The following is a 57,671-nucleotide window of genomic DNA, read 5'->3' as shown; positions in this document are numbered from 1 at the left end:
GACGCCGACGCCGGCGGCCGTCAATGAGCACACGGCGACGGCGACGTCCGGGTCGTTGGTGAACGCGTCGATGTGCTTCTGCCGGGCCGATGCCGTCTGGTCGCCGCGGATGGAGGCGTACCTGATGCCCCGCTTGGCGAAGGTTGCCTCGGCGGTGTCCATGACGTCGATGTGCTTGGCGAAGAAGACGACCTTGCCGGCGCTGCGGGCGAGCTGAGCGGCGTACTCGGCCGCGAGGCCGGCCTTCGCCTGGCCGATGCGCCGCATCATGGTGAACACGTTCTCGTCCGACTTCTTCGTGGTCTTGTTCGCCCGCTCCCGCGTGGCCACCTGGCGCACAAGGACGTGGTCGATGCCCTCGACGACGGCGCCCGAGGGCCGCGCCTCCAGCGCCCGCTCATAGCGCCCGACGAGGCGACGGGCGAGGCGCTGCTCGGCGGCCCGGATGGACCGTCCGGCCTCGTCGTCGACCTCGATGGGGACGTCGGCCACGCGGCGGGCGGGCAGGTCGGCGGCCACGTCCACCTTGCGTCGTCGGACGATGCCGCGGTCAATGACGGCCGCGCGAGCAGCGGCGGAGAAGCCCCGGTCGGCCGGTGTCAGACCGATCTCCTCGAGCGCCCCCATCAGCTCACCGACCGGCTTGGTCTCGTCGACCCAGCCGAGGAACCGCCAGATCGCCGTGAAGTCCTCGATATCGTTGATCAGCGGTGTGCCGGTGAGGGCCATGAGCAGCGGGTTGCCGGTCCGCGTGCGGATGCGCTCGGAGAGCTGCAGCACGTTCTGGGACCGCTGCGACTTCGGGTTCTTAATGTAATGCGCCTCGTCGACCACCATCCCGCGCAGACCCAGATCCCCGAGCCAGCCCACGTGCCGGTCGAGCACCTCGTAGTTGACGATGATGATGTCCGCGAAGCCGTCGATCGTGCCGCCGTCGCCGTAGACCACCGTCGCGGGGTGGTTGGGCGTCCAACGCGTGGCCTCGCGCGCCCAGTTCATCTTCACCACGTTCGGCACGACCACGAGCAACGGGTAGGCGCCCGCCGCCTCCGCGGCGAGCAGCGCCTGCGCCGTCTTGCCCAGACCGGGCTCGTCGGCGAGCAGGAACGTCCGGTGCCCCGCAGCAGCGGCGGCGACCAACCTCACCTGGTGCGGCATGAGTTCCAGCCCACCGGCCACGCGGGTGCTGACCGGCTCTGGCAGATCCATGCACGACAACGCCCCGCCATCCTCGAAGGACTTCAGCAGCGGCCCGATGAGCTCCCAGCCGGCGAGACGGCGGGGCTTGACGGTGAGCTTGGCGGCGGCAGAGTAGTCGGGTTCGAGGAAGGGGTTGGCAAGCTGGCGAGACACCACCGACGGGGGCACCACCCGGCGCTGCACGGCCGGCGTGGGCTCGGCCGGCTCGGGCGGCTCGGCGGGCTCAGGCGCCACCTCGATGCCGGCCGCCTCCAAAAGCTCGTGGCGCAGGGACCGCGCGCGGTCTGTGATGACGGCGTCGTCGGCAAGCAGCCCAAACAGGGAGGTGTCCCGGGCGGCCGTTGTTGCCAGGATGGTGGCGATGCCGTCGAGGCGCTTTAGTTCCTCGGCGCGCCGGGTCCCGGGCTTCGCTTCGTCCGCCTTGACGCGGGCGCGTTCCTCGCGCATGAGGAGCCCCACCACCTGGAACTTGGTCCGGATCGACGGCAGCGTGCGACCACGCTGGACCGCGGACTCGACCTCGCGGGCGACCTTGGCGAGCACGGGGATGATGCCGTCATTGTCGTGGCGGGGCCGATGCGTGCGCGTGCGTGCGCCGTTCTGACGCTGGGCTCCTCGAGCCACGAACTCCTCCTTGGAGCGATCCGGTCACTTTGTGCGCCGAGACCGAGCCCGGGCCGCACCCGCAGCGCGGCGATGGACCTCCGAGCAGCCTTGGCTCGAAAGGTCCTGGGGGCAAACGTGTCCAGCGGATCTCCACAGATCGACGCGTCGGACGTGTTCAGCCGCGATAGCACCACCAGCGTACCGCGTGTCAGGCGCTTGTCGGCCTCGGGACGGCGCTCCCCCGGCCCTTCAGGTGCCGCAACGACATTCGCGTTCCAGCTCGACCCGTTTGAGCGGACAAGTGCCGCGGGCGTGACGCCAACCTAGGGTCACCGTTCCCTGGTTGCAAGAGGATCGACGGTCACCAGCATCTGGTGGTGGGCTAGACCCGAGCCCTCGTGGGGCTCCGCGCCCGCCCTCGCCGCGGCATGGTCGGACGCTAGCGCCGACAGCGGCAGTTCAGGATGTCTCAGCCTTGGGTCGGGCGGTGGCGTACAGCAGCATGTCGACTCGGCGGTCACCAGTCTCCTAGTGGCTTTTGAGCATTCCCTTGCGCTGGTAGCCGGCTGTCGTGGCAGTCCTTCTGTGAAGCGACGTTCCACGGCTCGATGTATACCTCGACCCGGTGTAGGTCAGGCAGCGTCCACGCGAAGTCCGTGAGCGCGCTCAGGGCTTGTCTGGCGAGTCCCGGCTGCTGGTGGCATGACCAGCGGCAGTTTCATGAGCACAGGATGCAGTCACCCCGGTTGCAGCCGTCGACCGGCTTCCTCCCGACAGGCACCCGAGCGGGAGGATAGGGCGGGAAGCGCGGTCAGAGTGGGCTGCTAGCTGCGTCGAAACTTGCTGTGGTCATGGGTTGGTGCTGACGGATGTTGGCACGACGCCGTTCTCGGTGATCACGAACGGCGGCCGGATGATGTGGTCCTGTGGGTTCATCGCGGTCATGAGGTGAGGGGTGCCGTCGGGCAGCAGCCCGCTGATGGGCGTCAGCCGCGCCTCCTCACCGTCAATCTCCACCAGCAGCAGGTGGGACTGGCCGGACCAGGCGGTGGTGCCGGCCTGTTCGAAGTCCTCGGGGGATTCCTCGCGGATCTTCCCTCCGGCGCCGGAGATGGCGTACGTGCGGCCGTCGACCTCGCTGATCTGGAAGTTGTGCTCGTGCCCGGCTAGCACCAGTCGGACGCCCCCGGTGGCGAACAGGGGAGTCAGCTCCTCGCAGATCTCCTGGTCGTTGGGGTGCTTGGGTCCGGCGCAGTAGGCGGGGTGGTGGGAGAAGGGGATCCGCCAGCGCACGTCGTCGGTGGCGAAGACCTCCTGGAGCCACTGCCGGTGGTGTGCGGCCTGGAAGTGCCGGTGCTCGCCGTCGCTGCCGCTGTCCACGGAGGTGTCGATCGCGACGAGCTCGACGTCGCGGCCATAGCGCAGCCGGTAGAACAGTCCTGGGTCGACCGAGGACCGTCCGGCCGTGTTCCCGAAGCGCTGCTGCAGGTGGAAGTTGTCCTCGAGCTGTGCTCGATCGTCGCTGAACTCGGTGTCGCTCGTGTCATGGTTGCCGATCGCCGGGAAGAACGGGATCTGAGCCAGGGCGTACCGGTAGGGGGCGTAGTAGCTGGAGTACCAGTCGTCGTCCTCGCCGCCGCTGTTGTCGCCGACCTCGCCGATCTCTCCCTCGTAGATGTTGTCGCCGAGCGAGATGACGAACCTCATGTCGCTGTCAGTGACCAGCTGGTCGAGGACCTCGGCGATGCGTCGCTGTCGCCGCGTGGATTCAGAGTCCGAGCGGATCCCCACGCCATAGTCGCCCAGAGCGACGAACTGCAACGGCGGGCTGGGGTTATCGGGGTGCGGCCAGGTGCGGAACCGGAGGTCGTAGGTCCTGCCCGAGGGCATCAGGTCATAGCCGCCACGTCGGTCCGGCAGCGTATCCCACAGCTCCGCCTCGCCCCAGCACTCACCGTCGACGCTCACGCGGTAGTGGTATTCGGTGTCCGGCTCCAGCCCCTCGACCCAGACCCAGGTGTGCTCCGCCGTCCACGCCTGCGCGACCACGGCACCCGAGGAATCCATCACCTCCACGGTGGTGTCACCGAACGGTTCCGCCTCGGTGCCGATGCAGCTGCGCCGGTCGACCAGGTCTGCCAGGTGGTGGTCTTCCACGATCGCCCACCGTTGGTCGGCATCATGCCGGACGAAGTAGAAGGCGCCCCAGGTCACCAGTGCTCGGTCGTGGGCGAGGTCGGCGAGGACGACGAAGGGCTCCCGACGTACGTCGCGTACCTGCCCACCCTCCGTGGCCGTACCTGCGCTGGCACCGGCGGTAGGTGTCGACACCCCGCCCAGGCTACGCGGCGGACGGTCCGTCCGGTGTCTGCTACCTGACCCGGACGCCGACGGCACGGACCCGGAGGTGCACCGAGCTGAGCCGACCCGGCTGCGGCCCCGATGCCGGTCCGCTCCTCGGCACGGCCGCCGCGGACGCGGCAGTAGCGTGCGGCCATGCTCAGTGCGGCATGAGCGTGTGCGCCGGATGGAAGACTCTCGACCGTGTACGAGTGCCCGGTGTGTGGTTCACAGAACCTGACGGCCAAGCCCCATGCGACCTGGCCGCCGCCCGACGGTGCCCCGCTCACCCCGCCATACGAGGATTTCCTGGGACAGCCGTCCTACGAGGTGTGCCCGACCTGCGGCTTCGAGTTCGGAAACGACGACAATCCGGGCGGCACAGCGCCGCCGGTCTCTTTCGCCGAGTACCGAGCCGGGTGGATGGAGACACTGGCGGCCATCGCGGGGGCCGTTGTCGCCTTCTTCGCGGACCATGAGGTCGCCAGTCTCCGCCTTCCGTCCGGCTGGTTTGGTCGGCCACACGACAACTGGCATCAGCTGACGGAGGTCGCGACGGAGGGGGGCGACGTGCTGATCCGCCTGGACGGCACGCAGGTGCTCACGCTGGAAGCGGAAGCCACGTCGTCGGAAGAACGCGTCCTCCGTGTGACGATCCGAGGAGGGCGCTGGGACTGGACCGAGTACGGCGCGAACCAGGAACACACCGAGGTGCTGGGACCAGGCAACGTGGAGTTTCACGCCCCGTTCCACCGCTGAGGCACCCCACGCTCATCGGCGGAATCGGACGTCCGCTGCTGGCGTGAGCGAGTGAAGGTGGCCGGTGATGGGCGGTGAGACCCGCCGGGCCCGCCTGGGTAGCCTTCTCGCCCCGGGGCCTGCATCTCAGTGCCGTCTCGAGTTCGGAGTGCCGCCCTCGCCGCTGTGTGAGTGCCGCCTTCCTGAATCTCGACTTGGATGTGGCGCGTGCTCTTGGACAGGACGACCACGTCTCTGCTCAAGCTATCAATCACCACCCATTGGCGGGCCTCCCGTCGGTGGGCGATGCAGGGCTAGTCTCACTTCACAGGCGCACCTTCTCGACAGGAGATGAGGGCGATGGGCGCACCAGAGGCTCTCCGTTCCCGGGGGCGGAGCCTGCACCGCGGGTGGGGCCGACTGGTCGACCGCTGGAAGGACGGCGTCTTCCGCGACCCCAGCCCGTCCTGCCCGATCTCATGGAAGCCGTCGGTGTTCGCGCCGGTGTTCTACGGCTACCAGGACACGTCGGCGACCAGCACAGGCCACCCGGTGCGGGTCTGGTTCCCGTCCCTGGACGGGTCCCCGCAGCACGCCCAGATCCTGGAGGGCTGCGGCCGCTATCCCTTGGTGATCCTGGCGCACGGCTCCTGCCCGCCGGACGAGGACCACTACCAGAAGTGGTTCGAGCTGCCCGCGGTCCTGGCGCGGTCCGGGTACGTCGTGATCGTCCCGGAGCTGGACCTCGGGGCGCCGTCGGGCAACGAGGCGGAACAGCAGCTGATCAGTGAGATCGCTGCGTGGGCGCGGACCGGCTGGGAGCACGGCGGGATGGTGATGCCGGCGCCGGCGACGGCGCTCGTCGGGCACTCCTGGGGTGGCGGGCTGCTGGGACACGTAGCGGCTGAGGCGCCGGATTCCTACGCGGCCTACGTGTCGCTCAGCGGGGTAGAGGTGCCAGGTGCGATGCACCGCTCGACGATGCCGACCTTGTTCACCTGGGGTGGTGACTTGGGGCTCGAGGTATTCGGAGTGCAGGTCTCCCAGTGGGACCGCCTCACCTCGCCGGCCCACGTCGCCGAGTTCCACCACGCGGGGCACTGGGACTACCTGCCGAAGGGACGATCGGCGTGTGACGAGCTGAACGGCCGGCCGCAGCGTGGGACCTGCACGCTGACGCCGATGCTGGCGGCCGACATCGTGGCCTGCTTCCTTACCCGGTACCTCCGCCCGGAGGGCGTGCCCGTGGTGGGCTGGGGGCCCTTCAAGCTGTTCGTCATCGGACGCAGCCTCCGCCCGCCGCGCTTCTTCCCGTCGTACCTGACCACGGAACAGCAGTTCTACGCAGGCGGACACCTGCTGGCCTGGAAGGGCGTGCCCTCCAGGGACGACTGCGGGGTCACCTTGCGCTGGGTGGTCGGCGGCGACGCCGGCGAGCTGGTCCACGACTGAGGCCCGGCGGCCGGGCGGAAACCGGTCCCGGCTCTGGTGCGGCAGCTCTGCGGCGCACTACCGTGGATCAGGTACTCCATCTCCGGGCCACAGCGCCGGAGGTGGGAAGGGAGAGGGCCGTGAACGACCAGGAGCGCCCCAGCCGCGAGACGATCGAGACGGCCCCGCCACCGAGGGAGTTCGACCCGCTCGCTGCGAGCCAGGAGGAGCTGGCCAGGTACGCCGTCCCGCAGCGGCCCGACCCGCAGACCCAGCCTGGTCTGGCGGCGCTTTGGGACCAGCAGGCGCGCCGCTACCGGACCTTCGAGCACCTGCAGGCGCAGGCCCCGAGGTCCGTGACGGCCGAGGCGAGGGGGACAACGGCGCAGGCGCTCGGCCTGGAACCCACCGAGCACTGCGGCTTCACCCTCACCAGCGTCGGTGCGCCGTTCACCGCGCTGTTCGTGACCTGGACGGTGCCGAACCTGCGCCACGTCCCCTCCCAGCACGGTGCCAACCGGTTCCAGACGTTCGTCAGCCTCGGGTTCCTCGACGTCCACGTCGAGATGACCGTCGACTCCGCCCAGAACGTCGCCGCCAGCCTCACCGCCCTCGGCATGAGCAGCGTCGGCCTGCCGGTCCAGCCCGGTGACGTCATCAGCGGATCGATGTGCCTGGAGACCAAGCCGCCGGGCCGGGCCAACTACGTGCTGGCGAACGAGACCCGGTCGCAGACCGTGAACTTCAGCTTCGACGCCGGCTTCCCGCCTGCCGTCACGGTCAGTGCCGGCATCAGCCGAGGGGCCAGTGACGCTCCGTTCAACCCGCTTGCGCAGTTCGGCGTCATCTACTTCGACGAGATCTCGGCCTACACGACCTCGGGTGCTCGCTCACTCACCGGCGGCCAGGCGGTGACGATGGTGGACCGCAACGGCACGGTGCTGGCCAGGCCGTTCCGGCTCAACGACTTCGGGTTCAAGGCAGTGCACGCGGCCTGAGCGACACCGACGCGGGGGGCTCCCGGGGCCGCGAGCTGCCACCGTCCCACCTTCACGCAATCTCCACACGTCGCGCCCACGCTGACCAGGCGTGCGCTCCTAGTCTCAACGGTATGACGCAGGGGAGTGGGACGGCGCGGAGGCTGCTGGTCGTCGAGGACGACCCGACGATCAACCAGGCGCTGGCAGACCGCCTCACCGCCGAGGGGTTCGAGGTGGCGCGGGCGCTCGACGGTCTGTCGGCGCTGGCGGCCTACGACGACCACCAGCCTGACCTGGTGCTGCTGGACCTGATGCTGCCCGGGATGGACGGCCTGGAGGTGTGCCGGCGGATGCAGGCGCAGCGGCCGGTGCCGGTCCTCATGCTCACCGCCAAGGTCGAGGAGACCGACGTCCTCGTCGGCCTGAGCGTCGGCGCCGACGACTACGTGACCAAGCCGTTCAGCATGCGCGAGGTCGTCGCCCGGGTGAAGGCGCTGCTACGGCGCGTCGACCGGGCCGCCGAGCTGGCCGCGACCAGACAGCCGGCCCTGACGGTCGGTGACCTCGTGGTCGACCGCGCCGCTCGGCGGGTCCAGCTGGACGGGTCGGAGGTGCACCTCACCCCGCTGGAGTTCGACCTGCTCGCGATGCTGGCCGAGCACCCCGGCGCGGTGCACAGCCGCGAGTCGCTGATGACCGAGGTCTGGGGCTGGGCCGACGCCCGCGGAACCCGCACCCTGGACAGCCACGTGAAGTCGCTGCGCGCCAAGATCGGGTCCGCCCGGGTGCGCACCGTCCACGGCGTCGGCTACGCGCTGGAGGGCTGAGCGATGGCCGGCAACCGCGTGCGCACCGACCGGCCCCTGGACGGGGTGGCCTCCATCACCGTCAAGATCGGCCTGCTCGTCGCGCTCAGCATCATCGCGGCCGTGGTGGTGCTCGAGGTGGGCGACCGGGCGGGCGTCCCGGGATGGCTGACGCTGCCGGTGACACTGGCCGCAGCGCTGGGCGTCAGCCAGTGGCTGGCCCGGGGAATGACCTCGCCGCTGCGGGAGATGACCACCGCTGCCGGCCAGATGGCCACCGGTGACTACTCCGCCCGGGTCACCGCCACCTCGGCCGACGAGGTGGGCCGGCTGGCGCGGGCGTTCAACACCATGTCCGCCGACCTGGCCACCGCCGACCAGCAGCGCCGGCAGGTCGTGGCCACCGTCTCGCACGAGCTACGCACGCCCCTGTCCGCGCAACGCGCCCTGCTGGAGAACCTCGTCGACGGCGTGGTGAGCCCGGACGACGACGCCCTGCAGACCGCGCTGGCGCAGTCCGAGCGGCTCAGTGCCCTGGTGGCCGAGCTGCTCGACATCAGCCGGGTCGACGGCGGCGCAGTGCCGCTCACCCTGGCACCGGTCTCGGTCGCCGAGCTTCTCGAGCAGGCGGCCGCCGAGGCCACGGTCGGCGGGCGGGCCGTGCGGCTGGAGACCTCGGTGGAGCCGCCCGGTCTGGAAGTTCGCGCCGATGCCGCGCGGCTCGCGCAGCTGGCGGCGAACCTGCTCGACAACGCGGTGCGGCACAGCCCGGCCGACGGGGTGGTGCGCGTGCGCGCCACCGCGGAGGCGGGGGACCGCTGGTCGCTGGAGGTGACCGACGACGGTCCTGGCATCCCGGCCGAGCAGGCCGAGCGGGTCTTCACCCGGTTCGGGGTCGGTGACGACAGCAGCGGCGGCACCGGGCTCGGACTGGCGATCGCCAGCTGGGTCTGCCAGCTGCACGGCGGGTCCATCGCGGCGCTGCCCCCGACAGACGGCGTGACGGGGGCCCGGGTGCGGGCGCTGCTACCGCGCAGCCCCGAGCCGCGCGACCAGGCGGGCCTTGCCTCCGCTCCCGCATCCGTTCCCGCACCGATCCCCGAGGAGACCCCCGTGACCACCCGGACACACCAGGACACCACCCCCGCGAGCGAGGCGGGCGTCCCGCTGCCCTCGTTCGTCGACACGCTGTTCGGTGACTACTGGCCGGAGCGGGGGCTCCGGACCGCGCCGCTGCCGGTGGCGGCCGCCATCGCGATCGGCGCGCTGGCCGCCGCGATCCTGCCCGAGCGCGCCCTCGGCCTGGGCACCCTGCTGGTGCTGCTGCTGTCCGGCGGCCTGGTGCTGGCGCTGTCGGTCCACCGCCGCCGGCCGTGGACCCGGCTGGCGACCGTGCTCTGCCTCGGTCTGGCGTCGCTGGTCGTGCTGCGGGCCGCCGAGTGGCTGGCCGTCCTCGCCGTGCTGGCCGCCGTGGCCCTCGTCACCACCTCGCTCACCGGCGCGAGGCGGCTGGTGCCGATGCTCGTCGGCGGAGCCGCCTGGGTGCTCAGCGGTGTCCGCGGGCTGCCGCTGCTCGGCCGCACCCTGGCCGCGACCAGCCGTCACCGGACGCTGTGGTCGGTGCTGCGGACCGCGGCGCTCTCGGTCGTGGCGCTCGTCGTGTTCGGCGGGCTGTTCGCCTCCGGGGATGCCGTGTTCGGCTCCTGGGCCTCCCGCATCCTCCCCGACGTGCAGCTGGCCGACACCCTGGTGCTGCGCGCGTTCGTGTGGTTCGTCGTCGGCGGGGTCGTCCTCGCGGGCTGCTACCTGGCGCTCAACCCGCCCCGGGTGGAGCGGGTCGCGATGCCCCCCGCCCAGCCGGTGGCCCGGGTGTGGGAGTGGCTGGTGCCCGTCGGGGTGGTCGTGGCGGTGTTCCTGATGTTCCTGGTGGCGCAGGCCTCGGCGATGTGGGGCGGCCACGACTTCGTGCGGCGGACCACCGGGATGAGCTACGCCGACTACGTGCACCAGGGCTTCGCCCAGCTCACCGTGGCCACGGCGCTGACACTGGCGACCATCGCGCTGGCGGTGCGCAAGGCACCGCGGGCCACCGGGCGCGACCGGCGGCTGCTACGCCTGGTCCTGGGCACGCTGTGCGTGCTCACGCTGGTGGTGGTCGCCTCGGCGCTGTTCCGGATGGCCGTCTACCAGCAGGCCTACGGCTTCACCGTGATGCGGGTGCTGGTGGACGCCTTCGAGGTCTGGCTCGGGCTGCTGGTGGTGTTGGTCCTGGTGGCCGGGGTGCGGATGTCCGGGTGGTGGCTGCCCCGGGCGGCGCTCGCCTCCGGCGCCGCCATGCTGCTGGTGATCGGCCTGGCCAACCCCGAGGCGTGGGTGGCCCAGCAGAACATCGAGCGCTACCACGCGACCGGCAAGCTGGACCTGGACTACCTCTCCACCCTCGGGGCGGACGCGACACCGGTGATGGAGCAGGGCCTGCCGGCCGAGCTGGCGCGGTGCGTGGTGCCCGGGCAGGACGGGCCCGGCACGGACGACTGGCTCGAGTGGAACCTCGGTCGTGCCCGGGCTGCGGAGGTCCGCGGCTACGACGGCCTCGACGCACCCCCCGGCGGCTGCCCGGCCCAGGTGGGAGAGTGAGCCAATGAGTCTGCAGATCGGGTACAAGGCCTCCGCGGAGCAGTTCGGCCCGCGCGACCTGGTGGAGTACGCGGTGCTCGCCGAGGAGTGCGGCTTCGACAGCGTCACCACCAGCGATCACTTCCTGCCGTGGCGGGTCGAGGGCGGGCACGCGCCGTTCTCGCTGGCGTGGGTGGCGGCCGTGGGGGAGCGGACCTCGCGGGTGCGCATCGGCACCAGCGTGCTCACGCCGACGTTCCGCTACAACCCGGCGGTGGTCGCGCAGGCGTTCGCGACGATGTCGCTGCTGACGCAGGGACGGGTGTTCCTGGGCGTGGGCACGGGGGAGGCGCTCAACGAGATCGCGGTGAGCGGCCGGGAGTGGCCAGGGTTCAAGGAGCGGTTCGGCCGGTTGCGCGAGTCGGTGCGGCTGATGCGGGCGCTGTGGACCGAGGAGTCGGTCAGCTTCGAGGGGGACTGGTACACGACGGTCGACGCCGCCATCTACGACCGGCCCGCGCAGCCGGTGCCGGTCTACGTCGCCGCCGGGGGGCCGGTCGTCGCCAAGTACGCCGGCCGCGTCGGTGACGGGATGATCTGCACCAGCGGCAAGGGGATGGACCTCTACACCGACAAGCTGCTGCCCGCAGTGGCGGAGGGCGCGGAGGCGGGCGGGCGGGATGCCGCCGGGGTCGACCGGATGCTGGAGCTGAAGCTCTCCTACGACCGCGACCCGGACCAGGCGCTGGAGAACTGCCGGTTCTGGGCGCCGCTGTCGCTGAGCGCGGAGGAGAAGCACGGCGTGTCCAGCCCGCGGGAGATGGAGCGGCTGGCCGACCAGCTGCCCATCGACCGGGTTACCGAGCGCTGGATCGTCGCCTCGGAGCCCGCGGAGGCCGTCGAGCAGATCCGGCCCTACCTCGACGCCGGGTTCACCCATCTCGTGCTGCACGGGCCGGGTGGCGACCAGCGCCGCTACCTCGAGCAGGTCACCGAGGACGTGCTGCCGCTGCTGCGTGAGGCGGGGTAGCGGCCGCGCCAGCCGGCGGCGCTGCTGCCGCTGTGCGGGTCCCTTGTGCTGTGGGCGCAACCCGGTGGTCAGCGGGCTGGTTCGCCCGGGTGCATACTGGCAGTAATGCCAACCTCACGCGCGCGTCGGCGACACCTTGCCAGCAGCCCCTTCCAGCCGGACCCCGAGCCGGTCATCCAGCAGTACGCGTGCGGTGACCTCGTCAACCACGACGCGTACGGCGTGGGCCGGGTCATCGGGGCGGAAGCGGCCGCGGTGACGGTGGACTTCGGCACCCAGAAGGTGCGCATCACCAGCCCCTTCCACCGGATGGCGATGCTGTAGCCCGCAGGGCGACCTCGTCCGGCCCGCCCTCGCCATGGTGGGACCGCCTGCCGGTCTCCGCTGACTCCGTCAGAGGGCCGTCCCTGCTGCGTGCCTGCGGAGGCGGGCTACCGTCGGAGTCGTGAGTCATGTCTTCGTGTACGCAGCCACCCGCACGCCGTTCGGCCGCTACAGCGGGGCGCTGGCCGGCACCCGCCCCGACGACCTGGCCACCGTCGCGCTCGAGGGGGTGCTCGGCATGGCCCCGGGTCTGGACCGCGCGCGGGTGGACGAGGTGGTCTGGGGCAGCGCGAACGGCGCCGGCGAGGACAACCGCAACGTCGGCCGGATGGCGGTGCTGCTGGCCGGGCTGCCGGTGACGGTGCCGGCCACCACGGTGAACCGGCTCTGCGGCTCCTCCCTGGACGCGGCGATGATCGGGTCCAGGCAGATCGAGACCGGCGACGCCGACGTCGTGGTCACCGGGGGAGTGGAGTCGATGAGCCGGGCGCCGTGGGTGCTGCCCAAGCCCGGGCGTCCCTACCCGGCGGGTGACGTCACCGCCGTCTCGACCGCCCTCGGGTGGCGGCTGGTCAACCCACGGATGCCGCAGGAGTGGACGGTCTCGCTGGGGGAGGCCAACGAGCAGCTGGCCGACGCGCTGGCCATCTCCCGGGAGCGACAGGACGAGTTCGCCGTGGACTCGCACCAGCGGGCGGCGCGGGCCTGGGCCGAGGGCTTCTACGACGACCTCATCACGCCGGTGCCGGACGTCGAGCTGGCCCGCGACGAAGGCATCCGGGACGGCACCACGGGGGAGAAGCTCGCCGGCCTGACGCCGGCCTTCCGCCCCGACGGCAGCATCACCGCCGGCAACGCCTCACCGCTGAGCGACGGCGCCTCGGCCGTGCTGCTGGGCAGCGAGGCGGCGGCCGGGCAGCTGGGGGTCGAGCCGTTGGCCCGCATCGCCGGTCGAGGTACCGCCGCCACCGAGCCGCAGCGGTTCGGCATCGCCCCGGTCGACGCGGCCGAGCGGGCGCTCGAGCGCGCCGGCATCGGCTGGGACCAGGTAGCGGCCGTCGAGCTCAACGAGGCGTTCGCCGTCCAGTCGCTGGCGTGCCTGGACGCCTGGAAGGTCGACCCGGAGATCGTCAACACCAAGGGCGGCGCCATCGCGATCGGTCACCCGCTGGGCGCCTCCGGCGGCCGGGTGCTCGGCACCCTCACCCACCGGCTACGCGAGTCCGGCGACCGCTGGGGCGTCGCCGCCATCTGCATCGGGGTGGGCCAGGGCCTCGCGGTCGTCATCGAGAACACCGGCACCATCCGCTGAGCAAGGGGTTCACTCGCAGGCACCGACGTCCCACACTGGGAGAAGGGACCCACGGAAGGAGTGTCATGCGAGCCGAAGTGGGAGACCGACTGCACGTGCACGGCCGCACGGTCGGGGACCGTGACCAGTGGGCCGAGGTGATCGAGGTCCGCGGGGAAGACGGGGCGCCGCCGTTCCTGGTCCGGTACGACGACGGTCACGAGAGCCTGGTGTACCCCGGGAGCGACACGACCGTGGAGCACCCGCAGCAGGGCTGAGGTCAGCTGTCGCGGGCGCGCCGCGCGAACGCTTCCTGGGTGAGCCCGGAACGGGTCGCCAGTTCCGCAGACGGCGGACCACCTGGGCTCGGTCGGCGGCCTCAGTGTCGGCGCAGTAACTGTCGAGGTGCCCGGCTTCTTGCCTGCAAGGCGGGCCGCACGCCACACTTGACGGCCAACTTGGAGGGTGAGCGAATGGCTGGCGCGCAGCGTAGGTCCAGCGAGGACCAGGCGGCAGGCCGGGGTTGGTCGCGCAGCCGGCTACCGGGTCCCCCCGGAAGCGGTGCCACGAGCCGGTTTCCCTGTCGAGGGTTCGTGATGGTGGTGGCCCTACTGACGGTGGTCACCGCCTGTCAGGCGGACGCCGGTGATGACGGCGAGCTCGCCCCGGACGTCGTGGCGGAGTTGCGCGCGGTGGTCCATGACGGCGGCGAGGGACAAGTCGGCGGCATGGCTGCCTGGGTCGACACCCCGACCGCGGATCTCGCGCTGGCTTCCGGAATGGCGAACCTGGCAGCCGACGAGGAACTCACCGGCGAGGAGGCCTTCCGCATCGCCAGCCTCACCAAGCTGCTCACCGCCACGGTCGCCCTCCAACTGGTCGAGGAGGGCCGCCTCGCGCTCGACGACCCCATTGCCGAGGTGCTCCCAGAGCAGGCCGACAGGTTCGACCATGGTGGACAGATCACCTTGCGACACCTGCTCGGGCACACCTCCGGCCTCCCCGAGTACTCGGACGCGCCCGCGTACATCCAGGACCGTGTCAGAGCGGCCTCGGTCGACGACGGGGCCCCTGCCGCAGTGGTCACCGCCCCCTGCGCCGGTGCCGAGCGCGACGGCATTGGCTATGCCGCCGACCAGCGCCAAAGGTTCGAACCCGGGACCGACTTCCGGTACTCCAACACCAACTACCTCATGGTCGGTAGGGCGATCGAGGCGGTCACCGACCGACCCCTCGAAGACGTCTACCGCGCGCGGATACTCGAACCGCTCGGTATGGACGACACCTGGCTCGCCTGCGCAGAACGGCCGCGCGCCGAACTCGCCCATGGGTACGGCGACCGGGATCTGCTTGCGCGCGACACCGGTGACCCGGGGCAGCGGCTCAGCCAGATCAACGCCGAAGTCCTCGACCTCACTGACTACAACAAGTCCTTCGCTTGGGCAGACGGGGGTCTGGTTTCCACCGGCGAGGACCTTGCCGTGTTCGCGCGCACCTTGTTCACCGGGGATCTGTTCGACGGCCCGACCACGTTGACCACCATGCTCGAGCCTGGCCCGCACCCACTCGGGCCGGGCACCTCCTACGGTCTGGGCGTCATGCTCGAGGACAACGTCATCGGACATAGCGGGATGCTCCCCGGATACAGTTCCTACATCCGCTATCACCCGGGGACCGACACCGTCGTGGTCGCGTGGCGCAACTCGCCCCCAACCCGTCCAGGTTTCGCTGCCGATATGACCTCCAAGGAGCTCCTCGACATCGTCGTCGACGCCTCGCGCTAGCCCGTCGAGGGAGCGAATGTTCCGCGTGACCAGCGTGATCGGGCGAGCGCGGCAGGTCCCGGATCTGGCCGGGGAGTTGGGGTGTGCCGCGAGCTTCGGTGCCGAGTCAGAGCAGCTGGGCAGCTGCGGCGGCTCCAGTGGGGCGGCGCCCCGTCTCCTCCATCACGTGGGTGGATCGTACGGAACCCTGGCTGTCGCGAGGTCTGGCTCCTCGTCACCGTCCACGCCGAGCAGCCGCGCGGCCGACCGGACGGTCACGCCCTGCACCGTGGCCGACACCAGAACCACGAAGAAGACGACGTTGAAGATGAGCTCGCCGTCAGGGTGCCCGGCCACCGCCGGGAACGTCGCGAGCACGATCGGGACCGCACCGCGCAGGCCCACCCAGCTGACGAACGCCATCTCCCGCCACGAGTAGCCGAACCACAGCAGGCAGGCGGCGACCGCTGCCGGACGGGCCACGAGCACCAGCAGCACGGTGACGATGAGCGCGGCCCCCGCCACCGGGGGCAGGTGCGTCGGGAAGACGAGCATGCCCAGCAGGAGGAACAGCCCCACCTCGGCGGTGCTGGACAGGCCCTCGTGGAAGAACAGGATCCCGCGGCGGTAGACGGTGGCCCGCGCGCCGACGAGCAGGCCGGTGAGGTAGACGGCCAGGAAGCCGGAGCCGCCCAGCAGCGCGGCACCGCCGTAGGAGAGGCCCGCGACGCCGAGCGCCATGACGGGGTACACGCCGGCCGCCCCGAGCGTCTCCCGGGACAGCAGCCAGCTCCCGGCCAGCCCCGCGACCGCCCCGACGACCAGCCCGCCCACCACCTGCAGGACGGCGAACCCCACCCAGTCCACCGGTGTCGGCGCGCCCTGCCAGGTGGCGATGAGCCCGACGGTGAGCATGATGGCTACCGGGTCGTTGGCGCCGGACTCGACCTCCAGCAGCGAGGAGAGCCGGCGCGGTAGCGGCGTGCGACGCAGCAGCGAGAAGACCGCCGCCGCGTCGGTCGAGGCGACGACCGCGCCGATCAGCAGCGCCGTGGTGGGCTCGATGTCCAGCAGCAGCGCCGCGCCCCCACCGACGATGCCGGCGGTCAGGATGACGCCCACCGACGCCAGCAGCGCTGCGGGGGAGGCGACCCGGCGGACGTCGCTGATCCTGGTGGTCAGCCCGCCCTCGAAGAGGATCAGCAGCAGCCCGATGGTGCCGACGGTCTGCGCCAGCTGGGGGTCGTCGAGCCGGACGATGGCGAGGCCGTCGTCGGCCATGACCATGCCGATCGCGAGGAAGAGCAGCATGCCCGGGATCCGGACCCGGCCTGCGAACGCCGCGGCGAGGACCGCGCCGATCAGCAGCAGCGCGGCGGCGAACACCCAGGTGTCGGCGGGAAGCTGTACTGACATGCGGCCTCCCGTCTGAGGCGTGGCGCCGGTGTCCGGTCGTGGTGGCAGTCTACCGGCGGCCACCGCCGGCCCGGGCCGCTCCGTCGCCGGGGCTCGGCCTGGTCTGCGCTGGTCAGCCGCCCTCTCCGGCGGTCAGCCGGACGGCGTCGGCCACGACCTGGTCCAGGTCGTCGGTCCGGTCGTAGACCTCCCGCTGCCGGTGCGCGCCGCAGCCGTGCTCGAGCAGGTGCTCGACCCGGTCGCGCACGAAGTCCTCGTCCCCGGCCTCCCGCAGCGCCGGCGCCAGGTGCTGCAGCGTCGTCCGTAGCGCGTCGCGGGCCGGACGTGGCCTCAGCGTGCGGGGGTCCAGCAGGTTGCCGTTTAGTCCGTAGCGGCCGGCCTTCCAGGTGGCCAGCCGCAGCATGCTCGTCGGTACGGCTGGCGCCTCCTCGCCGTAGGCCCACTCCCGTGCCGCGGTCTCCACCATGGCCCGGCCCAGCGCGGCGACGAGGACCGCGTCCTGGGTCTGCAGGCAGACGTCGGCGCTGCGGATCTCCACGGTGGGGAAGCTGCTGGACAGCCGGGCGTCGAAGTAGACCATGTGCTCGTCCAGGAGCACGCCGGACTCGACCATGTCGTCGACCCGGCGCCGGTAGGTGTCGACGCTGCCGTACAGGTCGTAGGCGCCGGAGGCCGGCCAGCGCCCCATGACCTGGGAGCGGAAGCTGGCGTAGCCGCTGTCCTGCCCCTGCCAGAACGGGGAGTTGCCGCTGAGGGCCAGCAGCATCGGCAGCCACGGCCGGATCCGGTCCAGGACGGCCACCCCCTCCGCCGAAGACTCCACCTCCACGTGCACGTGCAGCCCGCAGCTCAGCTGCTCCCGCGCGGTGATCCCGTACATGTCCCGGATCACGCGGAAGCGCTCCTTGGGCATCGTGAGGGGTTCCACCCGGTGCGGTGAGGTCCCCACGGCGGCGACCCGGGCGCCGATCTCGCGAGCGGCCTGGATCACTCGGCCGCGGACGGCCTTCAGGTCGCCGTGCAGCTCGGACAGGTCCTTGCAGGGGTGGGTCTGGATCTCCACCTGCTGCTGCTGGAACTCCGACTCCACCCCCTCCTTCTCCGCCGGCTCCTCATCCTCCAGGGGGGTGGAGAACGGTCCCGCCGTGCCGGCCGGTCGGGCGGCGTGGTCGAGCACGCCTCCGGCCACCGGCAGCGCCCGGCCTGACTCGGGCCCGACCAGCAGCAGTTCCTCTTCCACACCAAGGGTTCTCACCGGTCCAGTCTCCCCGACGCCGGCCACGACCCCGGAGGCCGGGTCGTGGGACCGCCCTCGGCTGTGGCGCGCCATAAGGGATGCTGGGTGCCGTGCCTCTGCTGCTGACCTTCTCGCTCGTGCTGCTGGCTGCCGTCCTGGTGTCGGCGCTGGCCAAGCGGACCATCGTCTCGACGGCCGTGATCTTCCTGGTGGCCGGGTTCGTGGTGGGTGAGGGAATGCTCGGCTGGGTGCCGCTGAGCCCCGGTGACGAGGTGGTCTCCCTCGGCGCCCAGCTCGCGCTGTTCGCCGTGCTCTTCAGTGACGGCATGCGACTGGGCTGGCAGGACCTCCGCAGCGCCTGGCGGCTGCCCGGCCGCGCGCTCGGCCTCGGCCTGCCGCTGACCCTGCTCATCACGGCGCTGCTCGCGCACTACGTGGCCGGGCTGGCCTGGACCGAGTCCTTCCTGATCGGTGCGCTGCTGGCGCCCACTGACCCCGTCTTCGCCTCGGCCCTGGTGGGCAACGACAAGGTGCCCGGACGGCTGCGGCACCTGCTCAACGTCGAGTCCGGCGTCAACGACGGCCTGGCGCTTCCGCTGGTGCTGGTGCTGCTGGCCACCGCCGAGGGCTCGCAGGACCTCCACCTGGACGAGCTGGGGCTGGAGGTCCTGGTCGGGCTGGTGGTCGGGGTGGTCGTCCCGCTGCTGGCCATCAAGCTGGAGGGCCTGCGCGTCTTCTCGACCTCGGCGGCCTACGCCCCGCTGAACGGGCTGGCGATCGGCCTGCTGGTCTATGCCGTGACGGAGACCCTGCACGGCAACCTGTTCCTCGCTGCCTTCGCGGCGGGGGTCACGGTGGCCACGTTCGGGCAGGCGCAGCGGCAGTCCTTCGAGCACTTCGGGGAGCTGATCGCCGAGCTGCTCAAGCTGTTCGCGCTGCTCGTCTTCGGCGCCCTGATCTCCCCCTCCTTCCTGGCCGAGATCCCCTGGCCCGGCTGGGTGTTCGCGGTGCTCGTCCTCATCCTGGCGCGCCCGCTGGCGCTGGTGCCGAGCTTCCTCGGCACCGGGTTGAACCTGCGCGAGCAGGCGGCGGCCATGTGGTTCGGGCCCAAGGGCTTCGCCTCGGTCGTGTACGCGCTGATCGTGCTGAGCTCGGGGCTGAACGCCGCCGACGAGATTTTCCACCTGGCGGCGCTGACCATCGTGCTCTCGATCCTGGCCCATTCCTCGACCGACGTGGTCGTCGCCGACCGGTTCGACCAGCCGAGCGAGACCCCGCACTGGCACGACGGGGAGCCGGCGGCCACGCAGCAGCCGGGTCTGAGCGGACCAGACACCGGTCCGGACGCGGGGCCGGGACCGCCCACGGCCTCCCGGTGACGGCCGCCCACGCGCTCAGCTGCCGAGCTGCTCCATCAGCGAGTAGAGGTCGCGCTTGCCCTCGAAGCCGATGCCCGGCAGCTCCGGCATGGTGACGTAGCCGCCCTCGACCGCCACCCCGTCCGGGAAGCCGCCGAAGGGCTGGAACAGGTCCGGGTAGGACTCGTTGCCGCCCAGGCCCAGCCCAGCGGCGATGTTGAGCGACATCTGGTGCCCGCCGTGGGGGATGCAGCGCGCGGGCGACCAGCCGTGCTCGCCCAGCATGTCCAGGATCCGCAGGTACTCGACCAGCCCGTAGCTCAGTGCGCAGTCGAACTGGAGCCAGTCGCGGTCCGGGCGCAGCCCGCCGTAGCGGATCAGGTTGCGGGCGTCCTGGACCGAGAACAGGTTCTCGCCCGTCGCCAGCGGCGGCTGGTAAGCGTGGGCGACCTCGGCCTGCAGCGCGAAGTCCAGCGGGTCGCCGGGCTCCTCGTACCAGAACAGGTCGTAGCCGGCCAGCGCCTCGGCGTAGCGCAGTGCGGTCTCCCGGTCGAACCGGCCGTTGGCGTCGACCGCCAGCCGCTGGCCCGGCTCCAGCACGTCGAGCACGCTCTCGATGCGCCGCCGGTCGGTGTCCAGGTCGGCGCCGCCGATCTTCATCTTCACGACCGTGTAGCCGCGGTCGGTGTAGCCGCGCATCTCCTCCTGGAGGGCCGTCAGGTCCTTCCCGGGGTAGTAGTAGCCCCCGGCCGCGTAGACGAACACCTCCCGGTCGGGCTCGCCGGTGCCGTACCGGTCGGCGAGCAGCTGGAACAGCGGCTGCCCGGCGACCTTGGCCGTGGCGTCCCACACCGCCATGTCGATCGTGCCCACGGCCACCGAGCGCTCGCCGTGGCCGCCGGGCTTCTCGTTGGCCATCATGGCCCGCCACACGGCCGCAGGGTCCAGGTTGTCCCCGGTCTCGTCCAGCAGGTCGACCAGGTCGGCCTCGAGGACGCGGGGGATGAACCGCTCGCGCATCATGGCGCCCTGCCCGTAGCGGCCGTTGGAGTTGAACCCGTAGCCCACCACGGGCCTGCCGTCGCGGACCACGTCGGTCACCACCGCGACGAGGCTGAGCGTCATCCGGCTGAAGTCGATGTAGGCGTTGCGGATGGGGGAGCTGATCGGGAAGGTCTGCTCCCGGATGTCGAGGATCCTCACGTGCTGCCTCGGGTCCTTAGCTCGAGGCCATGTTGGCCTCGGCCTCGGCGATGAGCGCCTCCGCCGCCTCCTGCGGGGTCATCCGTCCGAACAGCACCTCCGAGGTGTACCGGGTGAACGGGAAGGCGTCCCCGCCCAGGCCGATCGGGGTCGGCGCGGTCGGCGGGCCCAGCTCGTCCTCGACCTGGGTGACGAAGTCCGTGGAGCGCTGGTCGGTGTCGGAGAGCTCGGAGGAGAACTGCTCACGCAACGCGTTGTTGGGGATCACGCCCCGCTCGGCGAGCAGGGTGCCCGCGGCCTCCTCGCTGTTGGCGAGGAAGTCGACGAAGTCAGCCGCCTCCTCGGGGTGCTCCGACCGGGCGGAGATGCTCCAGAACTGGGAGGCTCGGTACCACTGCTGAGCGCTCTCCGGGGTCCCGTCCGCGCTGGGGATCCGGAGCAGCCGAGCCTCCCGGCCGAGTGTCTCCTCCACCGCGGTGAGCTGGTTGGACCACCAGAAGCCCATCGCGGCACGGCCCGTGGGCAGGTCCCGCTGGGCGTTGTCGGCGGCGTTGTTCTCCTGCGCCAGGCTCGGCGTGGTCACCGCGCCCTCCTCGGTGGCGCGGAGCAGGAACTCGAAGAACCCGGCCGCGTCCTCGGCGGTGAAGCCGAGGCCGCCCTCCTGGGTGTAGAGCGAGGCGCCGTGCTGGCGCAGCCACATCTCCAGCAGCTCGGGGTCGCGGGTGGGCGACTCCGACCCGTAGACGCCGTCCTCGGTGCCCTCGGTGATGGCCGCGTTCAGCTCCACCCAGTCATCCCAGGTCCAGCTGGTGTCGTCCGGCAGCTGCTGGCCGGCCTCCTCGATGAGCGCGGGGTTGGCGATCACGACGGCCAGGTTGATGCCGTTGGTCAGCCCCCACAGCCCGCCGTCGAACTCGCCCGGCGCGATCACGCTGTCGTCGAACTCGGAGATGTCGATGTCGGTCTCGCGCAGGTCAGCGAGGGCTCCACGGCCGGCGTACTCCCGGATGTACTCCAGGTCCATCTGGATGATGTCCGGGGCGTCGTTGGCGGCGACCTGGGTGGCCAGCTTGTCCCAGTAGCCGTTGAAGTCGCCGTACTCGCCCTCGATCCGCACGCCGGGGTTCTGCTCCTCGTAGGCGTCGATCACGTCCTGCGTCAGCTGGTGCCGCACGTCCGAGCCCCACCACGAGAACCGGAGCACGACCTCGTCCTCCCCGGAGGCCCCGGCTCCGGAGGAGCCGCTGCACGCGGCGAGACCGAGCAGGCCGGCGGCGACCGCCACGTACCTGAAGGTCGACAACCTCGACGTCGCGCCCTTGCTGACTGCCATGACCGATCCCTCCGTTGGGTCTGCACCCGCGTTCCCGGGCCGCCGCCATGAAAACGATTTCTCAGCCGTGACGTCAAGGTAGCGGTCGGATGTTTGCCAAGCCTTTCCGTGGGCGGGGTTGAGTGCCTGCCCGTCGTTGACCCGCGCCATAACCGATCGCAAGCAGCTTTCGCCTGCGACACCGGCGGGACCAGCCACCCGCCGCAGTCCGCAGCCACCCGCCGCAGCCCCCGACGCCGCGAGCCGCTACTCGGGCGCCGTGTGCAGCCGGGCGGCCTGCTTGGTCAGGTGCACGCGCTCGGCCTCGCTGGTCGCCCGCTGCGCAGCCTGCCGGTAGCGGCGGGCCGCCTCCTCCCGGTTGTCGGCCCGCTCGTGCAGGTAGGCCGCGACCGCGTCGTGACGGGGGATGGACGGGTCCACCTCGGCGAGCGCGCGGAGTCCGGCCAGCGGCCCGTCGACCTCGCCGACGGCCACGGTACGGTTGAGCGCGACCACGGGGCTGTCGGTGAGGGCACGCAGCTCGTCGTACCACTCCAGGATCTGCGGCCAGTCGGTGTCCGCGGCGGTCGGAGCGTCACAGTGCAGCGCGGCGATGGCGGCCTGCGCCTGGTACTCACCGAGCCGGTCCCTCGTCAGGGCGCGCTGAAGGATGCTGACCCCCTCGGCGATGAGCGCGGTGTCCCAGCTGGTGCGGTCCTGCTCGGCCAGCGGGACCAGCTCCCCGGTGGCGGTCCAGCGGGCCGCACGGCGGGCGTGGTGCAGCAGCATCAGCGCCAGCAGGCCGGCGATCTCGGGGTCGTCCTCGGCCGCCGCCAGCTGCCGGGTGAGCCGGAGCGCCTCCAGGGCGAGGTCCACCTCGCCGGTGTAGCCCTCGTTGAACATCAGGTAGAGCACCCGAAGCACGGCGCGCACGTCACCGGGCTGGTCGAACCGCTGCCCGTCGACGGTGCGCTTGGCCCGGCTGATCCGTTGCGCCATGGTCGCCTCGGGGACCAGGTAGGCACGGGCGATCTGGGCGGTCGTCAGGCCGCCCACGGCGCGCAGCGTCAGCGCGATCGCCGACGCCGGGCTCAGCGCCGGGTGGCAGCACCGGGTCAGCAGCAGCAGGGTGTCGTCGGCCTGCTCGCTCGGGCCGGGCGGGGGCTGGCTGGCCACAAGGACCTCCCGCCGCTGGCGGGCCGCGTCCGCGCGCTGCTGGTCCAGCAGCTTGCGCCACGCCACCCGGATGAGCCAGCCCTGCGGGTCGTCCGGTCGTCGGTCCGGCCAGCGGCGGACGGCCTCGATCAGCGCCTCCTGGACGGCGTCCTCGGCCGCCGCGAAGGGGATGCCGCGACGGACGAGGACGCCGAGGACGCGCGGCCCCAGCTCCCGGAGGGGCTCGGTCATCCCTCGCTCTGGGCGGGCGGGGCCTGGGTCAGGAACGGGCGCACCTCGATCCACTCGTGGATGGGCCGGCCGCCGCGACCGGGCGCCGACGACAGGAACGCCGCCGCCTCGTGGGCCCGCTCCTCGGAGTCGACGTCGACCACCATCCAGCCGGCGATGAGGTCCTTGGACTCCGCAAATGGCCCGTCGGTCACCGGCGGCTTGCCCTCACCGTCGTACCGGACGAACGTGCCCTCGGGTGACAGCGCCTGGGCGTCGACGAACTCACCGTTCTGGCTGAGCACGTCGGCGACGTGGTTCATGAACGCGATGTGGGCGTCGACCTCCTCGGGCGTCCACTGGTCCATGGGCACGTCGGTGCCGGGCACCGGCTCCGGGCCGCCGCGGCGGTAGTGCTTCAGCAGCAGGTACTTGGCCATCGGACTTCTCCTTCTCTCCGTGACGGCCATTGTTGCCGTCCTCACCCCCAGGACGGAGCCACCGCAGCGTTCTCGACATCGCCTGGTCACCCTGTCTCACGGGAGGACGGTGATCGTGCCGGAGGTGGCCTCGGACATGGTGACGAAGTCGTAGAACTCGTGCTGGCCCACCGGCAGCTCGATGCGCTGGCCGGTGCGGGGTGGCACGACGACGTGCAGGTCCAGCGCGTCGATGTCGATGGAGCGCGGGTAGAGCAGGTCGTCATTCTGGAACACCACGGTGGCGGAGGCGCCGTCGGCGGACACCGTCAGCGACTGCGGGTCGACGCGGAGGCCGGTGCTCACCAGCACTGGCTCCCCGTCCACCGCGACGTCGCTGCTGCGGGTCGCGTAGAGGCTGAACGTCATGGCGGTGGCGAGCACGACCGCGACGACGCCGGCGAGGCCGAGCAGCCGCGGTGTCCTCGACTCCGGCCGCCGACCGGTCCGGGGGCTCAGCACGGCCACCGCGGCGGTGATGATGAGCAGTGAGCACACCAGGTCCAGCACGCTCACGGCGACGACGAGGCCCGCGCCGGGGCCCTCGAGCAGCAGCCCGAAGACCCAGCCGTGCAGGGTGACGTTGAGCAGCGCGGTGACGCCGAGCAGCACGGCGGCCGTCCGCGGCCGCCGGCCGGCGAGGATCGCGCCGGTGACGCAGAGCACGGCGAGGACGACCAGCGAGGGGCCGAGGAACCGACCGGCGAGCTGGTTGAGCACCGCGCCGAGGGCCAGCACGAGGGCGGCCCCGCGCAGCAGCCCAACCCAGCCGGGGGCTGAAGTCGTGGCGGCGGGGGAGAGGGCTGGATGTGGCGTCGAGGTGAGCACGGGTCCTCCTGGTGACGTGCAGCCCGGCGGGCTGCGGGACCGCCAGTGGACCCGGGGCGCCGACCCGGGGGACAGGGCCCGGTGTCCCGACCTGGCCGGGACATCCGCCCGTCACTCCGTGCCGAGCCCCGCCTCCCGGGCCCGCACCACGGCCTCGGCCCGGGTGGCGACGTGCAGCTTGGCGAAGACTGCCGAGACGTTGTTGCGCACCGTCTTCGGCGAGACCACCAGCCGCCGCGCGATGGCGGCGTTGTCCAGGCCCCGCGCCATCAGGTCGAGCACCTCGCGCTCGCGGGTGGTCAGCTCCGGGAACGGGTGCGGGCCCGGGCCCGCGTTGAGGAAGGCGGCGATCCGCCCGGCCACCGCCGGTCCGTAGAGGGCCTGGCCGGCGGCGACCCGGCGCACGGCCTCGACGATGTCCGGCCCGGGGGTGTCCTTGAGCAGGTACCCGAGGGCGCCGAGGCGAAGGGCGGCGTACACCGACTCGTCGGCGTCGCTCATCGTCAGCACGAGCACGGCGATGCCCGGGTGGTGGGCTCGCAGCCGGCGGGTCGCCTCGAGCCCGCCGATCCCCGGCATCTGCAGGTCCATGAGGACCACGTCAGGGGCCTGCGCCGCGCACAGCTCGACCGCTCCCTCGCCGGTGCCGGCCTCACCGATCACGGCGATGTCGTCGGCGCGACCCAGGACCGAGCGGAGCCCGTCGCGGAAGGTGGGATGGTCGTCGGCCATGACCACCCGGATCGGGCTGCTCACGGGGTGCTCACCGGCAGGACCGCCCTCACCACGGTGCCGTGCGGCTCCCGGTCGGTCACCTGGAACCGACCCCCGAGTGCCTCGGCGCGTGCGGCCATCCCGCCGAGCCCGAGCCCGTCCTGACGGGCGTCCGCGCCGCCGACTCCGTCGTCGAGCACCTCCACCCGCAGTCCCGCCGGCTCGGTGCCGAGCCGGATGTCGATGTGCCCGGCGCCGGAGTGACGGACCGCGTTGCCGACCGCCTCGACCACGATCCGGTAGGCCGCCACGGTCACCGGCGCGGGCAACGGCGGCAGCTCCTCGGTCTCCACCCGCGTCGTCACCGGCCCGGCCTGCTCGGCCACGGCCCGGACCGCCCCGGCCAGCCCGAGCTGGTCCACGGCCAGCGGGCCCAGACCGTCGATGATGCGCCGCAGCTCGACCACCGAGTCCCGCAGCCCCCGGCTGACCGCGGCCAGCTCCTCGCGGACCGGCTCACCGTCCCGGGCCGCGATGGCCTCGCCGGCGGCGATGCCGTCCACCCGCAGGCCGAGGCCGGCCAGGTGCGGGGCCACGCCGTCGTGCAGGTCCTGGCGTACCCGTGCCCGCTCCTCGTCCCGGGCCAGCACGAACTGCCGGTGGGCCGCCTCCTGCCGGTCCCGGTAGGCACGCAGCTGGTGCTCGACGCCGAACGCCACCGGCATGGCGGACGCGCCGGCGGCCGTCCACACGTCGTTCCAGGGGTAGGGCAGGCCACCCGCCGTGAGCGCCGCCACCACGAACGACGCCGCGCCCACCAGCGCGGCCCCCGTCCGCGGGTCGCGCTCCCGCCACCACGCCCAGCCGAGCAGCACGACGGTCATCGGCGCCAGCACCAGCATCACCAGCGCCGGCAGCCCGGCGGCCACCTGCAGCCAGCCGGCCCACTGCTGCACGCCCAGGGGGTTCGCGACGGTCACCGCCTCGTTCACCGGGCCCGGTGCCACGGCAGCCAGCACCGCCACGGCCGCGGTCACCACCGCGGTCGCGGCCAGCAGCCAGCGGGACACCCGTCCTCCGGTCCCCATGCCGGGCCGGGCGTAGAGCAGCGGCAGCACCGTGGGCAGCAGCAGGTACGGCGCCCACGTCCAGGTCGCCTGCCACGCCGCTACCTGCCCGGCCGCACCGACCGCCCCGTCCGCGGCGTCGTAGGTCACCCACGACACCGACAGCCCGGTGAGCGCCAGCAGCCCCGCGCCGATCATTAGTGCCGCCGCCGCGGGGGCCCGCGACTGGCCGAGCAGCCACGCGCCGACGGCCGGGTAGAGCAGCCCCACCCAGGCGTCGGCCAGGTAGAGCTGCACCGGCTGGGCGGTGAGCGCGGCCGCCTGGGCGTGGATGACCAGGGCCGCCACGCTCAACGCGGCCGCGCCCAGGGCGATCGCCCAGGCGAGCGGCACGGTGAGACGGCGCGGTGGCACGCTGTCATCCTGCCCCGGCCGGTGGCACCTCGGATAGGTCCTCCGGCCCACGGCCCACTCCCACCGCGGGCGTGCCCGGCGCGGCAGCTGAGCAGCGTCGTAGTGTCTGGCGTCATGAGCGACGCCGTCCGGAGCAGCCAGTCGAGCCTCGTCGGCACCGCCGCCTTGGAGGCCGACCTCGTCGACCGGCTCGGTCCCGCCGGGGTGAGCAGCCGGGCGCTAGACCGGTACGCGCTGGCCCACGACGCCTCCCACTACCTGCTGATCCCGCAGCTGGTCGCCCGGCCCGCCGACGCCGGCCAGGTCGCGGCCGTGATGGCCGCCTGCGACCGCGCCGGGACGCCGCTGACCTTCCGGTCGGGAGGGACCAGCCTGTCCGGCCAGGCGGTGACCGACGCCCTGCTCGTCGACACCCGCCGCGGGTTCCGGGGCGTCGAGGTGCTCGACGACGGCGCGCGGGTGCGGGTGCAGCCCGGGACCACGGTCGCGGCGGTCAACGCGAGGCTGCGCCGCTACGGCACCAAGCTCGGGCCGGACCCGGCCAGCGAGTCCGCCTGCACCGTCGGCGGCGTCGTGGCCAACAACTCCTCGGGCATGCACTGCGGCACCCGGTTCAACACCTACTCGACGCTGGAGTCGATGGTGCTGGTGCTGCCCTCTGGCACCGTCCTCGACTCGGCCGCTCCCGACGCCGACGCACGGCTGCGGGCGCTGGAGCCGCAGCTGCACGCCGGCCTGCTGCGGCTGCGGGACCGGGTGCGCGGCGACGCCGAGTCGGTGGCCACCATCCGCCGGCTGTTCGCGCTGAAGAACACCATGGGCTACGGCGTGAACGCCTACCTGGACTTCGACGACCCGGTCGACATCCTGGTGCACCTGATGATCGGCAGCGAGGGGACGCTGGGCTTCGTCGCCTCGGCGACCTTCCGGACCGTGCCGGTGCACCCGCAGGTGGCCACCGGGCTGCTGGTCTTCGACGACGTCGGCCGGGCCACCGCCTCGGTGCCCCAGCTGGTCGGCGCGGGCACGGCCACCGCCGAGCTGCTGGACGCGGCGTCGCTGCGGGTCTCGGGCCAGGACCCGCTGAGCCCGGCGGTGATCCGGGACCTGCAGGTGGTCGACCACGCCGCGGTGCTGGTGGAGTGGCAGGCCGACACCGCCGAGGAGCTGGACCAGGCGGTCCGCGCCGCGGGCGCCGAGCTGGCCGACCTGCCGGTGAGCGCGCCGTACCGGCTCACCAGCGACGCCGCCGAGCGGGCGGCGCTGTGGCGGGTGCGCAAGGGCCTCTACAGCGCGGTGGCCGGGGCCCGCCCACAGGGCACCAACGCGCTGCTCGAGGACGTGGTCGTCTCCGTCGAGGAGCTGGGGGAGACCTGCCGGGAGCTGACCGAGCTGTTCGCGCGGCACCGCTACGACGAGTCGGTCATCTTCGGCCACGCCCGCGACGGCAACCTGCACTTCATGCTCAACGAGCGGTTCGAGGAGCCAGCGGCGATGCGCCGCTACGAGGCGTTCACCGAGGACATGGTCGACCTGGTGCTCGGGCGGGGCGGGTCGCTGAAGGCCGAGCACGGCACCGGCCGGATCATGGCGCCGTTCGTGCGGCGGCAGTACGGCGACGAGCTGTACGAGGTCATGTGGGAGACCAAGCGGCTCATCGACCCGCGCGGGCTGCTCAACCCCGACTCGGTGCTGTCGGACGACCCGGGCTCCTACCTGCGGCACCTCAAGACCACGCCCGAGGTGGAGGAGGAGGTCGACCGGTGCGTGGAGTGCGGCTACTGCGAGCCGGTGTGCCCCTCCCGCGACCTCACCACCACACCGCGGCAGCGGATCGTCGCCCGGCGGGAGATGCGGGCGGCGCGGCTGCGCGGCGACACCGCGCTGGCCGAGGAGCTGGAGGAGCAGTACGAGTACGCCGGCACCGACACCTGCGCGGTCGACGGGATGTGCGGGATCGCCTGCCCGGTCAACATCGACACCGGTGACCTCACCCGCCGGCTGCGGGGCGAGCAGTCCGGGCGGCTGGAGGAGGCCGGGTGGCGGGCGGCTGCGTCGGTATGGCGCGCGGTCCCGCTGGCGGCCTCGGCCGGGCTGACCGTGGCCAAGGCACTGCCCGGGCGGCTGCCGGAGGCGGCCACCGAGGCGGGCCGGAAGGTGGTCGACCACGAGCACCTGCCGCAGTACGACCGGCGGCTGCCCGCTGGCGGGCGGCGCCGGGTGCTGCTGGAGTCCGAGGCACCGGCGGCGGTGCACTTCGCCGCCTGTGTGGGCGCTATGTTCGGCCCGGAGGAGGAGACTGCCAGCGAGGGCGCAGGGTCGGCTCTGCCGACGCTGGCACAGCGCGCCGGGGTGACGCTTCGGAGTCCGGAGGGCATCGGGAGCCTGTGCTGCGGCACGCCGTGGAAGTCCAAGGGGCACCGGAGCGGGTACCAGGCGATGGCGGCACGGGTGCTGCCGGCGCTGTGGGAGGCCACCGAGCGCGGCCAGCTGCCGGTGGTGTGCGAGGCCTCTTCCTGCGCCGAGGGGCTGGCCGAGATGGCCCGGGCGTCGGAGGAGTACGCCCAGCTGCGGGTGGTCGACGCGGTGCGGTGGGTCGCCGAGGAGCTGCTGGAGCGGCTGCCGGTGTCACGCCCGGTCGAGTCGGTGGTGGTGCACCCGACCTGCTCCACCCAGCACCTGGGCTCGACGGACGCCCTGGTCGCCGTGGCGCGACACGTCAGCGAGGACGTGGTGGTGCCGACGCAGTGGGGCTGCTGCGGGTTCGCCGGCGACCGCGGCCTGCTGCACCCGGAGCTGACCGCCGCCGCTACGGGGCCTGAGGCGGCGGAGGTGGCCGAGCGCGAGTACGCCGCCTACGTCTCCAGCAACCGCACCTGCGAGCTGGGCATGACCCGCGCCACCGGCCGGTCCTACCAGCACGTGCTGGAGGTGCTCGCCGCGGCGACCGTCCCGTAGTCGCTGCCCGAGCGGCCCGGTTGAGTGGCCGCCTAGGTGGGTTCTCGGTCTGTCGGCCTCGGATACCTTCAACGGCACTGGGTTGCGAACAAGGGAGGGGCGGGATGCGCCAGCAAGGCAGAGTGCAGGACTGGAACGATGCCCGCGGCTTCGGTTTCATCGCGCCGGAGGGCGGGGGGCAGCGCATCTTCGTCCACATCAGCGCGTTCCCGCGCGGACAACGGCCCGTCACCGACGAGCGCGTGAGCTACGTGCAGAGCCGGGACGGTCGGAGCCGGCCGCGGGCGAGCGAGGTCCGCTACGTGGGCGTCAGGCAAGCGCGGCCTCGGACCGGGAGGGGGCTGGGCGCCGTGGCCAGCGCGGCGACCTTCTTTCTCGGCCTCGTGGCAGCGCTCGTGGTGCTGGGCTTCGTGCCTACCGTGTTCCTCGCGGCCTACCTCGTCCTCAGCGCGGCCTCATTCGGGCTCTACCGGGCCGACAAGGCCGCCGCCCGACGCGGCCAGCGGCGGGTACCGGAGTCCACCCTCCATGCCCTAGACCTGCTGGGCGGCTGGCCGGGTGGGCTGGTCGCGCGGCATGCCTTCCGCCATAAGACGACCAAGCAGCCTTTCCGGACCGTCTTCTGGGTGACAGTACTGGCCAACTGCGCCGCCTTTACGTGGTTGATGCTCGGACTTCCCGTGACGCCGAGTTGAGCCTCGCGACTGTCCGTGTGCCGACGCCGCTAGGGGCGCTGGACACGGCGCATCCGAACATGTCGCATCTGGCACCGACCGCGATGCTCTGCCTCCCCAGCACGGTGCCATCAGGCACGACCAGCACGTGGAGAGCGTAAGCACGCCGCCAACGCGCTCCTGCATGCCGTGCTCAGATTCCGTCGCGCCTGAGGCTGTCCTCCCCGCTTGAGCCGAGACTGGCCGCCGAGGGCGTGAATCGCCCCGGGTCTAGTGGAGGCTCTCAACCGATGGAGGATGAGAGTCATGGCAGCACCCAGGAAGTACCCTGACGAGCTGCGTGAGCGGGCCACCCGGATGTCGGTCGAGCTGCGGCAGGACTTGCGACCAAGGTGGGCGCGATCGCGCGTGTGGCCGAGCAGCTCGGCATCCATCGCGAGACCCCGCGGTACTGGTCTGGTCCGGCAGGCCGAGATCGATGGCGGTGTTCGTGCGGGCACCACGACCACCGAGGCCGAGCGGATCGCCCAGCTCGAGCAGGAGAACCGCGAGTTGCGACGAGCCAACCACATCCTGCAGACGGACTCGGCTTTCTTCGCGGCGGAGCTCGACTGCCCCACCAGCAGGTAGTGGTCTATGTCGACGCCCATCGCCACGACGTGGTCGATGGGCGCGAGGTCGGGGTCGAGCCCGATCTGCGCCGTGCTGAAGAAGGCCGGCCGTGGTCGACTTCCTGGCCTTCGACAGCTGGTTAGAAGTAGGTGTCGATGCCTCCGACGACGACGTTCTCCTCGTCCACGACGGGCATGTAGCGCCACTTGTCGAAGGTCGTGCACGGGTGGGAGACGCCACAGCCCAGCCAGCTCCCGACCGGCAGCTCCCGGGAGTCGGGGAGGCGCACGAACGCGTGCTGGTCGTTGAGGGCGGTGACGGTGAGGTCGGCAGCTGGCTGGGGGTCGGAGCCGTCGGCGGAGCGGGTCTCCACAGGGACTGGGAGGTCCTGGTCGTAGGGGGCGTCGCGCCGTCCGAAGTCGACGACGGCCAGCCCGGGCTCGGGCCGGGACAGCACCCGTCCCCAGAGCCGCAGGGCTGGCTGGAACCGGTACTGCGAGCCTGGCTGCTCGAAGGGTGAGACTCGCTGGTAGATGCCCTCGTCGTGGGAGACGTAGGCGCCGCTACGGAGCAGCACCTGCGCCGACCTGTCCCCGATCGTCGCGCCGGCGAGGGCCTCCACCACGGCGTCGTAGAACATGCTGCCGCCGGCGCTCAGCAGCGGCGCGCGCTCCTGGCTGAGCAGTCCGGCCGCCTCCAGCTGTTCGGCGAGCTCGCGGAGGTCGGCGCAGTAGCTGCGCATCGCCGTCAGGGTGGCGGGGGAGCGGTCGGCACCGATCGCACCCTCGTACCCGGCCAGGCCGATCAGCCGCAGCCGGGAGGAGCTGTCGGCGGCCCCGGCGACCGCCAGCGCCTCGGCGATCGTCCGGCACCCGGTGCGCCCGCCCGGCACACCGAGCTCGACGACCACGTCCATCGGCAGGCCGTCCGCGGCGGAGTCGGCCAGCTCCCGGTCCAGCAGCTCGACCCCGGCGACCGAGTCGACGTAGCAGACGAACTCGAAACTGCGGTCGGCGGCGAGCTCAGCCGCGATGTAGCGGATGGCCGCAGGATCAACCAGGGCGTTCCCCAGGAAGATCCGCGAGACCCCGAACTGCCGGTAGGTGCGCACGTGCGCCCCGGTCGCGGCGGTGATGCCCCAGCACCCGGCGTCCAGCTGGGCCCGGAACAGCTGGGGTGACATCGTCGTCTTGCCGTGCGGCGCCAGGGCGACCCCGTGGTCCCGGCAGTACTGGGCCATGGTGTCGATGTTGTGCCGCAGCGCGCTCCCGCGCAGCGCCATGACGGGGGAGGGGACGGCGCCCCCCAGCAGGGGCGTCCCTGCGGGAGGCGCGGTCCGCGTCGACACGGTCGCGGGGCCCCACGGTGTCTCCGTCAGCTCAGCCATCTGGATCGCCTCGACGATGCCCGGCGGGAGGTCAGGTCCGGACCGCGACGGCGTCGACCTCGACCAGGATGTTGGCCAGGGTGCTGCCCACCGTCGTCCGCACCGGGTAGGGCTCGCGGAAGTGCTCCTGGTAGACCCGGTTGTACTCCGCGAAGTCCCGGTCCAGGCGCTCCAGGTGCACGGTGGTCTTCACGACGTCGTCGAGGGTCAGCCCCACGGCGTCCAGCGCCTTGGCCAGGTTGCTCAGCACCTGCTCGGTCTGCGCGGCGATGCCCTCGGGCACCGCGCCGGTCTCCGGGTCCTGGGGCCCGAAGCCGGCGGTGTACACGACGCCCGCGGCCTCGACCACGTGGCTGTAGGGGCCTGCGGGCGCGGGCAGGTCCGGAGCGGTGAGCGCCTTCTTGGGCATGGTTCCTCCTGGAGGGTGTGCGTGCTGCCATGGTCGGTCGCTGCCGCGGGGTGCGGTCAGCATGGGTGGTCCCGTCGACGCACCTGGGTGACGATCTCGTACCGGTCCGCCCGGTAGTGAGAGTCCGCACGGTACAGCGGCGAGCCGTTGACGTCCTGGAAAGTGTGCCTGACGCGCAGCGCGGGGGAGCCCTGGGGCAGGCCGAACAAGCGCGCGACGGCCGCGGAGATGGCCACCGCGGCGGTGCGGCGGGTGGCGGAGACGGGGCCCCTGCCGATGCTGCGAAGGGCATCGTGCAGGGACGTCTCGTACGCCCGCGCCGACAGGGACGAGGCAAGGGTGAGGGGAATGTGGACGGTCTCGTGGCAGATCGGCTCGTCACCGGCGAAGCGCAGCCGCTCCACCCGCACCACCCGCGTGCGGGGCGGGGCGAGCAGCTCGGCGGCGAGGTCCCCGGGGATGTCCATCTCCTCCAGCGCGACCAGGCGGGTCACCGGCGACACCCCCCGCGCGACCATGTCCTCGGTGAAGGAGGTGAGGGCCTGGTCCTTGGCGACCACCAGGTCCTGGACGAAGGTCCCGCGTCCGCGGATGCGGACGACCTGCATCTGCTCGGCCAGCAGCTGCAGCGCCTGGCGGACGGTCATCCTGCTCACACCGAACTCCTCGGCGAGCTCCTTCTCGTTGGGCAGGCGGGTGCCCGCGGGAAGGGACTGGTACCGCTCACGGAGGTCCGCGGCGATCGCCGCGTACTTGGGGACCGACCCAGCGTTCACGACGCGGGCTGCCCCGTGTACTCCGTGGCGAGCGCCTCGTACAGGTCCACCGCCTGGTACAGCTGGCTGACACCCACCTTCTCGTTCGGTCCGTGCGCGACGCTCAGCCAGCCGGGGCCCAGGCTGGTCACCGTGGGGATCCCCGCGTCGGCCATGAAGTAGGTGGCGTCCGTGCCACCGGGATAGGCGCCGACGCCCAGCTCGTGGCCCAGCACCGTGGCGGCGGCACGCTGGCTGGCGGCCACCACCGGCTCGACGGGGTCAAGACCCACGGCCGGCATCCAGCCCAGCGAGCCGGACCGGTAGCGGACCTCCGCCCGGGCGCCCTCACCGAGGGTGTGGTCGACCAGCTGCTGGATCTCTGCCCGGACCACCTCGCGGTCCATGCCGGGCACCAGCCGCAGCTCCACTCCCACCGTGCAGTGCCCCGGCCAGGTCCCGAAGGCCACTCCTCCGTCGATCAGCATGCCCGGGTTGACGGTGACCTCGCAGGGCACGTCGCCGGGCTCGGACACGGTCGGGCGGAAGGACTCGAAGGCCCGCAGCAGGTCCGCGCCGACGAGCACGGCGTTCCGGCCGAGGGTGGAGGACAGGCCGCTGTGGCCCTGGGCGGTCCAGACGTCGATCTCGAAGCAGCAGATGCCCCGGGAGACCAGGTGCAGCGCCTCCCAGGGCAGGCTCACCCCGCTCGGCTCGCCGATGACGATCGCGTCGACCGGCGGCAGGCCCGCCTCGGCGAGGACGCGCGCGCCCGCTCCGGAGCCCTGCTCCTCGTCGGCGGTGAGGATGAGGGAGAGGCTTCCGGACGAGGGGTGTGCGGCGAACCGTTGCAGGGCCAGCAACATCGCCGCTACCCCGCCCTTCATGTCCGAGGAGCCCAGGCCGAACGCCTCGTCACCGACCACCGTGAGTACGAAGGGGTCCGTGTGCCACTCGGCACGGGCGTCACCGACCGGCTTGGTGTCCAGGTGGCCCGAGAGTCCGAGGTGTGGCCCCGGGCCGCCCTCGACCGTGACTATCAGGTTGGGCCGGTTCTCCACCGCCTCGACCACGCGGCAGGGAAGGCCCAGGCCCTCGCACAGTTCGCGCAGGTAGCCGACGATCTCCTTCTCACCCACCCCAGGGTTCTGGGAGTCGATCGCCACCAGGGCGCGGGTGAGCTCAAGCACGTCCACGATCCGACTCCCTTGATTGCGGTGCATCCCCGGGCACGGTGTCTAGACAAGACGCTAGCCAGCGTCGAGGCCTGCTCGCAAGACCCCGTAACGCGCGCGATCCCACGACTGTTGGGTTCAGCAACACCTGACGCGCTAGTGGCCTGCGGTGATACCTCGGGTCGATTCCGCACACCGTTGAGTTCAGCCTTCTACGCTCCCGGTAGATGCGTGGCCGGCGATGCAGAAAAGTCGGGTCAATGCATTGACCAGGACTAGACCTTGTGTTTGTCTCTGGACACGGTGTTCCGTTCGCGGCTCGCACAGGCTGCGACCAACTGACGTTGCCTACGGAGGAACCATGTCTCACCTCAGCAGCCGCAGGGTCACCCGCATTCTCGGCGTTGCCGGCCTCTCGTCCACCCTGATGGCCGTTGCCGCCTGCGGTGGCGGCTCCGGCGACGGGGCGGGCAGCACCGACGGCGGCGGTGGTGAGGAGTACAGCTGGCGGTTGGGGTTCAACACCAACGAGGGGTCGGTGCGGCACATCGCCGCCGAGCGGTTCAAGGAGGTCGTCGAGGAGGAGAGCGACGGCCAGATCACCGTGGAGATCTTCCCCGCGGAGGCCCTCGGCAGTGAGCAGGAGATGCTGAACGGCATCAAGACCGGCAGCCTGGACCTGCAGATGGCCGGCGGCGGCAGCATGCAGAACATCGTGCCCGAGTACGCCACGCTCGCGCTGCCGTTCATGGTGGAGACGTTCGACGAGGCCTACGCGGTCCTCGACGGCCCGATCGGCGACGAATGGAAGGCCCTCGCCGAGGAGCAGGGGTACAAGGTGCTCTCCCACCACGACCTCGGGTTCGCCCAGGTGACCAACAACGTGCGCCCGATCACGACCCCGGAGGACTTCCAGGGGGTCACGATGCGCAGCCCCGAGGAGCCCACGTCCGTGGCGACCTTCGAGGCTCTCGGCGCCAGCGTCAGCACGATGCCGTTCACCGAGGTCTACCCGGCCCTGCAGCAGGGCGTTGTGGACGGACAGTTCAACCCTCTGGACGCGATCTACGAGACCAAGTTCCACGAGGTGCAGGACTACCTGACCTTGATGAATGTCTTCTACTACCACGTCAACTTCATCATGAATCCGGAGCTGTGGGACAGCCTGAGCCCCGAGCTGCAGGAGGCTGTGCAGACGGCGGCGGACGAGGCGCAGAAGGCCAGCCGGGAGACCACGCAGGCCAACGAGGAGGAGATGCTGACCACCCTCGAGGGCGAGTTCGAGGAGATCACCACCGACCCCGACCTCGATGCCTTCCGCCAGGCGGTCGAGCCCGCCTTCGCGGAGTTCGAGCAGCTCATCCCGCCGGAGACCATCCAGAAGACGCGTGACTTCATCGAGGAGTACCGGGCCGAGAACAGCTGAGCCAGCGACCGCCTGCACGCGCCCCACTGGGTCATCTGAGGAGAAGCAGGACGCATGGAGAGAGTGCAGCGGCTGGTCGACCGGGCCGTCGACAGCCTCGCTCTGCTCGCCGGGGTGCTCATGGCCGTCCTCACCGTCGTCGTGACGGTCGGGATCGTGAGCCGGTACTTCTTCGAGCTGCCGATCCGGTCGACCAGCGAGCGGTCTGGCCTGCTGTTCGCATGGCTGGTCTTCCTCGCGGCGATCTCGGTCACGCACCACCAGGACAACATCGCCGTCACCTACTTCCGCGGCCGGCTGCCGGCCTCGCTGCAGCGCGTGAGCTCGGTGGCCGTGAAGGTGCTGATGCTCGTCTTCGCGTGCTTCATGACCTACTCGAGCATCATCCTGGCCATGGCCGTCGCGGACCAGAAGATGCCGGTCCTGCAGATCTCCACGGCGTGGCTGAACGGCTCGGTCGCGGTGGCGTTCGCGGGCATCACCCTCGTGCTGTTCCTGCAGATCGTGCTTGAGCTCTTCTTCCCACACCTGGCCAAGAAGGACGCGCAGGAGGAGAGCCTGGCAGACCAGCAGGACAGAGTGGGAGGCATCGAATGATCTGGGCGATGATCTTCGCCTTCTTCGCCCTGGTGGCGCTCGGCATGCCAGTGGCCTTCGCGATGGGCGCCTCGGCGCTGATGTACATCCTCGTGGAGGGCATCACCCTCGAGATCGTCGCGCAGCGGTTCCTCTCCAACACCCAGTCGTTCGCGTTCCTGGCGGTCCCGTTCTTCATCCTCATGGGCAACCTCATGGTCGAGGGTCAGATCGCCCAGCGGATCATCAACGTCGTGCACGCCTCGGTGCGCCAGCTGCCCGGCGGGTTGGGCTGCGTCTCGGTCGTCACCAGCATGGGTATGGCTGGTGTCTCCGGCTCCTCGGTCGCGGACGCCTCCTCCGTGGGCAGCGTGCTCATCCCGGAGATGAAGCGGAAGGGCTACAGCTCCTCCTTCTCGGCTGCGATCAACGCCTCGAGCTCGGTCGTGGGAATCATCATCCCGCCGAGCAGCACGATGATCATCATCGCGTGGCTGGCGGACCTGTCGGTGGCGAGCATGTTCCTCGCAGGCATCATCCCGGGCATCCTCATCGGGCTCTCCTACCTGGCGCTCACCATCGTGATCTCCATCCGTCGGGGCTACCCGCGTGGGGAGCGACCTTCGCTCGGGGAGTTCGTGAAGGGCGTTCGCGGAGCCTTCTGGGCCCTGTTGCTGCCCATCATGCTCATCTACGCGATCGTGGCGGGCGTGGCGACACCGACGGAGTCGGCGGCGCTAGCCGCCGTGTACGCCTTCGTCGTCGCCTTCATGGTGTACCGGACGCTGAGCTTCCGGGGCGCGGTCCGGGCGCTGAAGGAGGCCGCCTACGGCACGACGATCATCATGCTCATCGTCTGCACCTCGACGATCTTCAGTTACGTCCTCATCGCCGAGCGGGTCCCGCAGCTGCTCTCGGACGCGCTGCTGGGGATGGGCCTGGCCGACTGGAGCATCAAGCTCGCGCTCGTCCTCGTCCTCCTGGTGGCCGGCGCGGTGATGGACCTGGTGCCCAACCTGTTCATCTTCATCCCGATCTTCTTCCCCATCGCCACCGACATCGGCATGGACCCGTTGCACTTCGGGATCGTCATGCTGTGTGCCCTGGCGCTCGGGCTGTTCACGCCGCCCATCGGGACCACCTTGTTCATCTCCTGCCACCTGGCCAAGATCAGCATGGAGGAGACCATCCGCGACCTGATCCCGTACTTCCTGGTCGGTGCCGCGGTCGTCTTCCTGCTGACCTTCGTCCCTGGCCTGACGCTGTGGATACCGGGGCTGCTTGATGGGTGATGTCATCGGACGGATCAGCGCAGAGTTCCCAGCGGCGGCAGGCGGGTACCTCAACACCCCGTCGGTCGGCGTCCCACCACGCCGGACCGTCGCCGCCGTGGAGGAGGCGCTGCGACGCTGGTCGACGGCAACGGCCCACTTCGAGGAGTGGGACGAGGTGCACGCCCGGTGCCGCACCCTGATGGCCGGGCAGACGGGCGTGTCCAAGACCGACGTCGCCCTGCTGCCCTCCGTGGTCCCGGCCGTGTCCTACGTGGCGACCGCACTCGCGGCCCGCGGTGGGACGCTGGTGGCGCACCGCACCGAGTTCCGATCCCTGCTGCTACCGGCGCTGCAGGCCTTCGGGGAGGACCGGGTGCGGTGGGTCGAGGGGCCCTACACGAGTGCGACCTTCGCCGCCGCCCTCGACGCTGACGTCTCCGCCGTCGTGGTCTCCTCGGTCAGCTCCCACGACGGGGCACGCGTCGACCTCGGCTCGCTGCTCGGGGCCTGCCACGCGGTCGGGACCGAGCTGGTCATCGACGCCACCCAGTCCGCGGGAGTCGTCGGTCTCGGAGTTCCTGCCAACCAGCCCGCCGCGGTGGTGTTCGCCGGGTACAAGGGGCTGCTAGGCCCCCGCGGAGCTGCCTACGGCATCATCCGCCCGGACCTGGTCACCGCTGCGCCGGCCTTCCCCAGCCCCTACGGGATGGCGGACACGGCCGACGCGGGAACCTACGGGCCGCCGGTCCTGCCCAAGCCGGGAGCATCGGGGCTGGACCAGTCCCCGGCCTGGTTCAGCTGGGTCGGGGCCCGCGAGAGCCTGGAGCTGCTCGGCGGCACGAGCCTGGCCGACCGCGAGCGGCACACCCTCGGCCTGGCCGAGGAGCTGCGGGACCGGCTCGCGGAGGCCGGGTTCCCGGTCACCCGCGGCGACCTACCGAGCCCCGTCGTCTCGGTGCCGGTGGAGCGTGGTGAGCAGGTGCTCGCCGAGCTGGACAGCGCGGGGATCCGAGCGTCGGTCCGGCTGGGGTTCCTGCGACTGGGCTTCCACCTCTACGTCGCGCCCGAGACGGTGGCGAAGGTCGTCGACGTCCTGGTCACGCATCGGGACCGGGCCGGGTGAGTGACCTGGGTCGCGGCGCCGACACCGGCTCGCGCTACGCCGCGCTGACCTCCACCGAGCACGCCGCGGAGAGCCGGGTGGTCCTCGTGCCAGTCGGCGCGGTCGAGCAGCACGGGCCGCACCTTCCCGTCGGCACCGACATCTGGATCGCCACCGCCGTCGCGACGGAGGTGGCGACGTCCCGGGCAGACGTCCTGGTGCTCGAGCCGGTGCCGTTCGGCGTCTCCGGCCACCACATGAGCTTCGCCGGCACCGTCAGCCTGCGCCCGTCCACGTACCTGGCCCTCGTCGCCGACGTCGTGACGTCGGTCGCCAGGCACGGCGACGTGCCGGTGCTCATCAACGGGCACGGCGGGAACAGGGGCCCCCTCACGGTCGCGCTCCAAGAGCTGGTGGAGACCAACACGCGGGCGTGGGCGCTGTCGTACTTCGAGCACATCGCCGACGTGGTGCGCGAGGTGTTCCCTCGCCACGAGACCGCCGTGGGCCACGCGTGCGCGCTGGAGACCTCCGTCGTCGCGCACCTGTGGCCAGGGCTGCTGCGGGCCGAGGCGATCCCGGGGCCTGGCGCGCGCGGTGTGTGGCCTGCCCCGTTCCTCTACTCCACCGACAAGGTGGAGAGGCCCCGGCGGTTCGAGGAGCTGGACTCCAGCGGGGTGGTGGGTGAGCCAGGCCTGCAGTCCGCTGAGGCCGGCCGCCGGCTGTTCCTGGCCGCGGTGGAGCGGGTCGGTGAGGTCATCGACCGGATCCCGCGGGCTTCCCGTCCGGACCCGGCTGCTCCCGCGGCGGGGGAGTAGCGGCCGCTCCCGCCGGTCAGCTGGCGAGGACCTCGGCGAACTGCTGCGGGTCGACGTTGCCGCCGCTGAGCACCGCAACGGTGTCGCCCTGCAGGCGCAGATCCTCGCCATGGAAGAGGTAGGCCGCTGTGGTCACCGCGCCACTGGCCTCGGCGACCAGGCGGGAGCCACGGGCGAGCACCCGCATCGCCTCACGGATCTGGTCCTCGGTGACGGTGACGATGTCGTCGACGTAGCGGCGGATGTGCTCCCACGTCAGCTGGCCGACGCCCTCGGCGCGCAGACCGTCGGCCATCGTGCGGTTGGTCAGCTCCGAGGGCCACACGACGCGTTCCCCGCGACGCAGGCTCTCCGCGGCGTCGCCCGCCACCTCCGGCTCCACCCCGATGACCCGGGCCGCGGGGTGCTGTTCCTTCACCGCCGCTACCACCCCGCTGATCAGCCCGCCGCCGCTGACGGGGACCAGCACCGTTGCAACGTCGGGAAGGTCCCCGACGACCTCGAGACCCACGGTGCCCTGACCGGCGATCACGAACGGGTCGTCGTACGGCGGGACGATCGTGTAGCCGTGCTCAGCCGCGAGCTCGGCAGACCTGGTGGCCTGCTCGCTGGCCGGCACGAGCACGACCTCGGCGCCCAGCCGCTTCGTCGCCTCGAGCTTCACGGTTGGGGCAGTGTCGGGCATCACGATGACCGACCGGGCGCCATGGGAACGGGCGGCGTGGGCGACGGCTTGGGCGTGGTTGCCGCTGGAGTGCGCCACGATCCCGGCGTCCCGTTCTGCTTCGGTGAGGGACGCGACCTTGTTGGTGGCACCCCGCAGCTTGAATGCCCCGGTGGGCTGCAGGCTCTCGGGCTTGAGGAACAGCGGGGAACGTTCCTCCGCCCAGGTCGCCCGGAGCAGCGGCGTGTGGAGAGTGACTCCCCGGATGCGGTGACTGGCTTGGTGGATGTCGTCCAGGTTCACCAGCCGCATGCGGGTCATCGTAGCCAGCCGGGCGCGGAAGTCGTCGTGTCGAACGTACCCTGACGACATCCCGTGACCCCGGAGCGCGGAACGCGGTGACATCGACGGGTCTGAACCAAGGATGTGTCCATGGCGCTGTTGCTGAATGACCACCTGATGAGCGCGCCGACGGAGCTGCGCGTGCAACCGACTACCAAGCGGGCCCGTGGCCTGGCCGGCGACCGGACGGAGACGCCGAGATGACCAGTGACAGCGGCGACAACCAGATCCCGTCCCCCTCGGCGGACAGCGGCGTGCGCACCGGCAGCGCCGCGCTGTTCACGGGGTTGAGCGCCTTCCCGCTCACCCCGGTCACCGACGGCGCAGCGGGCGGGGTCGACGAGAGCGCATACACGAACCTCATCACCCGGCTCGTCGACGCCGGCGTCGACTCGGTCACTGCGCTCGGCTCGACCGGGAGCTACGCCTACCTCAACCGCGACGAGCGACGCCGCGTCGTCGAGCTGGCCGTCGCCGCCGCCGGCGACGTCCCTGTCTTCGCAGGTATCGGCTCGACCCGGACCCGCGACGTCCTCCAGCACGCTCACGACGCCCAGGCCGCCGGTGCTGCCGCCCTGCTGCTGGCGCCCGTGTCCTACCAGCCCCTCACCGAGGACGAGGTGTACGGGCTCTTCGAGGAGGCCGACGCCGCATCGTCGGTCCCGCTGGTGGTCTACGACAACCCCGGCACGACCCACGTCACCTTCACCGACGCCCTGCACGCGCGCATCGCCCAGCTTCCCCACGTGGCCTCGATCAAGATCCCGCCGGTCGACGGTGGACCAGCGGTGATCGAGCAGCGGGTCGCGGGGTTGCGCGCCACGGTCCCGGCCGACGTGACCATCGGCATCAGCGGCGACCCCGTCGCAGCCGACGCACTCAACGCGGGCTGCGACGCCTGGTACAGCGTCCTGGCCGGCACCCTCCCTGCCCCCTGCCGGGCCATCGTCTCCGCCGCGGCCGCCGGCAACGCCAGCTACGCCGTCGAGCTCTCAAACCAGCTGACGCCACTGTGGGAGCTGTTCGCCAGCTACGGCAGCTACCGCGTCGTCTCCGCGCTGGCAGAAGAGCTGCACCTGGTGGGCCACCCGAACCTGCCGCGTCCCGTCCGCGGACTCGACGAGGCAGGCCGCGGACGGCTCCGGGACGCGGTGGCGACGCTGCGCGCAGCGGGCATTCTCGACCCAACCCCGACGTAACGCGCCTGCGGCGCTGCCTCGAGCATCCCTCCTGCGTGAGGGGCCCGAGCCGGTCGGCGGGACGGCGTCGTCCTCGATGGTGCCGGAGATGGTCCACGACAGCAGGCCAGACGCCGCGGACACGACCGCGGCCCTGGTCCGGGGCCGCGCTGCTAGCGGTCTGGCCGCACGCTGCACTACCGTCCTGCCTACCTCGGGGGCCGCGGGACGGAGCAGCTGATGGTCACAACGAGCGGAGTAGCAGCCGCCGCAGGGACGCCGCGTCACGGGTTGATCCTGCCGAACCCGGCCGTGGGGGAGGACGCCGCCGCGATGGTGGCCTACGCCGTGGCGGCCGAGGAAGCGGGCTGGGACGGGGTGTTCTTGTGGGACGTGCTCATCTGGCCAGCGGCTTCCGACGCACTCGGTGCCGCGGGAGATCCGGAGCACTTCCGGCCCGAGCGGTACGAGCCACATATTGACCCGATCATCACCCTTGCCGGCATCGCCACGCGGACGGAGCGCGTCACGCTGGGGACCTGGATCGTGCCCGTCGCCCGACGCCAGCCCTGGCAGCTGGCGCGCGACCTGGCCACGCTGGACCGGCTCAGCCACGGTCGGGTGCTGCTGGGCGTCGGCCTCGGGCGTCGGGCCGAGTACGACCTCTTTGGTGAGCAGTGGGACGCCAAGCGGGTGGGCCGGCGCTACGACGAGGCCCTCGAGCTGCTCACCCGGTTCTGGAGCGGCGAGCGGGTCACCTTCCACGGCGAGTTCTATGACGTCGAGGACGTGGCCCTCCTGCCCACCCCTGCGCAGCGGCCACGCATCCCGATCCTGGTGGCGGCGTTCTGGCCCAACAAGAAGCCGGTGCGACGGGCAGCCGGCTGGGACGGGCTCATGCCCATCGTCGACCCCGACCCCGACGGCCAGGACCTGAACGACCTCGTCACCTACTACCGCGGTGAGGTGGACCACCCTGGCGACATCCTGCTCTACGTCGACGCCCAGGCCACCACCGCACGGCGCATCGCCCGCTACGGCGAGCTGGGCGTCACCTGGCTGGCATCCGACGTGATCTCGGCCCGGTGCTCACCGGAGGAGAACCTGGAGGCAATCCGCCGGGGCCCTCCGCCGTGGTAGCCCACCTGCGCTGACGCCTGGTTGAGGCGTCGGGACATCCTCCGGTGTCGTACGGGCAGTGCCACACCTCCGGTCGTGCCTCACGCGGGGGTCTTCCCGATGTCACCGGTCGGTGCTGTGCTGGGCCCATGCACGATGGCTGGGAGGTTCTGCCCGCGACCGACGAGCGGTTCGAGGACCTGGCGACGGTGATCAACCCGCGACGCAACCCGAAGCACTGCTGGTGCCTCGCCCCGCGGTTCGCCCAGCGGGAGATCCGTGACCTCGGGGGTGACTCCCGTGAGGAGGCGATGCGTGAGCTGACCCGGCGTCGCCCTCCGCCCGGCGTGCTGGCCTACCGTGACGGCGAGCCCGTCGGATGGTGCGGCATGGCGCCGCGGTCGGCGATGCCGCGGCTGGCCCGCTCGGAGGTGATGCCCGCCGTGGACGACGTGCCGGTGTGGAGCATCGTCTGCCTGGTGGTCCGCGTCGGTCACCGCCGGCAGGGTGTGACGGGCCAGCTCATCGACGGCGCCGTCGCCTACGCGGCATCCCACGGTGCGCCGGCGGTCGAGGCGTACCCGGTCGACCCGGAGGGCGGCAGGGTCGACCAGACGATGGCCTACGTGGGGACGGTGCCGATGTTTGAGCGGGTCGGCTTCCGGGTGATCGGGGAGACGAGGGCCACCAGCGCCAACCGGGTGCGCTGGGTGGTGCGCCGGGACCTGGTCCCGGACGCTGCCGCTAGCTGACCTCGAAACTGAGGCGGAACGGGCTCAGCAGACCGGGTAGCCGCTGGAGGTCCAGCGGCCGCTGCAGGCGGAGCCCGCGCTGGCGGACCAGCTCACCGAGGACGGCGCTGGCGACCAGCAGCACGAGGTTGCGGCCCGGGCACATGGCCGGGCCGGCGCTGAACGGCACCAGCGGCCAGTCGTCCTCGGTGCGCTCCCGCAGCCACAGGTCGGGTGCGAACCGGTGCGCCTCCGGGACGCGGGTCTCGTCGCGGTGGAAGAACGGCGCGAAGACCACCACGGAGGCCCCAGCCGGGAGCGTGCCGGCGGCCCACTCGGTGTCGCGGAGCGTGTCTCGCAGGACAAGCGGGGTCGTCGGCCACAGCCGCAGCGACTCGAGGATCACCGCGCGCATCCTGGGCAGGTCCGGCGGGTCGCCGGCGCTCTCCGCCTCCGCACGGGCGTCGGCCATGACCCCGCCGTCGGAGGCGAGCAGGGCCAGCGCGCGGGCGCTGGCCCAGGTGGCGGCGTCGAAGGCGAACAGCCACTGCGGCAGCTGCTGGTGTGGCTTGGTGCCGTCGGCCGCCTCCGTCACCGCGGCCAGCTGCGCCAGGCTGCCGGGCTCGGCACGGTCGATGTACCCCTGCAGCCGTTGCAGGAACCGCTCCCGGGTGCGGCGCTTGGTGGGCCGGAGGAAGGACCAGTTCGCGTCCGCGCGCAGCTGGTCCAGGTCGGAGGTGATGGGCACGTCGTCGCGGGCGGAGTCACCGAGCACCACCCGACGGATCACCCGCCAGAACATCAGGTGGAAGGCCGGCCAGTCCAGGCTGCCGGCGAAGTCGAGGTGACCGAGCAGGGCCGCGACCTCCTCCCGGACCGCGATCGTCATCGCCTCACCGTGGCTGTGGACCGTGCGGCCGGTCTGCAGCACCTCCTCGTTGAAGGGGCGGCGCTGCAGCCGCTCCTCCGGGGAGGACACCAGCACCCCGTCTGGCTGGAAGTGACCCAGCGCACCGCGCTTCTCCCGGGTGGCCGGCGAGAACTCGTCGGTCGGTGCGTGCAGGACGCGGTGGACATCGGCCGGCTCCAGCAGCAGCGTCAGGCGCCGCCCGGGCAGGCGCACCTGCACCGGTCCGGGACCGTAGCGCTCCCGTAGCCGCTGCATCTCCGTCACGGCACGGGTGTCCAAGTCCAGGCGCTCGGCCGCGTTGACAGCACCGGCGCGGCGCACGATCGGGCCCTTGGCCAGGACCGGGAGGACGACGGCTGACAGCGCGCGGACCCCGTCGGCAGCGGAGGTGGTCGGAACAGTCGGCATGGGTCCAGCCTCACAGCGGCGGCACCGCGCTGCTACCGGAGCTCGCTGACGGTGACCGAGCCGCTACCGGTCCCGGGGTGCGTGGGGCGAGGCTACGGGGCCGTGACTGGTGGCGGGGCCCGGGCGGATCACAACGGCCGCCCCGCTGCCGGCTCCGGCTCGGTGGTGGTGGGCCGGCGACGACGTCGCCTGGAGCCGGAGGCGAGGTAGGCGCCGAGCAGCACCAGTGCCGTGCCGACCAGCGACATCGGAGCGACGGGCTCATCGGCCAGACCGGCGCCGAAGAGGATCGCCACGACGGGGATCAGGTAGATGGTCACCGAGGCGCGCGACGCGCCGACCCGACCGATGAGGACGGTGAAGAAGGCGAACGCCACGCCGGTGCTCAGCGCGCCCAGGGCCACCATCGCCGCCATGCTGGCCGCCGAGGGCGTCGAGCTCAGCAGTCCGTGCAGGCCGGCCGGCGTCAGGACCGCCACGGCCACCAGCTCGGCCCGCCAGATCACCGCGAGGGCGCCGTTGCGGCTCTCCAGCGGCTCCGCGAGGTTGAACGCGACCCCGTACATCACGGTGGCCGCCAGGATCAACGTGACCCCGCCCAGCGTGGCGTGGGCCTCCAGGGCGGGCAGGTTGACCGTGACCACCCCAGCGAACCCCACGGCGAGACCGGCGACCAGTCGCCGGTCGGGCGACGTGCGGTACCAGGCCACCGCGATGAGGGCGGTGAACAGCGGCGCCGCCCCGTTGATCATCCCGGCCAGCGAGGACGGGATGGTTTGCTGGGCGATGGGGAACAGCAGGAACGGCACCGCCATCCAGACCAGCCCGAGCACGGCAACCAGCCGCCAGTCCCCGCGGTGGCGCAGCGGCCTGCGGGAGGCCGGCAGGAGCGAGAGGGCCGCCGCCCCGAAGACCAGCCGCAGCCAGGCGACCGTGGCCGGAGGCAGGTCGGTGAGGCCGATCTTGATGAGGAAGAACGAGCCGCCCCACATCAGCGCGGCCGCGGCCAGCAGCATCCAGTCCCGGGCAGCGAAGGCCGCAGTAGTCGAACGAGGCGAGGTCACAGCTCATGATCGGCCGCCGGGCAGGCCAGGACAACCGGCGCTGGGTTCGGCGAGCCAGCACCGCCCGGCCACTGCTCTTGACCGCGTCCCGCCCGAGATGAGTACGGTGGCCCGGCCTCACGGGCGCTCTGGGGTGCGCGTTTGCATGCGCCCCCGCACATCACCCAAGGTGGAGGTGTCCGAAGAGACGTGTGCGGACCTGCCCCGAGCGGTGGGGGCGTAGGCGTCGCCCCGGCGAGCGCCGGGGGACCGCACCCCAGAGGAGGACACCCAATGCTTAGCGTGACCGAGAACGCCCAGACCCTCGTCGAGGGTCTTGCCACCGAGGCCGGCCTCGCCGACAACGGCGGCCTGCGCATCGCGATGGCCGAGGACCAGACCCAGCTCGAGGTCAGCCTCGCGCCGGAGCCGCAGCCGGGCGACCAGGTGGTCGACGCCGGCCAGTCCAAGGTCTTCGTGGCCGAGGACACCGCCCCGGCGCTGGAGAACCAGACCCTCGACGCCACCCAGACCGAGCAGGGTGTCGGCTTCACGCTGACCCCGCAGCAGGAGGCCACCTCCTGAGCGGATCCCGCTCGGTCGCACCAGACTGACAGTCAGTCGGCGCCCGTCACCCGCTGGGGTGGCGGGCGTCGCTGCGTGTGCCACCGGTCCGCCTCGAGCCCGCTCCGGTCATGGGCCCTGCCGGCAGGCACTGGCCGCAGCCTGGCCACACCGCCACCTAGTGTGAGGCCTGGTGGAGTCGGACTCTGAGCGCGAGCTGCAGCAGCAGCGCCGCACCGGCGACTCCGAGCGCCAGCGTGAGGAAGGCCCCCGCATAGCCCGTCGTGCCGATGACCCAGCCGAGCGCGACCGCGCCGAGTCCGAGGCCGCCGTCATAGGCCATGTTCCACACGGTGCTGGCGGTGCCGGTCCGCGTAGGGCCGAGGCGCTGCACGGTCGCGACGAAGGAGTCGTTCTGGCCGGCGCCGAAGGCTGCGCCCAGCAGTGCTGCGCCGAGCAGAAGCAGCGATGGTGAGGCTCGGACGGCCTCGGATGTCAGACCCAGTCCTGCTGCCGCGAGCAGCGCCGAGGGGACCAGCAGCCGGCCAGGTGCGATCCGGTCACCGAGGATGCCCGCCCCCAGGCGCCCCAGGACCAGCGCACCTGAGGCGACCAGGAGGGCCAGCGACACCTGCCTGGCGCTCGGCCCGGAGATCGGCAGGAAGGTGGTCGCCGCCCCGAACGAGACGGCGGTGAGCACGAAGATCCCTACCGGTGTGGCGATCCGCCGCACGTCGGCGAGGGTGACGAGCCGGAACGCACCGCGTGCCTGTCGGGGTAGCCCAACGGCGAGCGCTGCGCCAAGCAGGCATGCCACGCCTGCTCCCCAGAACACGAGGGGGAACCCCCACGTCTCGGCGATCCAGACCCCTCCCGGCAGCGCCCCGAGGTTGGGAAGTGCCGCCGCAGTGCCGTACAGGGACGCCGAGGACGACAGCCGTCCGGCTTCGGCAAGGTCGGCCACGAGCGTGGCTCCGGACAACACCACCAGCGCGAACCCGACGCCTCGGACAACGGTGATCATCATGATCCAGCTGATGTCCGCCGAGACGATGTACAGCGGCGTCGGGGCGCCGAGCAGGACCGCGCCGATCACCATCATCTGGCCAAGGCGGAGCAGCTTGAACACCACCACTGCGCCCAGCTGGGTGACGATCGTCGCCCCCATCATCACCCCGGTCGTGCTGCCGACGGCCAGGCTGGCCGCACCGCCGACGGAGGCCCACATCGGGACTACCGCGAGCAGCGCCGCGTAGTTGACGAACGCCAGGAAGGTCACCACCAGCAGGACAGCCAGGTGCCGGCTGGGAGAGCCTTCGCGCTGGCTTCTCCGGGACCGCGCCGTGGAGGAGGTGCTCATGTCTCCCACTGTCGGTCCGCGAGCGGTATCGTGTCCAACAATGAAAACTCATCCAGTGCATCACGAACCGCGATACAGGGCGGCGGCGCGCTGATGGACACCCGCCTGCTCCGGAGCTTCGTCGCCGTGGCGCGGGCCTCCAGCTTCACCGACGCCGCACTGGAGCTGGGGTACACCCAGTCCACCGTGACCGGCCACGTGCAGAAGCTGGAGCGTCAGCTCGGGGTCCGGCTGCTGGACCGTCTGCCCGGCGGTGTTCGGGTGACCGACGCCGGTGCCCGCCTCATCCCCGATGCCGAGGAGATCCTGGCCACCGAGGAGCGGCTCACGACGGTCAACCGGCAAGGCCGTGGCGAGCTCGCCGGGACGGTCCGCGTGATGGCCCCGGAGTCACTGTGCACGTATCGGCTCCCTGCGGTGGTCAGCGCGCTCCGGGACACCGCTCCGACAGTGGACGTCTGGCTCACACCGGGAGGCATCGACCAGACCCTCGACGCGGTCAAACGAGGCAACGTTGACCTCGCCCTGACGATGGAACCCGGGCTGCCGGTCTCAGACCTCGAGGCCGAACGACTCGGCAACGAGCCCCTGGTCCTCGTCACCAGCGCGGCCGAGCGCCCCGGGGCCAGGCTCTCCTGGGCTGACCTCGCCCGGCGTGACGCACTGCTGATCGAAGAGGGGTGCGGCTACAGCGACGACGTTGCCGCCAGGCTGAGCGGCACCGGTCAACCGACCGGACGTCGCTCCCACTTCGGCAGCATCGAGGCCATCAAACGATGCGTCGCCGTCGGCCTGGGCTGGACGGCCCTCCCGGCGATCGCCGCCAGTGACCAGATCGAGTCCGGCGCCCTCCGCCTCCTGGAGGGCCCGCCCCTGCCTGACTGTGAGGTCCACACCCTCACCCATCCCCGCCGCTACCGCAGCCCGGCGGTCGCCGTCGTGCTCGACCAGCTCCGGCAGACCTGGAACCCACGCTCGCGCTGAACGTCGCTGCCCACCATCCCGTCCGCCCGGGAGAGCTGGCCCGGCGCCGATGCACGCGAGCGCGCAGCCACGCCCAGTACCCTGGCCGCGCGTGGAGGTCGTCCGGTGCAGGAAGAGCGGAAGGGCGCGGCGTGTCGATCGAGGGTGAGATCCGGCCGGGAGTCGCCGGGGCGTGGGACCGGTTCGTCGGCCCCGGACAGTCCAGGGTCGAAGCGGCGGGGACGGCCGCGGCCGTGCTCGCGGGGGCGCTGTGGGGACATCACGGGCTCGATGACGGTGCCCCGGTGCACCGCCGGGTGCTCCTGCAGCTGGCCGCGGTCGACCTGTGGGGTGGTGCCTTCGTCAACAACACCCCAAGCTGTGTGCGCTGGTACGAACGGCCCGGGCAAGGGTTCGGCGAGCACGTGGGGTTCGCTGCCGCGCACCTGCTGCATGCCGGCCTGGTCGGCCACGTCGACGCGACCGAGGGCCACCGCAGCGGGAGGTCGTCGTTGCGCTGGGTGCTCGGCCACTACGCGTGGCTGCTCGGCGCCACAGCGGTGGTGGCCGCGGCCCCTCGCCGCGCGCGGCTGCCACTGGCCATCGGCGCGACCGCAGCCGGGCTCGGCCTGGACCGGGCCCTCGGTCGCTCGACTGCCGCGCCGTGGTTCGCGCCGGTCTTCTACAGCAAGCTCCTGGTGGGCCATGCTGCCGGCAGCGTCTGGAACTGGAGGTCAAGGGGCGGGCGAACCACCCGCTAGCCGCTGGCGCAGCCCGCTGGCCCGCCGCACCTGCCGCTCGACCGCCGCGCGCACCACTGCCTCGCTGCCCACGAGCGTCACCCGGTCCCGGGCCCGCGTGACCGCGGTGTAGAGCAGCTCCCGCGTCAGCAGGGCCGAGTCCTCGTCGGGGAGGAGCACGGTCACCTCGCGGGCCTGGCTGCCCTGGGCCTTGTGGATCGTCATCGCGTGCATGGTGTCCACGTCACCGAGCCTGCTGACCGCCAGCTCCCGGCGCCCGTCGGTGCCGGCGATCACCGCGCGCGGCCTGCCGTCCTTCCCGAGCACGACTACGCCGGTGTCGCCGTTGAACAGCCCCAGCGCGTAGTCGTTGGCCGTGACCAGCAACGGCCGGCCCGGGTACATCGGCTCCCACAGCGGGTCCCCGGTCACCTCGGTGACCCACTGCTCGACCCGGCGGTTCCAGGTGCGCACGCCGTACGGGCCGTCCCGGTGGGCACACAGCAGCCGGTGCTCCTCCAGCGCGGCCATCGCCGCGTCGTCGTCCCCGGTCAGGGCCGCCTCCCGCAGCGCGAGCGCCTGCCGGGTCAGCGGACCGCGCAGGTAGTCGCCGGGCTCGGCCTCCTCGACGAACCGCACCTGCGGCGGGCTCGCCGCGCTCGCGCTGCTGGCCGGGTCGGAGCCGCGCAGCACCGCGAGCACCTGGTCCGCGTCGCCGTCGCGCAGCGCCTGGGCCAGGGCACCGATCTGCTCGCCGTACCGGTGCACCGTCCGCAGCCGCGCCACCGCGGTGCCGGCGCTGTCCCGGGGCTCCTCCGGCGCCTCGGGCTGGCCGCCCTCGGTCACGCCGGCCACCAGGTCGGCCAGCACCGCGCCGGCGTCGACGGAGACGAGCTGGTCGGGGTCGCCGACCAGCAGCAGCCGCGTCTGCGGGCGCACCGCCTCCAGCAGCCGGGCGGTCAGCGTCAGCGACATCATCGAGCTCTCGTCGACCACGACGACGTCGTGGGGCAGCCGGTTCTCCCGGCCGTGCCGGAACCGGGTCCCGCCGCCCGGCCGCCACCCCAGCAGCCGGTGGATCGTGGCGGCGTGCACCTGCCGCAGCGGCTCGGCGGCCCGGCGCTGCGCGTCGGTGAGGGGCCCCGCCAGCAGTTCGTCCAGCGCCTCGGTCACCGCCTCCTGCAGCCGGGCGGCGGCCTTGCCGGTCGGCGCGGCCAGCGCCACCCGCAGCGGCCGCGCCGAGGGGCCTGCCTCGTGCTGCTGGGCCAGCAGCGCCAGCACCCGCGCCACCGTGGTGGTCTTGCCGGTGCCCGGGCCGCCGGTGAGCACCGTGGTCCACGACCGCACCGCCGTCACCGCCGCCTCCCGCTGCTCGGCGTACCCCTCGCCGGGGAAGACGCTGCCCAGCGCCTCGGCCAGCAGCTCCTCGTGCACCGGCGGCGGGTCCTGCCCCGCCCGTGCGGTCAGGTCGGCGGCGACCGCGACCTCCTGGTGGTGGTACCGCTGCAGGTAGACCAGCCCGAGCTCCACCACCAGCGCGCGCTGCGCGGCGAGCGTGCTGGCGGCGACCCGCTGCAGCCACCCGTCGGGCTCCGGCCAGTCCAGGTCGGGCGCGAGCTCGGGAACCCGCGCCAGGTCGACGCACACCGAGCCCTCGCGGACCGCGCGGGTGGCGAGCGCAGCCGCGACCACGACGTCCTCGTCCTTCTCGTGGCCGAGCCGCGCCAGCGTGCGGGCCACGTGCACGTCGGCAGCGGTGATGACCCCGGCCCCGTTCAGCTCGGCCAGCCGGCCCCCGGCGGAGCGGGCGAGCCGGCGGTCGTGCTCACTGGTGGGTTCGAAGAGCTGTGCGGTCACGCCCGCCTCCCGTCCAGCAGGTCCGAGACCGCCTGCACCAGGGCGACCGGCGGCCGCCACGAGAACACCCCGCACGGGTGCCCGTCGACGACCGGGGTGTCCGGCCCGCACATGCCGCGCAGGTAGAGGTACAGGACTCCACCCAGGTGCCGGGCCGGGTCGTAGCCGCGTAGCCGCCACCGCAGGAACCGGTGGGCCACCACCGCGTAGAGCAGCGCCTGCAGCGGGTAGCTGGAGTGGCCCATCGCCTGCGCGAGCGCCTCGGGCCGGTAGGCCGCGGCGGTCAGCGGCTGCTCCGGCGCACCCAGCCAGTTGGTCTTGTAGTCCACGACCAGGTAGCGGCCGCCGGTGCGCAGCACCGCGTCGACGGAGCCGGTGAGGTAGCCGCGCAGCGGCTGCTCGCCCAGCTCCGGGCGGGCGAGCGCCTCGGCCCAGCCGCGCACCGGGTCGCCCTCGGGCAGCTGCGTCAGCAGCAGCGGCCGCAGGTCACCGAGCGTGACCGCCTCGGCCGGGTAGCCGGTGTCGTCCCCGCCGGCCAGCGGCAGCTCGAAGTCGAGCTCGGACAGCCGGTCGGCGGTGCCGACCTGCCGCAGCGTTGCCCCCTTGGCCAGCGGCCCCAGCGGCGTCTCACAGGCCGCGACCAGGGCGCCGGCGAGGCGCTCGGTGCCGCCCTCGCCCAGGTCGACCGGCCAGCGCAGCAGCTGCTCGCGGACCTGCTCGGCCAGCTCGGCGTGCAGGTCCGGTGCCTGCGGGTCGGCGTGCTCGAGCACGGCGTGCACCAGCGACCCGAACGTCGCCCCGACCGGCAGGTCGGCCATGGGGGAGGGCACCTCCAGCCCGGGCAGTCCCAGCCCGGGCAGGGTGTCGTCCTCCAGCGGCTCGGGCGCGTCCGGCTCGTCCTCGCGCGGGACCACCTCCGGCTCGCTGCCGACGCCACCGGGGGAGTCGGCAGCGGCCCCGCTGGCGGCCGCGACCGCCTCGGCCGGGGAGCTGAGCGCGGTGTAGGAGGTGCGGCGCCAGGCCGTGTCCACGGTCCGGGCGAAACGGCGGACCGCCAGCTCGGTCGTCGGCGCGGGCACCTGCACCTGCGGCGGTGTCGCGTCCTCGACGAACTCGATGTGCGCCCCGGGCCGCGGCTGCTTGCCGGAGCCGCAGGACCAGCGCGCCAGGGTGCGCACGACGTCCTCGTCGGAGGGCAGCCGGAAGGCGTCGGGGACGGTGGCCTCACCCGGGCCGCGACCCAGCAGCATCCGGTGCCAGGCGGAGGCGGGGGTGTTGTTGCCCGGTGCCCACCAGGCGACCACCTGGGACTGGGCGCGGGTCAGCGCCACGTAGAGCAGCCGCAGGCTCTCCCCGGCGTCCTCGTGCTGGTGGGCACGCACCGACTCCGCCCAGTGCGGGGCGCCCGGCCCGCCGACGTCGAGGGTGCGTACCCGCTCCGGCGGCGGGGAGTGGAAGAGCGGGATGTCCGGCTGCTTCGGCACCCACCGGTCGGCCAGGAACGGCAGGTAGACGACCGGGTACTGCAGCCCCTTGCTGCCGTGGATGGTGACCAGCTGCACCGCCGAGGCGTCGCTGTCCAGCCGGCGGGTGCGGGCGCTGGCACCCGGCGGGGCGTCCTCGGCCATCTGCGCGCGCAGCCAGTCGGTCAGCCCGAGCAGGCCCATCCCGCCCTGCTGGCCGGTGCCGGCCTCGTGCAGCAGCTGCCCCACGTGCCGCAGGTCGGTCAGGTGGCGCTCCCCGGCCACGGTGCCCAGCACCCGCTCCGGCAGCCCGTGGATGATGGCGTGCTCCAGCACCGCGGCGACCCCGCGCCGCTCGCACACCACGGCCAGGTCGCGCAGCCGGGTGGCCAGCGCGTCGCTGAGCTCCTCGCCGCCGCTGTCGAGGTCGACGGGGGTGTAGCCGACCAGGGAGGTCAGCGCGGTCGCCCGGGTACGGGTGGAGCGGTGCGGCGCGGCCAGCGCCTCCAGCAGGGTGAGCCACTCGGTCGCGGCCAGGGTGTGGAAGACGCTGCCCCCGCCGGCCACCACCGACGGCAGCCCCACCTCGGCGAGCTCGCGCTGCATGAGCGCCAGGTCCTTGCCCTTGTGCGCCAGCACCGCCACCTGGTTGGGCCGTAGCGGCCGGCCGCACCAGGTCGCGTCGCTGGCCACCAGCGTGGCGATGTCGCACGCGGCGTCCCGCGCCAGCACCTCCCGCACCCGGCCGACGGTGGCGGTGCGGGTGCCCTTCACGCCCAGCCGCGCCCGCGGCACCACCCGCAGCCGCAGCGGCTGCGGCGAGGGGGCCGCGTCCAGCCGGGAGCCCTCGTGGCGGGCGATGACCGGGTGCACGCAGATGCCCGGGTCGCCGAGCGCGGCGCCCTGCAGCAGCGCCTGCAGGGAGTCCACCAGCGGGGCGTCGCTGCGGTGGTTGGTGCCGAGCGTCATCGTGGTGCCGGCGGTCGCGGCGGCCTTGAGGTAGGTGACGACGTCGCCGCCGCGGAAGGCGTAGATCGCCTGCTTCGGGTCGCCGATGAGCACCATCGTGGCGTGGCCGGTGAACGCCCGGTCCAGCACCTGCCACTGCACCGGGTCGGTGTCCTGGAACTCGTCGACGAGGACCACCCGCCAGCGGCGCCGCATCCGCTCTCGCGCCGGTGAGACGGCGCCGGCCGGCGCCTCCAGCGCCTGCGCCAGCTGGGTCAGCAGGTCCTGGTAGTGCAGCACGCCGAGCCGCCGTTTGCGCCGGTCCAGCTCGGCCCGCACCGCCTGCCCGAACCGTGCCCGCCGGTCGGCCGGGCTGCCCCGTTCGGCGTCGGTGGGCGCCAGCTCGGCGTGGGAGTCGTCGACCGCCTTGCGCGCGATCCGCAGCGCCTCACCGCGGCTGAACGCCGGCGGCTCGGCGCTGCCCGCGAACCCGCGCAGGTAGGTGTCGTCGACCACCTCGACCAGCAGGTCGTCGAGGTCCTCCACGAGGGTGGCGCCGGCGTCGGTGTCACCGGCCACGCCGAGCGAGCGCAGCACCAGCTGGCAGAACTGGTGCGTCGTGGCGATGGTCGCCGCGTCGAAGCCGGTGAGCGCCTCCCGCAGCCGGGCCAGCCGGCGGGTCCGCTCCTCCTCGGGCGCGTCCAGCAGCAGCCGCTGCAGGTCGTCCAGGCCGCTCAGGTCGGGGGTGCCGTCGGCCCGGCGCGGCGGGTGCAGCAGCAGCCGCTCGGCCGCCACCAGCGCCTCGCGCACCCGGGCCCGCAGCTCCTGGCTGGCGGCCCGGCCGAACGTCACCACCAGCATCTCGGGCAGGGTGGCCTCGCCCTCGGCGACGTACCGGGTCACCAGGGCCGCGATCGTCCAGGTCTTGCCGGTGCCGGCGCTGGCCTCCAGCAGCGTGGTGCCGGTGGGCAGCGGGTCGGTGATCGCGAACGTCGCCGGCGACGGCGTCGGGGCGCCCGGGACGGTCGCGGTCGAGGTGCTGGTCCCGGCGCTGGCCTGGGTGCTGGGCTCGGCGCTCACCGCAGCCGCACCTTGCGCTCCGGGCCGGACAGCACCGGCTCCCAGACCCGCCGGGCGAGCTGGCCCAGCCGGGTCCGCTCGCCGGGGAACCACTGCTCGTCCTCCCGTGCCTGGGCCCGCAGCAGCGCGGCGAACGGCACCGCGCCCCCGTGCAGCCGCACGTGCGCCGGGTCCTGCTGCTCACCGGGGATTGCGCCCTCCCGGTCGGCGGTCTCCCACCGCCAGCGGGCGCGGCCGAGCGGGTCGGGGTCGTGGGCCGTGACCGCCTCGGCGAAGGCCAGCCCGGTCTCCACCGGCAGCGGCAGCGGCTCCCGCATCCCGCGGTCGAGCAGGTCGACCAGCGCGCGCAGGTGCTCCCGGGCCTGCTCCGGGTCGACCGGGCCGTGGGTGATGTGGGCCTGGTAGCGGCCGTCACGCCCGAGCAGGTGCGAGGTCCAGTCCCGACCGGGGTGCCCGGCGGTGAGCGCGAGCAGGGTCACCCAGGAGGTGAGCCGCTGCTTGGCGCGGACGGAGGAGTAGGTGACGGTCACCGACCGGTCCTCGACCAGCGCCGGCACGGTGCCGACCAGCCGGCGTCCGTCGCCGAGGTCGATGTCGAGGTCCACGGCGTGCCGGGCGCCCTCCCGCAGCGGCGCGGCGTGGCCGGCGAGCGTCTCGACGACCCCGCACACGTCGTCCAGCACCTGACCGGCCAGCGCGCCCGGGGGCAGCAGCCCGCGCGCCAGCTCGGCCTCCCGGCACACCGCCAGCTCCTGCCCGGCGAGCACGTCGCGCAGCAGCCGGTCACCGACCGCCCACTTGTCCAGCCCGCCCAGCTCGATGGGGATGCCCTCACCGGCCTGCTCGGCGACCTCGGGCAGCAGCACCCCCAGCCGGCGGGCCAGGAAGGTGCGTGCCGGGTGCACCAGGAACCGGGTCAGGTCGGTGAGCGGCACCGTCTCCTCGGCCACGGCGGGCAGCGGCTCGGCGCCGACCGCGGTCACCGGTCGGCGCGGTGCCGCCGCGGCCCGCGCACCCAGCAGCGACGGCCGGTCGAACGAGAACGGCTGCGGCTGCGCGCCCGCTGCCGGCTGGACCAGCGCGCCGGGGGTGAGATTGCGCCGGTCGAAAGGCTGCAGCGGGTGCCGCACGACCACCGACCCGGGCCCGCCGTCCGGCCCGGGCGGCAGCGTCGCGGTCGTCTCGACCGCGTCGACCAGCTCACCGAGCGGTACGGCCGGGGGCCGCTCGCCGCCGGTGACCTCGTCGGCGCCGGTGTAGGTCACCACCAGCGTCTCCCGCGCCGCCATCACGGCGTCCAGCAGCAGCTGCCGGTCCTCGCTGCGCGGGTCGCGCTCGCCGGTGACCGGCGTGCGGGCGAGCACGTCGTCGCCGTCGACCGTCATCGCGCGCGGGAACCCCCCGTCGTCCAGCCCCACCAGGCACACCACCCGGTGCGGCACCGAGCGCATCGGCACCAGCGTGCACACCGTCAGCGTCCCGGTGCGGAAGTTCGCCCGCGTGGGCCGCCCGCCCAGCCGGTCCTCGAGCACCGCCGCGACGTCGCTGAGCCGCAGCACCGTGGGGGCGGGCGTGAGAGCACCAGTGGTGACCCCGCCGCTCCCGGCTGCCGCGGCACCGGCGGCTGCGGTCGCGGCGTGCTCGCGAAGCCGCGCCAGCTCGCGCTCCAGCTGGGAGACCTGCCAGGCGTCCCGGGCGGGCACGTCGGCCAGCGCCAGCACCCCGTCGTGCAGGGCGTCGGCCCACTGCCCGCCGGTGCGGCACTCGCGCAACCGGTGCAGCGCGGTGCCGAGCCGGTCGACCAGCTCGGCCATCCGGCCGGCCAGGTCCACGTCGCCGGAGTCCAGGTCGTCCAGCGCGAGCGAGCCACCCAGCCCGGAGACCTCGGTGCCGTCCAGCGCCGCGCCGGTGAGGATCCGGTCCAGGCCGAACCGCCAGGTGTTCTGCGCGGTGGCGATCCGGTAGTCGTCGCGGTGGTCCTGGTCCAGCCCCCAGCGGATCACCGCGTCCTCGACCCAGCCGGCGAGCCGCTCCAGGTCCTCCTCGTCCAGCCCGAACCGCCAGCGCACCGGGTGGCTGCGCGCCAGGTCGAGCACCTCGCTGGCCGTCACCCGGCCGCCGGCCAGCCGCACCAGGTCGGCGGCCACGGCCAGCAGCGGGTTGGTGAACCGCGGCGCCCGGTCGGCCAGCCGCACCCGCAGCCGGTGCGCGGGGTGGCCATCGGCCTCCTCGGCCACCACGTCCCCCAGCCCGAACCCGGCGTGCACCAGTGGCGCGTACGCCTCGATGTCGGGGCACATCACCAGGATGTCGCGTGGCTCCAGCGTCGGGTCGTCGCTGAGCAGCCCGGCGAGCACCTCGCGCAGCACCTCGACCTGCCGGGCGGGACCGTGGCAGGCGTGCACCTGCACGCTGCGGTCGCCGGGGGCGACCTGGCGGGCGGCCTGCTCCGCCTCGGACGGTGTCTCGTCGCGGCGGACGTCGTGCTGCAGCCAGCCCAGCAGTGTCGGGGTAGCGGCCGGCTGGCCCGGCGTACCGCTCGCCGCTCCCGGCTCGGGCGAGGGCGCCGCGACCGCCTCGGTGGCGGTGGCCAGCG

General features: G+C 72.5%; 47 protein-coding genes and 1 pseudogene (1 of these 48 running past the window's edge). 25 read left to right on the top strand and 23 right to left on the bottom strand.

Annotated elements, in window-relative coordinates:
* The 3 genes from GFJ45_RS03135 to GFJ45_RS03125 form a co-directional block, all read right to left on the bottom strand.
* Positions 1–1,824, bottom strand: the 5' portion of a protein-coding gene (locus GFJ45_RS03135) for a DEAD/DEAH box helicase (RefSeq protein WP_153394053.1). 306 nt of this gene lie to the left of the window's left edge; only the first 1,824 of its 2,130 coding nucleotides appear in the window; its start codon is at positions 1,822–1,824; its stop codon lies beyond the left edge, outside the window.
* Positions 1,825–2,323: 499 nt separating this feature from the next.
* A complete protein-coding gene (locus tag GFJ45_RS16240) occupies positions 2,324–2,476 on the bottom strand; it encodes a GNAT family N-acetyltransferase (protein ID WP_228386406.1) in 153 nt (50 codons plus the stop codon).
* Positions 2,477–2,655: 179 nt separating this feature from the next.
* Complete coding sequence (locus GFJ45_RS03125; RefSeq protein WP_153394051.1) at positions 2,656–4,137, bottom strand: purple acid phosphatase family protein; 1,482 nt, start codon at positions 4,135–4,137, stop codon at positions 2,656–2,658.
* A gap of 213 nt (positions 4,138–4,350) precedes the next feature.
* Here GFJ45_RS03125 and GFJ45_RS03120 point away from each other — a divergent pair, with 213 nt between their 5' ends.
* The 10 genes from GFJ45_RS03120 (at position 4,351) to GFJ45_RS03075 (ending at position 15,146) form a co-directional block, all read left to right on the top strand.
* The gene (locus GFJ45_RS03120) at positions 4,351–4,905 is read left to right on the top strand and encodes a hypothetical protein (protein WP_153394049.1); all 555 of its coding nucleotides are present in this window, start codon (positions 4,351–4,353) and stop codon (positions 4,903–4,905) included.
* Between the two features lie 339 nt (positions 4,906–5,244).
* Positions 5,245–6,336: an alpha/beta hydrolase family protein gene (locus GFJ45_RS03115; protein ID WP_194288489.1), complete on the top strand. Its 1,092-nt coding sequence runs from the start codon at positions 5,245–5,247 to the stop codon at positions 6,334–6,336.
* Positions 6,337–6,455: 119 nt separating this feature from the next.
* On the top strand, positions 6,456–7,313 hold the full coding sequence (locus GFJ45_RS03110) for a G1 family glutamic endopeptidase (protein WP_194288488.1): 858 nt from the start codon (positions 6,456–6,458) through the stop codon (positions 7,311–7,313).
* A 113-nt stretch (positions 7,314–7,426) separates the two neighbouring features.
* Positions 7,427–8,122, top strand: a complete 696-nt coding sequence (locus tag GFJ45_RS03105; protein WP_153394043.1) for a response regulator transcription factor — start codon at positions 7,427–7,429, stop codon at positions 8,120–8,122.
* Between the two features lie 3 nt (positions 8,123–8,125).
* Complete coding sequence (locus GFJ45_RS03100) at positions 8,126–10,738, top strand: DUF4153 domain-containing protein (protein ID WP_153394041.1); 2,613 nt, start codon at positions 8,126–8,128, stop codon at positions 10,736–10,738.
* A gap of 4 nt (positions 10,739–10,742) precedes the next feature.
* Entirely contained in the window at positions 10,743–11,747 is a 1,005-nt protein-coding gene (fgd, locus tag GFJ45_RS03095) for a glucose-6-phosphate dehydrogenase (coenzyme-F420) (RefSeq protein WP_153394039.1), read from the top strand.
* A gap of 105 nt (positions 11,748–11,852) precedes the next feature.
* Positions 11,853–12,071, top strand: a complete 219-nt coding sequence (locus GFJ45_RS03090; protein ID WP_153394037.1) for a hypothetical protein — start codon at positions 11,853–11,855, stop codon at positions 12,069–12,071.
* Between the two features lie 121 nt (positions 12,072–12,192).
* Positions 12,193–13,383, top strand: a complete 1,191-nt coding sequence (locus tag GFJ45_RS03085; RefSeq protein ID WP_153394035.1) for a thiolase family protein — start codon at positions 12,193–12,195, stop codon at positions 13,381–13,383.
* 65 nt (positions 13,384–13,448) lie between these two features.
* Positions 13,449–13,640: a DUF1918 domain-containing protein gene (locus GFJ45_RS03080; RefSeq protein ID WP_153394033.1), complete on the top strand. Its 192-nt coding sequence runs from the start codon at positions 13,449–13,451 to the stop codon at positions 13,638–13,640.
* 318 nt (positions 13,641–13,958) lie between these two features.
* Entirely contained in the window at positions 13,959–15,146 is a 1,188-nt protein-coding gene (locus tag GFJ45_RS03075) for a serine hydrolase domain-containing protein (RefSeq protein ID WP_228386404.1), read from the top strand.
* 162 nt (positions 15,147–15,308) lie between these two features.
* Here the strand turns inward: GFJ45_RS03075 and GFJ45_RS03070 are convergent, their stop codons facing one another.
* Positions 15,309–16,541 carry a potassium/proton antiporter gene (locus GFJ45_RS03070; protein ID WP_153394029.1) on the bottom strand — a complete coding sequence of 411 codons (1,233 nt, stop codon included), beginning with the start codon at positions 16,539–16,541 and terminating at the stop codon, positions 15,309–15,311.
* Between the two features lie 112 nt (positions 16,542–16,653).
* A complete protein-coding gene (locus tag GFJ45_RS03065; protein ID WP_228386400.1) occupies positions 16,654–17,796 on the bottom strand; it encodes a carboxylate-amine ligase in 1,143 nt (380 codons plus the stop codon).
* Positions 17,797–17,888: 92 nt separating this feature from the next.
* Here GFJ45_RS03065 and GFJ45_RS03060 point away from each other — a divergent pair, with 92 nt between their 5' ends.
* The gene (locus GFJ45_RS03060) at positions 17,889–19,157 is read left to right on the top strand and encodes a cation:proton antiporter (RefSeq protein ID WP_153394025.1); all 1,269 of its coding nucleotides are present in this window, start codon (positions 17,889–17,891) and stop codon (positions 19,155–19,157) included.
* A 15-nt stretch (positions 19,158–19,172) separates the two neighbouring features.
* On the opposite strand, the gene GFJ45_RS03055 is transcribed toward GFJ45_RS03060, so the two are convergent.
* From GFJ45_RS03055 to GFJ45_RS03025, 7 genes are all read right to left on the bottom strand, one after another.
* Entirely contained in the window at positions 19,173–20,339 is a 1,167-nt protein-coding gene (locus tag GFJ45_RS03055) for a mandelate racemase/muconate lactonizing enzyme family protein (RefSeq protein WP_153394023.1), read from the bottom strand.
* Between the two features lie 16 nt (positions 20,340–20,355).
* Positions 20,356–21,672 (bottom strand): ABC transporter substrate-binding protein, encoded by a 1,317-nt coding sequence (locus GFJ45_RS03050; protein WP_153394021.1) that lies wholly within the window; start codon positions 21,670–21,672, stop codon positions 20,356–20,358.
* Positions 21,673–21,918: 246 nt separating this feature from the next.
* Complete coding sequence (locus GFJ45_RS03045) at positions 21,919–23,058, bottom strand: RNA polymerase sigma factor (RefSeq protein ID WP_153394019.1); 1,140 nt, start codon at positions 23,056–23,058, stop codon at positions 21,919–21,921.
* Entirely contained in the window at positions 23,055–23,477 is a 423-nt protein-coding gene (locus GFJ45_RS03040) for a YciI family protein (protein WP_153394017.1), read from the bottom strand. Before GFJ45_RS03040 ends, GFJ45_RS03045 begins: the two co-directional genes overlap by 4 nt.
* A gap of 96 nt (positions 23,478–23,573) precedes the next feature.
* Complete coding sequence (locus GFJ45_RS03035) at positions 23,574–24,344, bottom strand: hypothetical protein (protein ID WP_153394015.1); 771 nt, start codon at positions 24,342–24,344, stop codon at positions 23,574–23,576.
* Positions 24,345–24,455: 111 nt separating this feature from the next.
* On the bottom strand, positions 24,456–25,100 hold the full coding sequence (locus GFJ45_RS03030; RefSeq protein WP_228386399.1) for a response regulator: 645 nt from the start codon (positions 25,098–25,100) through the stop codon (positions 24,456–24,458).
* Positions 25,097–26,539 (bottom strand): sensor histidine kinase, encoded by a 1,443-nt coding sequence (locus GFJ45_RS03025; protein ID WP_153394013.1) that lies wholly within the window; start codon positions 26,537–26,539, stop codon positions 25,097–25,099. The genes GFJ45_RS03030 and GFJ45_RS03025 overlap by 4 nt, the downstream gene beginning before the upstream one ends.
* A gap of 114 nt (positions 26,540–26,653) precedes the next feature.
* On the opposite strand from GFJ45_RS03025, the gene GFJ45_RS03020 reads away from it, so the two are divergent.
* The 3 genes and pseudogenes from GFJ45_RS03020 to GFJ45_RS16655 all read left to right on the top strand — a co-directional run.
* Positions 26,654–29,497: an FAD-binding and (Fe-S)-binding domain-containing protein gene (locus GFJ45_RS03020; RefSeq protein ID WP_153394011.1), complete on the top strand. Its 2,844-nt coding sequence runs from the start codon at positions 26,654–26,656 to the stop codon at positions 29,495–29,497.
* Between the two features lie 104 nt (positions 29,498–29,601).
* A complete protein-coding gene (locus GFJ45_RS03015; RefSeq protein ID WP_153394009.1) occupies positions 29,602–30,192 on the top strand; it encodes a DUF1294 domain-containing protein in 591 nt (196 codons plus the stop codon).
* A 432-nt stretch (positions 30,193–30,624) separates the two neighbouring features.
* Positions 30,625–30,789: pseudogene (locus tag GFJ45_RS16655) on the top strand (IS3 family transposase); the annotation flags it as partial.
* Between the two features lie 133 nt (positions 30,790–30,922).
* On the opposite strand, the gene GFJ45_RS03005 reads toward GFJ45_RS16655, so the two are convergent.
* Genes GFJ45_RS03005 through GFJ45_RS02990 form a run of 4 tightly spaced genes read right to left on the bottom strand, consistent with a single transcriptional unit; the run spans position 30,923 to position 34,530 of the window.
* Complete coding sequence (locus GFJ45_RS03005; protein WP_153394005.1) at positions 30,923–32,170, bottom strand: amino acid deaminase; 1,248 nt, start codon at positions 32,168–32,170, stop codon at positions 30,923–30,925.
* 31 nt (positions 32,171–32,201) lie between these two features.
* Entirely contained in the window at positions 32,202–32,579 is a 378-nt protein-coding gene (locus GFJ45_RS03000; protein ID WP_153394003.1) for a RidA family protein, read from the bottom strand.
* 56 nt (positions 32,580–32,635) lie between these two features.
* Complete coding sequence (locus GFJ45_RS02995) at positions 32,636–33,355, bottom strand: GntR family transcriptional regulator (RefSeq protein WP_153394001.1); 720 nt, start codon at positions 33,353–33,355, stop codon at positions 32,636–32,638.
* Complete coding sequence (locus GFJ45_RS02990; protein WP_194288485.1) at positions 33,352–34,530, bottom strand: M20 family metallopeptidase; 1,179 nt, start codon at positions 34,528–34,530, stop codon at positions 33,352–33,354. Before GFJ45_RS02990 ends, GFJ45_RS02995 begins: the two co-directional genes overlap by 4 nt.
* A gap of 340 nt (positions 34,531–34,870) precedes the next feature.
* Between GFJ45_RS02990 and GFJ45_RS02985 the strand changes: the two genes are divergently transcribed.
* From GFJ45_RS02985 to GFJ45_RS02965, 5 genes are read left to right on the top strand one after another with little or no spacing between them, the layout of a single operon-like run.
* Positions 34,871–35,935: a TRAP transporter substrate-binding protein gene (locus GFJ45_RS02985; protein WP_153393998.1), complete on the top strand. Its 1,065-nt coding sequence runs from the start codon at positions 34,871–34,873 to the stop codon at positions 35,933–35,935.
* 54 nt (positions 35,936–35,989) lie between these two features.
* The gene (locus tag GFJ45_RS02980; RefSeq protein ID WP_153393996.1) at positions 35,990–36,532 is read left to right on the top strand and encodes a TRAP transporter small permease; all 543 of its coding nucleotides are present in this window, start codon (positions 35,990–35,992) and stop codon (positions 36,530–36,532) included.
* Positions 36,529–37,803: a TRAP transporter large permease gene (locus tag GFJ45_RS02975; protein WP_153393994.1), complete on the top strand. Its 1,275-nt coding sequence runs from the start codon at positions 36,529–36,531 to the stop codon at positions 37,801–37,803. The genes GFJ45_RS02980 and GFJ45_RS02975 overlap by 4 nt, the downstream gene beginning before the upstream one ends.
* On the top strand, positions 37,796–38,908 hold the full coding sequence (locus GFJ45_RS02970; RefSeq protein WP_153393992.1) for an aminotransferase class V-fold PLP-dependent enzyme: 1,113 nt from the start codon (positions 37,796–37,798) through the stop codon (positions 38,906–38,908). The genes GFJ45_RS02975 and GFJ45_RS02970 overlap by 8 nt, the downstream gene beginning before the upstream one ends.
* On the top strand, positions 38,905–39,705 hold the full coding sequence (locus GFJ45_RS02965) for a creatininase family protein (RefSeq protein WP_153393990.1): 801 nt from the start codon (positions 38,905–38,907) through the stop codon (positions 39,703–39,705). The genes GFJ45_RS02970 and GFJ45_RS02965 overlap by 4 nt, the downstream gene beginning before the upstream one ends.
* Positions 39,706–39,721: 16 nt before the next feature.
* Here the strand turns inward: GFJ45_RS02965 and GFJ45_RS02960 are convergent, their stop codons facing one another.
* Positions 39,722–40,681 (bottom strand): threonine ammonia-lyase, encoded by a 960-nt coding sequence (locus GFJ45_RS02960; RefSeq protein WP_153393988.1) that lies wholly within the window; start codon positions 40,679–40,681, stop codon positions 39,722–39,724.
* A gap of 230 nt (positions 40,682–40,911) precedes the next feature.
* Between GFJ45_RS02960 and GFJ45_RS02955 the strand changes: the two genes are divergently transcribed.
* From GFJ45_RS02955 to GFJ45_RS02945, 3 genes are all read left to right on the top strand, one after another.
* Positions 40,912–41,910 carry a dihydrodipicolinate synthase family protein gene (locus tag GFJ45_RS02955; protein WP_323368704.1) on the top strand — a complete coding sequence of 333 codons (999 nt, stop codon included), beginning with the start codon at positions 40,912–40,914 and terminating at the stop codon, positions 41,908–41,910.
* Positions 41,911–42,129: 219 nt separating this feature from the next.
* Complete coding sequence (locus GFJ45_RS02950; RefSeq protein WP_153393986.1) at positions 42,130–43,029, top strand: LLM class flavin-dependent oxidoreductase; 900 nt, start codon at positions 42,130–42,132, stop codon at positions 43,027–43,029.
* Positions 43,030–43,157: 128 nt separating this feature from the next.
* Positions 43,158–43,760: a GNAT family N-acetyltransferase gene (locus GFJ45_RS02945; protein ID WP_153393984.1), complete on the top strand. Its 603-nt coding sequence runs from the start codon at positions 43,158–43,160 to the stop codon at positions 43,758–43,760.
* On the opposite strand, the gene GFJ45_RS02940 is transcribed toward GFJ45_RS02945, so the two are convergent.
* Both GFJ45_RS02940 and GFJ45_RS02935 read right to left on the bottom strand, forming a co-directional pair.
* Positions 43,753–45,057 (bottom strand): cytochrome P450, encoded by a 1,305-nt coding sequence (locus tag GFJ45_RS02940; protein WP_153393982.1) that lies wholly within the window; start codon positions 45,055–45,057, stop codon positions 43,753–43,755. The genes GFJ45_RS02945 and GFJ45_RS02940 overlap by 8 nt on opposite strands.
* A gap of 128 nt (positions 45,058–45,185) precedes the next feature.
* Complete coding sequence (locus GFJ45_RS02935; RefSeq protein ID WP_228386398.1) at positions 45,186–46,073, bottom strand: DMT family transporter; 888 nt, start codon at positions 46,071–46,073, stop codon at positions 45,186–45,188.
* A 321-nt stretch (positions 46,074–46,394) separates the two neighbouring features.
* On the opposite strand from GFJ45_RS02935, the gene GFJ45_RS02930 reads away from it, so the two are divergent.
* Complete coding sequence (locus GFJ45_RS02930; RefSeq protein ID WP_153393978.1) at positions 46,395–46,685, top strand: Fe-S cluster assembly protein HesB; 291 nt, start codon at positions 46,395–46,397, stop codon at positions 46,683–46,685.
* A gap of 157 nt (positions 46,686–46,842) precedes the next feature.
* Here GFJ45_RS02930 and GFJ45_RS02925 read toward each other — a convergent pair whose 3' ends face one another.
* Positions 46,843–47,943, bottom strand: coding sequence for an MFS transporter (locus tag GFJ45_RS02925; protein ID WP_153393976.1), 1,101 nt, complete (start codon positions 47,941–47,943; stop codon positions 46,843–46,845).
* A gap of 174 nt (positions 47,944–48,117) precedes the next feature.
* Here GFJ45_RS02925 and GFJ45_RS02920 point away from each other — a divergent pair, with 174 nt between their 5' ends.
* Positions 48,118–49,008 carry a LysR family transcriptional regulator gene (locus GFJ45_RS02920; RefSeq protein WP_153393974.1) on the top strand — a complete coding sequence of 297 codons (891 nt, stop codon included), beginning with the start codon at positions 48,118–48,120 and terminating at the stop codon, positions 49,006–49,008.
* Positions 49,009–49,139: 131 nt separating this feature from the next.
* Positions 49,140–49,748 carry a hypothetical protein gene (locus tag GFJ45_RS02915; protein WP_153393972.1) on the top strand — a complete coding sequence of 203 codons (609 nt, stop codon included), beginning with the start codon at positions 49,140–49,142 and terminating at the stop codon, positions 49,746–49,748.
* On the opposite strand, the gene recD is transcribed toward GFJ45_RS02915, so the two are convergent.
* From recD to recC, 3 genes are all read right to left on the bottom strand, one after another.
* Positions 49,722–51,584 (bottom strand): exodeoxyribonuclease V subunit alpha, encoded by a 1,863-nt coding sequence (gene recD, locus GFJ45_RS02910; protein ID WP_153393970.1) that lies wholly within the window; start codon positions 51,582–51,584, stop codon positions 49,722–49,724. The two genes, GFJ45_RS02915 and recD, sit on opposite strands and share 27 nt — an antisense overlap.
* Positions 51,581–55,075, bottom strand: coding sequence for a UvrD-helicase domain-containing protein (locus GFJ45_RS02905; protein WP_153393968.1), 3,495 nt, complete (start codon positions 55,073–55,075; stop codon positions 51,581–51,583). The genes recD and GFJ45_RS02905 overlap by 4 nt, the downstream gene beginning before the upstream one ends.
* Positions 55,072–57,671, bottom strand: a 2,600-nt coding sequence (gene recC, locus GFJ45_RS02900) for an exodeoxyribonuclease V subunit gamma (RefSeq protein ID WP_194288484.1), incomplete at its 5' end; no start/stop codon positions are given. The genes recC and GFJ45_RS02905, both read right to left, overlap by 4 nt.

The sequence above is a fragment of the Ornithinicoccus halotolerans genome, from assembly GCF_009602535.1.
In the GTDB taxonomy this organism is placed as follows: domain Bacteria; phylum Actinomycetota; class Actinomycetes; order Actinomycetales; family Dermatophilaceae; genus Ornithinicoccus; species Ornithinicoccus halotolerans.
Note: the sequence above shows the minus strand (reverse complement) of the source record. Positions and strands in the feature narration are given on the sequence as shown.

What these genes read in the sequence shown, in the direction of transcription:
- GFJ45_RS02955 (WP_323368704.1), top strand. Translation starts at nt 40,912, where the DNA reads ATGACCAGTGACAGCGGCGACAACCAGATCCCGTCCCCCTCGGCGGAC.
- GFJ45_RS02980 (WP_153393996.1), top strand. Translation starts at nt 35,990, where the DNA reads ATGGAGAGAGTGCAGCGGCTGGTCGACCGGGCCGTCGACAGCCTCGCT.
- GFJ45_RS03105 (WP_153394043.1), top strand. Translation starts at nt 7,427, where the DNA reads ATGACGCAGGGGAGTGGGACGGCGCGGAGGCTGCTGGTCGTCGAGGAC.
- GFJ45_RS02975 (WP_153393994.1), top strand. Translation starts at nt 36,529, where the DNA reads ATGATCTGGGCGATGATCTTCGCCTTCTTCGCCCTGGTGGCGCTCGGC.
- GFJ45_RS02985 (WP_153393998.1), top strand. Translation starts at nt 34,871, where the DNA reads ATGTCTCACCTCAGCAGCCGCAGGGTCACCCGCATTCTCGGCGTTGCC.
- GFJ45_RS03075 (WP_228386404.1), top strand. Translation starts at nt 13,959, where the DNA reads ATGGTGGTGGCCCTACTGACGGTGGTCACCGCCTGTCAGGCGGACGCC.
- GFJ45_RS03020 (WP_153394011.1), top strand. Translation starts at nt 26,654, where the DNA reads ATGAGCGACGCCGTCCGGAGCAGCCAGTCGAGCCTCGTCGGCACCGCC.
- GFJ45_RS03115 (WP_194288489.1), top strand. Translation starts at nt 5,245, where the DNA reads ATGGGCGCACCAGAGGCTCTCCGTTCCCGGGGGCGGAGCCTGCACCGC.
- GFJ45_RS02970 (WP_153393992.1), top strand. Translation starts at nt 37,796, where the DNA reads ATGGGTGATGTCATCGGACGGATCAGCGCAGAGTTCCCAGCGGCGGCA.
- GFJ45_RS02920 (WP_153393974.1), top strand. Translation starts at nt 48,118, where the DNA reads ATGGACACCCGCCTGCTCCGGAGCTTCGTCGCCGTGGCGCGGGCCTCC.
- GFJ45_RS02945 (WP_153393984.1), top strand. Translation starts at nt 43,158, where the DNA reads ATGCACGATGGCTGGGAGGTTCTGCCCGCGACCGACGAGCGGTTCGAG.
- GFJ45_RS03000 (WP_153394003.1), bottom strand. Translation starts at nt 32,579, where the DNA reads ATGCCCAAGAAGGCGCTCACCGCTCCGGACCTGCCCGCGCCCGCAGGC.
- GFJ45_RS02960 (WP_153393988.1), bottom strand. Translation starts at nt 40,681, where the DNA reads ATGCGGCTGGTGAACCTGGACGACATCCACCAAGCCAGTCACCGCATC.
- GFJ45_RS03080 (WP_153394033.1), top strand. Translation starts at nt 13,449, where the DNA reads ATGCGAGCCGAAGTGGGAGACCGACTGCACGTGCACGGCCGCACGGTC.
- GFJ45_RS03100 (WP_153394041.1), top strand. Translation starts at nt 8,126, where the DNA reads ATGGCCGGCAACCGCGTGCGCACCGACCGGCCCCTGGACGGGGTGGCC.
- GFJ45_RS03090 (WP_153394037.1), top strand. Translation starts at nt 11,853, where the DNA reads ATGCCAACCTCACGCGCGCGTCGGCGACACCTTGCCAGCAGCCCCTTC.
- GFJ45_RS03005 (WP_153394005.1), bottom strand. Translation starts at nt 32,170, where the DNA reads ATGGCTGAGCTGACGGAGACACCGTGGGGCCCCGCGACCGTGTCGACG.
- GFJ45_RS02950 (WP_153393986.1), top strand. Translation starts at nt 42,130, where the DNA reads ATGGTCACAACGAGCGGAGTAGCAGCCGCCGCAGGGACGCCGCGTCAC.
- GFJ45_RS02930 (WP_153393978.1), top strand. Translation starts at nt 46,395, where the DNA reads ATGCTTAGCGTGACCGAGAACGCCCAGACCCTCGTCGAGGGTCTTGCC.
- GFJ45_RS02940 (WP_153393982.1), bottom strand. Translation starts at nt 45,057, where the DNA reads ATGCCGACTGTTCCGACCACCTCCGCTGCCGACGGGGTCCGCGCGCTG.
- fgd (WP_153394039.1), top strand. Translation starts at nt 10,743, where the DNA reads ATGAGTCTGCAGATCGGGTACAAGGCCTCCGCGGAGCAGTTCGGCCCG.
- GFJ45_RS03050 (WP_153394021.1), bottom strand. Translation starts at nt 21,672, where the DNA reads ATGGCAGTCAGCAAGGGCGCGACGTCGAGGTTGTCGACCTTCAGGTAC.
- GFJ45_RS03070 (WP_153394029.1), bottom strand. Translation starts at nt 16,541, where the DNA reads ATGTCAGTACAGCTTCCCGCCGACACCTGGGTGTTCGCCGCCGCGCTG.
- GFJ45_RS02935 (WP_228386398.1), bottom strand. Translation starts at nt 46,073, where the DNA reads ATGCTGCTGGCCGCGGCCGCGCTGATGTGGGGCGGCTCGTTCTTCCTC.
- GFJ45_RS03040 (WP_153394017.1), bottom strand. Translation starts at nt 23,477, where the DNA reads ATGGCCAAGTACCTGCTGCTGAAGCACTACCGCCGCGGCGGCCCGGAG.
- GFJ45_RS03015 (WP_153394009.1), top strand. Translation starts at nt 29,602, where the DNA reads ATGCGCCAGCAAGGCAGAGTGCAGGACTGGAACGATGCCCGCGGCTTC.
- GFJ45_RS03045 (WP_153394019.1), bottom strand. Translation starts at nt 23,058, where the DNA reads ATGACCGAGCCCCTCCGGGAGCTGGGGCCGCGCGTCCTCGGCGTCCTC.